The organism is Spirillospora sp. NPDC048823 (genome assembly GCF_043198445.1).
Classification (GTDB): domain Bacteria; phylum Actinomycetota; class Actinomycetes; order Streptosporangiales; family Streptosporangiaceae; genus Spirillospora.
On sequence record NZ_JBICUT010000017.1, the window covers coordinates 55,381 to 110,700 of the forward strand.

56 protein-coding genes (1 of these 56 only partly in view) are annotated in these 55,320 nt (G+C 70.1%); 28 read left to right on the top strand and 28 right to left on the bottom strand.

Annotated features, from left to right (window positions below; genetic code table 11):
• The first annotated feature begins 579 nt into the window (after positions 1–579).
• On the top strand, positions 580–1,029 hold the full coding sequence (locus ACGFK0_RS30830) for a hypothetical protein (RefSeq protein ID WP_392911193.1): 450 nt from the start codon (positions 580–582) through the stop codon (positions 1,027–1,029).
• Between the two features lie 414 nt (positions 1,030–1,443).
• Here the strand turns inward: ACGFK0_RS30830 and ACGFK0_RS30835 are convergent, their stop codons facing one another.
• On the bottom strand, positions 1,444–1,680 hold the full coding sequence (locus tag ACGFK0_RS30835) for a hypothetical protein (protein WP_392911195.1): 237 nt from the start codon (positions 1,678–1,680) through the stop codon (positions 1,444–1,446).
• 115 nt (positions 1,681–1,795) lie between these two features.
• Between ACGFK0_RS30835 and ACGFK0_RS30840 the strand changes: the two genes are divergently transcribed.
• Together ACGFK0_RS30840 and ACGFK0_RS30845 are read left to right on the top strand one after the other, a co-directional pair.
• Positions 1,796–2,203, top strand: coding sequence for a hypothetical protein (locus tag ACGFK0_RS30840; RefSeq protein ID WP_392911197.1), 408 nt, complete (start codon positions 1,796–1,798; stop codon positions 2,201–2,203).
• Positions 2,204–2,487: 284 nt separating this feature from the next.
• Positions 2,488–2,898 (top strand): tyrosine-type recombinase/integrase, encoded by a 411-nt coding sequence (locus ACGFK0_RS30845; RefSeq protein WP_392911199.1) that lies wholly within the window; start codon positions 2,488–2,490, stop codon positions 2,896–2,898.
• Positions 2,899–2,928: 30 nt separating this feature from the next.
• On the opposite strand, the gene ACGFK0_RS30850 is transcribed toward ACGFK0_RS30845, so the two are convergent.
• Positions 2,929–3,888: a coiled-coil domain-containing protein gene (locus ACGFK0_RS30850; protein WP_392911200.1), complete on the bottom strand. Its 960-nt coding sequence runs from the start codon at positions 3,886–3,888 to the stop codon at positions 2,929–2,931.
• Positions 3,889–4,241: 353 nt separating this feature from the next.
• Positions 4,242–6,101, bottom strand: coding sequence for a serine/threonine protein kinase (locus tag ACGFK0_RS30855; protein WP_392911202.1), 1,860 nt, complete (start codon positions 6,099–6,101; stop codon positions 4,242–4,244).
• A gap of 157 nt (positions 6,102–6,258) precedes the next feature.
• Here ACGFK0_RS30855 and ACGFK0_RS30860 point away from each other — a divergent pair, with 157 nt between their 5' ends.
• Both ACGFK0_RS30860 and ACGFK0_RS30865 read left to right on the top strand, forming a co-directional pair.
• Positions 6,259–6,735 (top strand): sterol carrier family protein, encoded by a 477-nt coding sequence (locus ACGFK0_RS30860; protein ID WP_392911447.1) that lies wholly within the window; start codon positions 6,259–6,261, stop codon positions 6,733–6,735.
• Between the two features lie 126 nt (positions 6,736–6,861).
• Positions 6,862–7,500, top strand: a complete 639-nt coding sequence (locus tag ACGFK0_RS30865; RefSeq protein WP_392911204.1) for a LamG domain-containing protein — start codon at positions 6,862–6,864, stop codon at positions 7,498–7,500.
• 54 nt (positions 7,501–7,554) lie between these two features.
• Here the strand turns inward: ACGFK0_RS30865 and ACGFK0_RS30870 are convergent, their stop codons facing one another.
• Entirely contained in the window at positions 7,555–7,947 is a 393-nt protein-coding gene (locus tag ACGFK0_RS30870; protein WP_392911206.1) for a hypothetical protein, read from the bottom strand.
• Between the two features lie 128 nt (positions 7,948–8,075).
• On the opposite strand from ACGFK0_RS30870, the gene purF reads away from it, so the two are divergent.
• Both purF and purM read left to right on the top strand, forming a co-directional pair.
• Positions 8,076–9,524, top strand: a complete 1,449-nt coding sequence (purF, locus tag ACGFK0_RS30875) for an amidophosphoribosyltransferase (protein WP_392911208.1) — start codon at positions 8,076–8,078, stop codon at positions 9,522–9,524.
• Positions 9,524–10,567: a phosphoribosylformylglycinamidine cyclo-ligase gene (purM, locus tag ACGFK0_RS30880; protein ID WP_392911210.1), complete on the top strand. Its 1,044-nt coding sequence runs from the start codon at positions 9,524–9,526 to the stop codon at positions 10,565–10,567. The genes purF and purM overlap by 1 nt, the downstream gene beginning before the upstream one ends.
• A gap of 263 nt (positions 10,568–10,830) precedes the next feature.
• Here the strand turns inward: purM and ACGFK0_RS30885 are convergent, their stop codons facing one another.
• Together ACGFK0_RS30885 and ACGFK0_RS30890 are read right to left on the bottom strand one after the other, a co-directional pair.
• A complete protein-coding gene (locus tag ACGFK0_RS30885) occupies positions 10,831–11,037 on the bottom strand; it encodes a DUF3073 domain-containing protein (protein WP_392911449.1) in 207 nt (68 codons plus the stop codon).
• Between the two features lie 300 nt (positions 11,038–11,337).
• Positions 11,338–12,471, bottom strand: coding sequence for a Leu/Phe/Val dehydrogenase (locus tag ACGFK0_RS30890; protein ID WP_392911212.1), 1,134 nt, complete (start codon positions 12,469–12,471; stop codon positions 11,338–11,340).
• Between the two features lie 125 nt (positions 12,472–12,596).
• On the opposite strand from ACGFK0_RS30890, the gene ACGFK0_RS30895 reads away from it, so the two are divergent.
• Both ACGFK0_RS30895 and bldC read left to right on the top strand, forming a co-directional pair.
• Positions 12,597–13,475 carry a hypothetical protein gene (locus ACGFK0_RS30895; RefSeq protein ID WP_392911214.1) on the top strand — a complete coding sequence of 293 codons (879 nt, stop codon included), beginning with the start codon at positions 12,597–12,599 and terminating at the stop codon, positions 13,473–13,475.
• A 273-nt stretch (positions 13,476–13,748) separates the two neighbouring features.
• On the top strand, positions 13,749–13,952 hold the full coding sequence (bldC, locus tag ACGFK0_RS30900; protein WP_012850682.1) for a developmental transcriptional regulator BldC: 204 nt from the start codon (positions 13,749–13,751) through the stop codon (positions 13,950–13,952).
• Between the two features lie 222 nt (positions 13,953–14,174).
• On the opposite strand, the gene ACGFK0_RS30905 is transcribed toward bldC, so the two are convergent.
• Positions 14,175–14,978, bottom strand: coding sequence for a TetR/AcrR family transcriptional regulator (locus tag ACGFK0_RS30905; protein ID WP_392911216.1), 804 nt, complete (start codon positions 14,976–14,978; stop codon positions 14,175–14,177).
• 183 nt (positions 14,979–15,161) lie between these two features.
• Between ACGFK0_RS30905 and ACGFK0_RS30910 the strand changes: the two genes are divergently transcribed.
• The 4 genes from ACGFK0_RS30910 to ACGFK0_RS30925 all read left to right on the top strand — a co-directional run bounded on the left by ACGFK0_RS30910 (position 15,162) and on the right by ACGFK0_RS30925 (position 19,298).
• Entirely contained in the window at positions 15,162–16,268 is a 1,107-nt protein-coding gene (locus ACGFK0_RS30910; protein WP_392911218.1) for a LacI family DNA-binding transcriptional regulator, read from the top strand.
• Between the two features lie 308 nt (positions 16,269–16,576).
• Positions 16,577–16,813 carry a hypothetical protein gene (locus tag ACGFK0_RS30915; RefSeq protein WP_392911220.1) on the top strand — a complete coding sequence of 79 codons (237 nt, stop codon included), beginning with the start codon at positions 16,577–16,579 and terminating at the stop codon, positions 16,811–16,813.
• Between the two features lie 118 nt (positions 16,814–16,931).
• Positions 16,932–17,765 carry an N-acetylmuramoyl-L-alanine amidase gene (locus tag ACGFK0_RS30920; protein ID WP_392911222.1) on the top strand — a complete coding sequence of 278 codons (834 nt, stop codon included), beginning with the start codon at positions 16,932–16,934 and terminating at the stop codon, positions 17,763–17,765.
• A gap of 63 nt (positions 17,766–17,828) precedes the next feature.
• Positions 17,829–19,298 carry a methyltransferase gene (locus ACGFK0_RS30925; protein WP_392911224.1) on the top strand — a complete coding sequence of 490 codons (1,470 nt, stop codon included), beginning with the start codon at positions 17,829–17,831 and terminating at the stop codon, positions 19,296–19,298.
• On the opposite strand, the gene ACGFK0_RS30930 is transcribed toward ACGFK0_RS30925, so the two are convergent.
• Together ACGFK0_RS30930 and ACGFK0_RS30935 are read right to left on the bottom strand one after the other, a co-directional pair.
• A complete protein-coding gene (locus ACGFK0_RS30930; protein ID WP_392911226.1) occupies positions 19,295–20,365 on the bottom strand; it encodes a quinone-dependent dihydroorotate dehydrogenase in 1,071 nt (356 codons plus the stop codon). The genes ACGFK0_RS30925 and ACGFK0_RS30930 overlap by 4 nt on opposite strands.
• A gap of 82 nt (positions 20,366–20,447) precedes the next feature.
• Positions 20,448–21,557, bottom strand: a complete 1,110-nt coding sequence (locus ACGFK0_RS30935) for a hypothetical protein (RefSeq protein WP_392911228.1) — start codon at positions 21,555–21,557, stop codon at positions 20,448–20,450.
• 216 nt (positions 21,558–21,773) lie between these two features.
• Between ACGFK0_RS30935 and ACGFK0_RS30940 the strand changes: the two genes are divergently transcribed.
• Together ACGFK0_RS30940 and ACGFK0_RS30945 are read left to right on the top strand one after the other, a co-directional pair.
• Positions 21,774–22,790, top strand: a complete 1,017-nt coding sequence (locus tag ACGFK0_RS30940; RefSeq protein ID WP_392911230.1) for an SCO0930 family lipoprotein — start codon at positions 21,774–21,776, stop codon at positions 22,788–22,790.
• A gap of 163 nt (positions 22,791–22,953) precedes the next feature.
• The gene (locus tag ACGFK0_RS30945) at positions 22,954–23,640 is read left to right on the top strand and encodes a class I SAM-dependent methyltransferase (RefSeq protein ID WP_392911232.1); all 687 of its coding nucleotides are present in this window, start codon (positions 22,954–22,956) and stop codon (positions 23,638–23,640) included.
• Between the two features lie 4 nt (positions 23,641–23,644).
• Here the strand turns inward: ACGFK0_RS30945 and ACGFK0_RS30950 are convergent, their stop codons facing one another.
• Complete coding sequence (locus ACGFK0_RS30950) at positions 23,645–24,424, bottom strand: DUF6597 domain-containing transcriptional factor (protein WP_392911234.1); 780 nt, start codon at positions 24,422–24,424, stop codon at positions 23,645–23,647.
• A 65-nt stretch (positions 24,425–24,489) separates the two neighbouring features.
• On the opposite strand from ACGFK0_RS30950, the gene ACGFK0_RS30955 reads away from it, so the two are divergent.
• Positions 24,490–25,065, top strand: coding sequence for a TIGR03086 family metal-binding protein (locus ACGFK0_RS30955; protein ID WP_392911236.1), 576 nt, complete (start codon positions 24,490–24,492; stop codon positions 25,063–25,065).
• Between the two features lie 3 nt (positions 25,066–25,068).
• Here ACGFK0_RS30955 and ACGFK0_RS30960 read toward each other — a convergent pair whose 3' ends face one another.
• The 7 genes from ACGFK0_RS30960 to ACGFK0_RS30990 all read right to left on the bottom strand — a co-directional run bounded on the left by ACGFK0_RS30960 (position 25,069) and on the right by ACGFK0_RS30990 (position 30,100).
• Positions 25,069–25,266, bottom strand: coding sequence for a hypothetical protein (locus ACGFK0_RS30960; protein WP_392911238.1), 198 nt, complete (start codon positions 25,264–25,266; stop codon positions 25,069–25,071).
• A 168-nt stretch (positions 25,267–25,434) separates the two neighbouring features.
• Complete coding sequence (locus tag ACGFK0_RS30965) at positions 25,435–26,298, bottom strand: M23 family metallopeptidase (protein WP_392911240.1); 864 nt, start codon at positions 26,296–26,298, stop codon at positions 25,435–25,437.
• A 16-nt stretch (positions 26,299–26,314) separates the two neighbouring features.
• Positions 26,315–26,809, bottom strand: coding sequence for an ArsR/SmtB family transcription factor (locus ACGFK0_RS30970; protein ID WP_392911242.1), 495 nt, complete (start codon positions 26,807–26,809; stop codon positions 26,315–26,317).
• A gap of 79 nt (positions 26,810–26,888) precedes the next feature.
• Positions 26,889–27,707, bottom strand: a complete 819-nt coding sequence (locus tag ACGFK0_RS30975; RefSeq protein WP_392911244.1) for an SGNH/GDSL hydrolase family protein — start codon at positions 27,705–27,707, stop codon at positions 26,889–26,891.
• Between the two features lie 151 nt (positions 27,708–27,858).
• A complete protein-coding gene (locus ACGFK0_RS30980; RefSeq protein ID WP_392911246.1) occupies positions 27,859–28,962 on the bottom strand; it encodes an ImmA/IrrE family metallo-endopeptidase in 1,104 nt (367 codons plus the stop codon).
• A gap of 30 nt (positions 28,963–28,992) precedes the next feature.
• Positions 28,993–29,322 carry a type II toxin-antitoxin system RelE/ParE family toxin gene (locus tag ACGFK0_RS30985; RefSeq protein WP_392911248.1) on the bottom strand — a complete coding sequence of 110 codons (330 nt, stop codon included), beginning with the start codon at positions 29,320–29,322 and terminating at the stop codon, positions 28,993–28,995.
• Between the two features lie 244 nt (positions 29,323–29,566).
• The gene (locus ACGFK0_RS30990) at positions 29,567–30,100 is read right to left on the bottom strand and encodes a GNAT family N-acetyltransferase (RefSeq protein ID WP_392911250.1); all 534 of its coding nucleotides are present in this window, start codon (positions 30,098–30,100) and stop codon (positions 29,567–29,569) included.
• 201 nt (positions 30,101–30,301) lie between these two features.
• Between ACGFK0_RS30990 and ACGFK0_RS30995 the strand changes: the two genes are divergently transcribed.
• Together ACGFK0_RS30995 and ACGFK0_RS31000 are read left to right on the top strand one after the other, a co-directional pair.
• Positions 30,302–30,895, top strand: coding sequence for a TetR/AcrR family transcriptional regulator (locus tag ACGFK0_RS30995; protein WP_392911252.1), 594 nt, complete (start codon positions 30,302–30,304; stop codon positions 30,893–30,895).
• A 160-nt stretch (positions 30,896–31,055) separates the two neighbouring features.
• Positions 31,056–32,636, top strand: coding sequence for a GMC oxidoreductase (locus ACGFK0_RS31000; RefSeq protein ID WP_392911255.1), 1,581 nt, complete (start codon positions 31,056–31,058; stop codon positions 32,634–32,636).
• A 73-nt stretch (positions 32,637–32,709) separates the two neighbouring features.
• On the opposite strand, the gene ACGFK0_RS31005 is transcribed toward ACGFK0_RS31000, so the two are convergent.
• Positions 32,710–33,588 carry a hypothetical protein gene (locus ACGFK0_RS31005; RefSeq protein WP_392911258.1) on the bottom strand — a complete coding sequence of 293 codons (879 nt, stop codon included), beginning with the start codon at positions 33,586–33,588 and terminating at the stop codon, positions 32,710–32,712.
• Between the two features lie 103 nt (positions 33,589–33,691).
• On the opposite strand from ACGFK0_RS31005, the gene ACGFK0_RS31010 reads away from it, so the two are divergent.
• From ACGFK0_RS31010 to ACGFK0_RS31020, 3 genes are all read left to right on the top strand, one after another.
• Positions 33,692–34,171, top strand: coding sequence for an RrF2 family transcriptional regulator (locus ACGFK0_RS31010; protein WP_392911260.1), 480 nt, complete (start codon positions 33,692–33,694; stop codon positions 34,169–34,171).
• Between the two features lie 75 nt (positions 34,172–34,246).
• Positions 34,247–34,690: a carboxymuconolactone decarboxylase family protein gene (locus tag ACGFK0_RS31015; protein WP_392911262.1), complete on the top strand. Its 444-nt coding sequence runs from the start codon at positions 34,247–34,249 to the stop codon at positions 34,688–34,690.
• A gap of 54 nt (positions 34,691–34,744) precedes the next feature.
• Positions 34,745–35,482 (top strand): VOC family protein, encoded by a 738-nt coding sequence (locus ACGFK0_RS31020; RefSeq protein ID WP_392911264.1) that lies wholly within the window; start codon positions 34,745–34,747, stop codon positions 35,480–35,482.
• A gap of 129 nt (positions 35,483–35,611) precedes the next feature.
• Here the strand turns inward: ACGFK0_RS31020 and ACGFK0_RS31025 are convergent, their stop codons facing one another.
• A complete protein-coding gene (locus ACGFK0_RS31025) occupies positions 35,612–35,779 on the bottom strand; it encodes a hypothetical protein (protein ID WP_392911266.1) in 168 nt (55 codons plus the stop codon).
• 51 nt (positions 35,780–35,830) lie between these two features.
• Positions 35,831–36,364 carry a nuclear transport factor 2 family protein gene (locus ACGFK0_RS31030; RefSeq protein ID WP_392911268.1) on the bottom strand — a complete coding sequence of 178 codons (534 nt, stop codon included), beginning with the start codon at positions 36,362–36,364 and terminating at the stop codon, positions 35,831–35,833.
• A 106-nt stretch (positions 36,365–36,470) separates the two neighbouring features.
• Between ACGFK0_RS31030 and ACGFK0_RS31035 the strand changes: the two genes are divergently transcribed.
• Positions 36,471–37,442, top strand: coding sequence for an alpha/beta fold hydrolase (locus tag ACGFK0_RS31035; RefSeq protein ID WP_392911270.1), 972 nt, complete (start codon positions 36,471–36,473; stop codon positions 37,440–37,442).
• Positions 37,443–37,497: 55 nt separating this feature from the next.
• Here ACGFK0_RS31035 and ACGFK0_RS31040 read toward each other — a convergent pair whose 3' ends face one another.
• The 5 genes from ACGFK0_RS31040 to ACGFK0_RS31060 all read right to left on the bottom strand — a co-directional run bounded on the left by ACGFK0_RS31040 (position 37,498) and on the right by ACGFK0_RS31060 (position 42,382).
• Positions 37,498–37,968: a hypothetical protein gene (locus tag ACGFK0_RS31040; protein WP_392911272.1), complete on the bottom strand. Its 471-nt coding sequence runs from the start codon at positions 37,966–37,968 to the stop codon at positions 37,498–37,500.
• A 578-nt stretch (positions 37,969–38,546) separates the two neighbouring features.
• Entirely contained in the window at positions 38,547–39,707 is a 1,161-nt protein-coding gene (gene fahA, locus ACGFK0_RS31045; RefSeq protein WP_392911274.1) for a fumarylacetoacetase, read from the bottom strand.
• Positions 39,704–40,543: a hypothetical protein gene (locus tag ACGFK0_RS31050; protein WP_392911276.1), complete on the bottom strand. Its 840-nt coding sequence runs from the start codon at positions 40,541–40,543 to the stop codon at positions 39,704–39,706. The genes fahA and ACGFK0_RS31050 overlap by 4 nt, the downstream gene beginning before the upstream one ends.
• Complete coding sequence (locus ACGFK0_RS31055; protein ID WP_392911278.1) at positions 40,540–41,742, bottom strand: homogentisate 1,2-dioxygenase; 1,203 nt, start codon at positions 41,740–41,742, stop codon at positions 40,540–40,542. The genes ACGFK0_RS31050 and ACGFK0_RS31055 overlap by 4 nt, the downstream gene beginning before the upstream one ends.
• A 100-nt stretch (positions 41,743–41,842) precedes the next feature.
• On the bottom strand, positions 41,843–42,382 hold the full coding sequence (locus tag ACGFK0_RS31060) for a MarR family winged helix-turn-helix transcriptional regulator (RefSeq protein WP_392911280.1): 540 nt from the start codon (positions 42,380–42,382) through the stop codon (positions 41,843–41,845).
• Positions 42,383–42,502: 120 nt separating this feature from the next.
• On the opposite strand from ACGFK0_RS31060, the gene ACGFK0_RS31065 reads away from it, so the two are divergent.
• Complete coding sequence (locus ACGFK0_RS31065; protein WP_392911282.1) at positions 42,503–44,236, top strand: pyruvate dehydrogenase; 1,734 nt, start codon at positions 42,503–42,505, stop codon at positions 44,234–44,236.
• Positions 44,237–44,284: 48 nt separating this feature from the next.
• Here the strand turns inward: ACGFK0_RS31065 and ACGFK0_RS31070 are convergent, their stop codons facing one another.
• Entirely contained in the window at positions 44,285–46,591 is a 2,307-nt protein-coding gene (locus tag ACGFK0_RS31070; RefSeq protein WP_392911284.1) for a M20/M25/M40 family metallo-hydrolase, read from the bottom strand.
• Between the two features lie 270 nt (positions 46,592–46,861).
• Between ACGFK0_RS31070 and ACGFK0_RS31075 the strand changes: the two genes are divergently transcribed.
• Positions 46,862–48,484, top strand: a complete 1,623-nt coding sequence (locus ACGFK0_RS31075) for an AMP-binding protein (protein ID WP_392911286.1) — start codon at positions 46,862–46,864, stop codon at positions 48,482–48,484.
• Here the strand turns inward: ACGFK0_RS31075 and ACGFK0_RS31080 are convergent.
• Entirely contained in the window at positions 48,481–48,888 is a 408-nt protein-coding gene (locus ACGFK0_RS31080; protein WP_392911288.1) for an ATP-binding protein, read from the bottom strand. The genes ACGFK0_RS31075 and ACGFK0_RS31080 overlap by 4 nt on opposite strands.
• A 434-nt stretch (positions 48,889–49,322) precedes the next feature.
• On the opposite strand from ACGFK0_RS31080, the gene ACGFK0_RS31085 reads away from it, so the two are divergent.
• On the top strand, positions 49,323–50,306 hold the full coding sequence (locus ACGFK0_RS31085; RefSeq protein WP_392911290.1) for a hypothetical protein: 984 nt from the start codon (positions 49,323–49,325) through the stop codon (positions 50,304–50,306).
• A gap of 64 nt (positions 50,307–50,370) precedes the next feature.
• Here ACGFK0_RS31085 and ACGFK0_RS31090 read toward each other — a convergent pair whose 3' ends face one another.
• Positions 50,371–51,627 carry a helix-turn-helix domain-containing protein gene (locus ACGFK0_RS31090; RefSeq protein ID WP_392911293.1) on the bottom strand — a complete coding sequence of 419 codons (1,257 nt, stop codon included), beginning with the start codon at positions 51,625–51,627 and terminating at the stop codon, positions 50,371–50,373.
• 680 nt (positions 51,628–52,307) lie between these two features.
• Here ACGFK0_RS31090 and ACGFK0_RS31095 point away from each other — a divergent pair.
• The 3 genes from ACGFK0_RS31095 to ACGFK0_RS31105 all read left to right on the top strand — a co-directional run.
• Complete coding sequence (locus ACGFK0_RS31095; RefSeq protein ID WP_392911295.1) at positions 52,308–53,684, top strand: DUF6801 domain-containing protein; 1,377 nt, start codon at positions 52,308–52,310, stop codon at positions 53,682–53,684.
• A gap of 45 nt (positions 53,685–53,729) precedes the next feature.
• On the top strand, positions 53,730–54,737 hold the full coding sequence (locus tag ACGFK0_RS31100; RefSeq protein ID WP_392911297.1) for a cupin-like domain-containing protein: 1,008 nt from the start codon (positions 53,730–53,732) through the stop codon (positions 54,735–54,737).
• Positions 54,738–55,035: 298 nt separating this feature from the next.
• Positions 55,036–55,320: the 5' portion of a DUF6801 domain-containing protein gene (locus ACGFK0_RS31105; protein WP_392911299.1), read on the top strand. Its footprint extends 1,062 nt past the window's final position; only the first 285 of its 1,347 coding nucleotides appear in the window; it begins with the start codon at positions 55,036–55,038; its stop codon lies beyond the right edge, outside the window.

Consider the following 55,320-nt stretch of genomic DNA (forward strand, 5'->3'; position numbering starts at 1 on the left):
GCATCAGACGCGACATACTCGCATCTGACGCGATGTCATGCCCGGCGAACCCGGGAAACAGCAGGTAGAGCCGACCGCGGCCGCATACGACGAACTCGGCGTACGTCGCCGCTACAGGTGAATGACCCAGCTCAAACGTCTTCTTCAAGTGCGCGAATAGCCCATCAGATGCCATTCGTCCCCTTACTAGAAGACCGAGTTCTGAACCCCCCAAGATCACGACCTGCAACGATCCTCCGGACAACCGTCCTGACCTGCTGCCTGTCCCCTCGGTGGCTCTCATCGTCTCGTAGGTGATCGTGCCCTCATGTGCCCCCGATGTGCCCTGCCCGGCTATCGGGGGCGCGGTGCTGCCCTCGGCAGGGTGGAGTGACCAAGAAGACTGACCCCCACCTGACCAGCAAACGGACGGCCCCACACTGCAAAACCGGGGCCGTCCGTTCCGCGGTGGTTCCGCGGGGCGTCGATGTCACGGTGCTGGCGGGTCAGACCGGCCTTGTGCGTCATCGTCACTATCCGCTGGCGACCTACCTCTCGCGCGTGCCAAGATCGAGGTGGCTGTCTCAAGAGGAGGGCGGGATGGATGCTCTCGTAGTGTGGACGGCCGCCCTGCCCATGTTTTGGGGCGTGGCCTTCGGCCAATTGTGGCTCCAGCGAAGGTACTGTTCATGGCTGGTGTGCGTAGCGGGAAAGAGCGTTGCCGGGGCCGTCCTTCTCACGGTGGTTGTGCACCTGGGAGCCATGTCGCTGTTCGCGATCATTGCATTTTTGATCAACGATCTGGTAGTGCCAAATTTCCCGACTTGGTTCGCTGTCTTCCTGTTCGTATTGGCGGCTATGGTTTACTCGCCGCTGGTCGGCCTAGCGATCCCCGCGCGGAGCTGGCCTCCCTATGAGACCGTTCGGCCTGCTCTGGAAGAAGCCGGGGCGACACTCGGGCAGGAACGGGCGGTTGCTTGGATAGGTGGGCTGCTGACGTTTCCTGGAATGAGCGCCGTCGCGGGAGGAGCCGCGATCCTGTTCGGATGAACACACGCTTTGGCTTCCCGTCTGCCGTCGTCCCGCGTTTCACGCTGCTGGCCCTGGTCTGGTAGATCTCCGATCGGGACGGCGGCAGACGGGAAGCTCCTCCCTACCTGACCCCTCGGCGACCGTCACGGACACGCCCCGTGCTTCCCGGAGTCGGAGTGCCCCCGCCGGAGGCAAAGAAGACCTCGGCCACGTGAGACCGGATGACGGGCGGTGGCGCGACCCAGTGACTGCCGGCACCTGGCGGACGGGGCGGCGGTGGCAGGATGCGCGGTCCGGCGCGGCCGTCCGGTGACCGGCGCCCACGCCGCACGCTCCGGGCGGCCTGGCGCGGGGCCGCGCAGCGGCCTGAGCGCCGCCGCCCCTTGATCCAAAACAGCGGAATTCGGCAAGGTATCGCGTGCTTGTCCGTACTTAGCTGCGGGACTGGGCTTCGCTCGTAGTGCTGATCAGGGATCTGATGTCGTCGGCCAGTGCGGGAGTCGTAGCCACGGTGGCGGCCGAGGTAGAGGCGTGGTCGCTGCCGTCCTGGTCGGTGACCTTGGCTCCCGCTTCGCGGGCGATGATGACTCCGGCGGCCATGTCCTCGCCTCCCCGCGCTGACCTGGGCGTCGGCCCCTCGGTGACTCTCGACGTCTCGCGGCCGGTCATGAGGTCATGTGCCCTCGATGTGCCCTGAGCCTGACGCTGCCCAGCGAACGAACGGCGTCGCTGTGTGTAACCCGGGGTCGTCCAGGCTGCGATTGCTCCGCGCTACGCTTCGCCGATGGCAAGGGCGAACGCTGATCCAGGAGTCATCGCACGCTTTCGGGGCGGCCTGGAAGCCGGCTTGCTGCACGTGACCGACTCGGAGTCCCGGGAGTACTTCGATTCCGACGACTGCGCGAATGGCTTCGTTGTCGGCCGTACCTTCGTGATCGTTGGAGCGGCTTGCTTCGTTGACGATCTTGTGGATGTGCGCGTCCGTAGTGATGGCTCGCGTATTCCGTCACCACCGGTGTTCGCCGGACCTCTGGAGGTGGCGAGCGGTGCTCTGGTGGTCGGCGACCTCACGCGCGAAGAAGAACTCGGCGTCGTGGTGCCGGTCGATGCCGGAACCGTGCACGTGACGATCGTCCGCAATCACGACCAATTTGCTACTGAGGTCGATGTGACGCTGAGCCCTCCGAGGTGACGAACTGGCGTCACCCCGCGCCGCCAACCCGGCATCGCTCCGGAGTGCCCATTCGCGCGAACGGTGAGACGTTGTGACAGAGCTTGGCGCGCGAATGGGTGCTCCGGCTCCAGGAGGGGTCTGGGGAACCACGGGGTTCCCCAGTAGCGCACGCGCAACCGATCTTCCGGCTATCTTCCCCGCTGACTCCAACGGCGCTCGACCACAGTCACGCCCTGGTGCTCGTCGCCGAACGGGCTTAGAGCTTCGGTGTCGAATCGTCAGGGCGGCGGCGCGCCCTTGCGGTGAGCGGTCGGGGCGGGGCCGGCGGGCGTGGCACGACGTGCGGCCCCGCGCGGCCGTCCGGTGACCGGCGCCCACGCCGCACGCTCCGGGCGGCCTGGCGCGGGGCCGCGCAGCGGCCCGAGCGCCGCCGCCCCTTGAAGCCTGCGCTCTTGCGTGCCGATGTTTCGGCAACTCGGGACAACGGCTTTCACGCGCTGCGGCATCACTTCGCCAGCGTGCTCCTGGAGCAGGGTGTTGACATTCGGGCGCTGGCCGAGTTCCTCGGGCACGCTGACCCCGGTTTCACGCTCCGTACCTACACGCATCTCATGCCGTCCAGCCGGGATCGGATGCGCAGGGCGATTGATGACACGTGGGGAACGATTCCGGGCACGAGTGCCCTGGATGTGCCCTCTCGGGAGATCTCGTGAGCTGCGGCCCTGGTCGGAGGGCCTGCACGCCTAGAAGACCGAGATGTGGACGTGGTCGTAGTGGTTCGCGGTGTTGCCGCCTCGGTTCGACATTGAGCGCCAGCCGGGGCTGCGCATGTCGTAGATGCGCTGCCGCCAGATCACGTACTTGATGCCTAGGGCGCTCGCGTGGGAGATGGCGTACTGGGCGGCCTGGTCGCCTTGGGCTCTCGCGCTGCCGGAGGCCATCACGCCGCCGGTCGTCACCATGAAGTCGCAGGCGCGGCCGGTGCCGTGGTCCTGGGGGTCGCCGGTGCTGCGGACGCAGCCGATGGTCGGGAACGGGCCGAACTCCACGTCGATGGTGTTCTTGACCTTGAGCATGCGGGGGGTGACGCCGCCCATGCCGACGCTCGGCGACTCGGGCTTGTACTTCTTGACCAGTTGCTTGATCTTGGCCTGGCGGCTCTTCAGGTCCTTGATCTCGGCCTTGAGCTGCGTCATCTTCTCTTCGGCCTGCTTACGGGCCTTGATCTGGTCGTTGACGAGCTTCTGGATCTGCTCGACCTTCGCGGCCTGGTTCTGTGCCATGTGGCTGACGAGGCTGGCGTTGCTGAGGAGTTCGCTCGGGTCCGCGGCGGCCAGGAAGGTGACCGTGGGGTCCTCGCCGTTCGTCATGTACTTGGTCGCGGCGATCCGGGCGACGACGTTGCGGGCCTCGACGAGGTCCTTCTCCAGGACCTTCGACTTGTTGTGCGCCTTCTTCGCGGCGTACTGGGCGTCCTTGAGCTTGGCCAGGTCGCCGCCGTACTCCTTTTCGAGCTGTTCGATCTGCCCGTTCAGCTTGCGGAACTTGGCGCTGTCGCCCGGGTCGTACGGGGCGGACGCGGGTGCCGCGGCGCCGGCGGACGGTGTGGCGGTACCGAGCAGCGGCAGTGCGGTGGCGATCGCCACGAGAGCCAGGGCGGTGCGTCGTCCACTGCGCCTGCGTGTGGAGGCGGGGGTCTCCACCTGTTCTCCTCTCGTCACGGCCGTAGGTCAACGAACATTAAAAGAACCGTCTGTGCCTCGCCAAGGCTAAACCCCTGGTGTGGATGAGACGGCGCGAAGCGCGAGATGCCGGTTCCGTTGCCGGGAGCCGAGCCATCTTACGGGACACGGCTTACGGCTCCGCCTTGCGGGCAAAGCCGGTTCGGCTGCAGCCGTGAGCACTTCAGGGTACGGGGTGGAGTTGTCGTTGGTTCACTGTCCGCGCTTGCGGGCACGTCGCCGACGTTCCGGGGGCGGCCGAGATCGGTATCTCGATCGCGAGAACCTTAGCGGAACTACCCAGATTTAGGGTGCAAATTGGGTGTTCCGCCCGGTCAGCTGCGGCTCAACATGCCTCCGTAGGAGAGGTTCGTCCCGGGCCTGGTCCACGTGTACTGCAGCGTCCCGTCCGGCTGCCGGGTGATCTGGACGACCCCGGACGTGCACGGCTTGCCGATGGCCAGGGACATCTTCAGCGCGCTTTCCGTGCCCCTCGTCAGCCTGAGCGTGCCGTTGCACTTCTCCCGGGGGTAGACCGCCTGTGCGGTCGTGCCGCCCACCTCGAACGTGACCTCCACGGGGAACGACACGTTGCGGTTGGTGTTGACCACCGTCCCCTTCCATGTCCCCCCGAACGATGACGGGATCGTCGTCACCGGACGGTTGTTCGACGCGTTGGCGCTGTCGGGCGGTGGCCCTTCGTCGGCCTTGAGCTGGGGCCACAGCACCAGCGCGATGATGGCGATCCCCACGCCGACGCCTATGAACAGCGAAAGCGCCACCCCGAGCACGTGGTTGCTGGGGCGCCGCATCTTGCTCAGGGCCGCCAGCGGCGAGGAGCCCCTTCCGCCGCTTTCACGAACATCTCCCATGCCCGGGACGAGCGGGGACGGTTCCGTGGTGTTCGCGTACTCCAGGTCGATCGCGTCGAACGTGGCGGTCGGGTCGGGGCCGACCGCGTCGAACCTCGCGGTCTGGTCCGTCCGGTCGGGGCGTCGTGGCTCGAACGCGTTGAAGGTCGTGGTCTCCTCGAAGGCGCCCGGGTCGAGGTCGGCCGGGGGCGGTGCGGGCTCGGGCTGTGACCTGCGCGCGCGCGAGAGCTTGCCCAGCAAGGGCAGGGACGGCGACGGAGCGGTCTCCGCGGCAGGGGGCGAAGGGACGCCCGGGGGAGGCCCGGCAGGTGCGTTCGGGCCAGGCCCTGGCAGCCCCGGGGCGAACGTGGGCGCCACGCCGGGGTCGGGGGCCATGGGACGCGGCTGCGCACCCATGGGCGGCATCGGCGGAGGTGGCACGGCCGGGGGTGCGGGCGGCTGCGCGGCCGCGCCCGAGGCGAGGGCGAGGCCTTCGTCGACCATGGAGGACGGCATGCGGCCGGCCAGCGGGTTCGTCCCGTCCAGGAGCCCCTGGAGGAGATCCTTGGCCGTCGGACGGTCGGCCGGGTCCTTGACGAAGGCGCCGGCCAGCACCTCGCGCAGCGAATCGGGGACGCCGGTCAGGTCCACCTCGTCGTAGACGATCCGCTGCATCACCTCTGACGGCGAGCCGGTCCCGAAGGGCTGCCTGCCCGTCGCGGCGAACAGGATCGTCGACGCCCAGGCGAACACGTCCGCGGCGGGTCCGATGCCCCTGCCGCTGAGCTGCTCCGGGGCCTTGTAGGAGGGGTCCTCGGTGATGTGCCCGGAGAAGGCCACGTTCACCGCCTCCAGGGCGCGGGCGATACCGAAGTCGCTCAACCTCGGGCCGTCCCGTCCCAGGAGGACGTTCCCGGGCTTCAGATTGTGATGAAGGGCACCCGCCCGGTGGACGGCCGCGAGGGCGATCGCCATGCCGACCGCCAGACGCTCGACGACCGCGCCGCCGCGCACGCCCTCCTCGTCCACGAGCTGCTGGAGGGACGGCCCGTCCACCCATTCGCTCACCACGAAGGGACGGTCGCCCTCCACATCGGCGTCCAGGATCGCCGCCGTGCAGAAGCCGGACACCTTCCGGGCGGCGGTGAACGCGCCGTTGAACCGTGTCCTGGCGACGGGCTCGCCGCTCAGCCGCACATGCAGGACCTTCACGGCGACCTGGCCGCCCGCAGGGTCCCTGCCGACGAAGACGGCGCCCTGCTCGCCGACGCCGAGCCGTCCCGTGATCTCGTACGAGCCGAGTCTTCGCGGGTCACCCGGCTGCAGGGGCAGCGCCTCGGGCATCTGACGAACCTCCGTGTCCTCCAGGGACCGCGTCCCTGGTCTCCCCGTTCCCTTCACTCCCCCATGCCTGGCGGGGTCCTTTTTACCGTCTGTGCGGTGTCCCGGGCGCCACCGCAGGCGAATGGCCGTGGGCCATGACCCGGTAACGTCGGTGGCGATGCCGCGAAAACCGCTTTCCCTCGCTGTCCTGAACGAGCAGCGCACCGCGCTCGGCCTGCCGGCGTACACCGGCGTGGACGAACCGGCCGCGCTTCGTCGCGCGGCCCTGGACACCGTTCTCGCCTGCATCGAGGCAGGGAACGCCGAACCGTCCCGGCCGGTCGTCAAAGGAGCGGTGCGCTTCCTGCTCGACCGGCTCGCCGAGCTGGCGCCCGGCCGTTCTGTGGAGGTTCGCGTCCCCCCTTACGCCGCCGTTCAGTGCATCGACGGCCCGCACCATACCCGGGGTACACCACCGAATGTGGTGGAGATGGACGCCACCGCCTGGGTTGCCTTGGCCACAGGCCGGTTGGCCTGGGCCGACGCCGTCGCGGACGGACGGGTCCGCGCCAGCGGCGCGCGCGCGGATCTGTCCGGTCATCTTCCGCTGCCCATCGGCCTGCCCGTCGATCAGGGGACTTCGGAGCCCGGCTGAGAGACAGTGTCCGGGAGGACGGCCGAGCCGGGCTATTGGCCGATCGTCCAGTTCGGGTCTTGCCGAGACCGCCGGGCGCTGCCAGCGTGGTCACCACCGTCCGTTCGGGGCGCTGGAGGTGATCCCGTGCTGATCGCGCACTGGACGTTCGACGTCGGCACCGTGGACGGCCGCCGGGTGGCCGACGCGGCCGGCGCCGCACCCGCCGCCGAGCTGAACGACGACGCCGAGATCGTCCCGGGCAGGGACGGGGAGGCGCTGTCGCTCGGCGGGAGCGGCCGGGCCGTGATTCCCGCCACACCTCAGCTCGTCCTGAGCCAGGTGTTCGGGTTCAGCGTGACGTTCTTCGTCCACGTCGCGGAGGAACCGACCGGAGAGTGGCGCAGTCTCGTCTACAAGCCGGTCGCCGAGAACGACGCGCGGGGCCTCGGCCTGTGGCTGTACCCGGACGCGATGCGGCTGCGGGTCCAGTTGTTCACCGTCAAGGGGCCGGACTACGCCGACAGCCGCGCCAGGCTGGCTCTGGGCGAATGGGTGCACATCGCGTTCGTCGTCGACGCCGCCGGGATGTCCCTCTACATCAACGGCAGACTGGACGTGACCGTCCCTCTGGAACATGCCGTCGTCACACCGGCCGGCCCCATCTACCTGGGCAGCGAACCCACCAAGCCTGGATTCGGCGGCCTCCTGGACGATTTCCGCGTCTACGCCTCGGCGCTCGGCGAGGAGGCCGTCCGCTCGCTCGCCGACTACCGAAGCCCCTAGGAGACCGTAGGAGCCCCGGAGCCCCTTGGAGCCCTGCGAGCCGCCGGAGAGGCCTTAGGGAGTGGTTGTGCGCCCCGGGGGAGTGGCATCGGCCTTGGCGAAGGGGAACTCGCGTTCGACGCAGCCCCGCCGCGACGAGTCGTCCGGGTACCGCGCCTCGTCCCCGCACTCGGCCGCCTTGCTCAGCAGCCAGAAAAGAATTCCCGCACCGATGACGAGGGCGAGGGCCGAGCAGACGACGCCCACGACCGCGGGCCGCCGGTCGGCGTCGCGCCGGACGAGGGACATCGCCCCCAGAACCAGTCCGGCGAGCGCCGGGATCATCCCCGCCAGGCACAGGACAAGGCCCGCCAGGCCGACGATTCCGAGCACCTGGGAGGCCCTCGCCATGGTGCTCCGCTTGGGCGGCGCGGGCGGCGCATACGTCTGGTACCCGGGCAGCGTCATGCGTTCCTCCACGTGTCGGTCACCAGACTCCCCCGAGGTATGTGATGCCCGTGGTTCGGGGGAGTAAAGGTCCGTTAAGTACATGCCACCGATCGGAGCAGCTGAATCGGGCATCTAGACTGGCAAATGTGCCTCTCGGTGACGGACGTCTGAGCCACGACATCGACTCCTCTGACCGCCCCCCGCAGGATGCTTGCGGGGTCTTCGGCGTCTGGGTCCCCGCGGACCAGGCGTCGAGGGCGGAAGTGAGCAAGCTGACCTACTACGGCCTGTACGCGCTCCAGCACCGCGGGCAGGAGTCGGCGGGCATCGCCGTCAGCGACGGTTCACGCATCGTCGTGTTCAAGGACATGGGCCTCGTCGCCCAGGTCTTCGACGAGTCGGTGCTGAACACGCTCCGCGGCCACATCGCCGTCGGTCACTGCCGCTACTCGACGACCGGCTCGCCCACGTGGGAGAACGCGCAGCCCACGTTCCGGTCCAGCGACGCGGGAGGGCTGGCGCTCACCCACAACGGCAACCTGATCAACACCCCGGAGCTGGCCGCGCGGCTGGCGCCCGGCGTGCTGACCGCCACGACCGACACCGAGGTGCTGACGGCCCTGCTGTCGACCCACGGCGACGGCCCGCTGGCGGCGGCGCGGGAGATCCTGCCCGCCACCCGCGGCGCGTACTCCCTGGTCTTCATGGACGAGGGGACGCTGTACGCCGCCCGCGACCCGGAGGGCGTCCGGCCGCTCGTCCTCGGCGCCCTGGAGGACCGCGGCTGGGTCGTGGCGTCCGAGACGGCCGGCCTCGACATCGTCGGCGCCCGCTTCGTCCGCGAGATCGAACCGGGCGAGATGGTCGCGATCGACGCCGCCGGGGTCCGGTCGGAGCGGTTCGCCGAGGCGCGGCCGAAGGGCTGCCTGTTCGAGTACGTCTACCTGGCCCGGCCCGACACGTCGATCGCCGGACGCAGCGTCCAGGCCACCCGCGTCGAGGTCGGGCGCCGGCTGGCCCGCGAACATCCCGTCGAGGCCGACATGGTCATCCCGACCCCCGAGTCGGGCACCCCGGCCGCGATCGGCTACGCCGAGGCGTCCGGCATCCCCTACGGCCAGGGCCTGGTGAAGAACTCCTACGTCGGCCGGACGTTCATCCAGCCGTCCCAGACCATCCGCCAGCTCGGCATCCGGCTCAAGCTCAACCCGCTGCGCGAGGCGATCGAGGGCAAGCGGCTGGTCGTGGTGGACGACTCGATCGTGCGCGGCAACACCCAGCGCGCCATCGTGGGGATGCTGCGGGACTCGGGCGCCGCCGAGGTGCACGTGCGGATCTCCAGCCCGCCCGTGTCCTGGCCGTGCTTCTACGGCATCGACTTCGCGACGCGTGCCGAGCTGATCGCGGGGAACCTGTCGGTCGAGGAGATCCGCGACTCGATCGGCGCCGACTCGCTGGGCTTCATCTCCCTGGACGAACTGATCTCGGCGTCCCAGATCGCCAAGGACAACCTGTGCCGGGCGTGCTTCGACGGCGTCTACCCCATCCCGGTGGACGAGGCGGCCCGCGGCAAGCACCTGCTGGAGGTCACCTGATGGCCGGTCGCCCCACGCCGGTCTCGTACGAGGCCGCCGGGGTCGACATCGCGGCGGGCGAGCGCGCCGTCGAGCTGATGAAGTCCCGGGTGGCCCGGGCGCGGCGTCCGGAAGTGGTCGACGACGTCAGCGGGTTCGCCGGCCTGTTCGACGCCTCGGCGCTCCTGCGCTACAAGCGCCCCCTGCTCGCCACGTCCACCGACGGCGTCGGCACCAAGGTCGACCTGGCGCGTCGTCTCGGCGTCTACGACACGGTCGGGCACGACCTGGTCGGCATGGTCATCGACGACCTGGCCGTGTGCGGCGCCGAGCCGCTGTTCATGACGGACTACATCGCCTGCGGCAAGGTCGTCCCGGAACGGATCGCCGACATCGTCGGCGGCATCGCGGACGCCTGCGCCCTGGCGGGCTGCGCCCTCGTCGGCGGCGAGACCGCCGAGCACCCGGGTCTCCTCGAAGCCGACGAGTTCGACCTCGCCGGCGCGGGGACGGGCGTAGTCGAGGCCGGTGAGATCCTCGGCCCCGACCGTGTCCGCCCTGGGGACGTCGTCATCGCCATGGCGTCGTCCGGTATCCACTCGAACGGGTACTCGCTCGTGCGCCACATCCTGGCCGCGACGGACCTGACCCTCGAATCCGAGCCGGCGGAACTCGGCCGTTCACTCGGTGAGGAACTCCTCACACCCACGCGCATCTACGCCAGGCACTGCCTGGCTCTGATCCAGGCCGGTGGGGTACGTGCTTTCGCTCACATCACGGGTGGCGGGCTGGCCGCGAACCTTGCCCGCTCGCTGCCTGCGACGGTGGACGCCGTGCTGAACCGCTCGTCCTGGGAGACACCGGCCGTGTTCCGCGTCCTGCAGGCCCACGGGGACGTCCCGCAGGCGGAGATGGACAAGACCTTCAACCTCGGCGTCGGGATGGCGGCCATCGTCAGCCCGGACAGTGCCGATGCGGCACTGCGCCTCCTGACCTCCCAGGGCGTGCCGTGCTGGCACCTGGGCGAGATCACCGAAGGCACCGGCACCGCGGCCCTGGCGTGAGGGACGGCGGCCGGATCAGAGACTCCGCGCGCGGAACGCGGCGCGGACATTGCCTGTGAGGGCTGAGAGGGACGCTGAGCGTCTCTCAGCCCTCACGGGCCACACGGGACGCGTGCGCCGCCGAACGTGCCCTGCGGGCAATCTCGGCGGCCTTCGGAGACCATGACGAACCACACCCCCATGACGTACACCTTGGCGAACATTAAGAAGTCACGACAAACGCCACCGCCCTGTGCTGCGGGCAGTGGCGTCCTGTCGGCCGATCAACCGGAGGTGCCGTCCTTGCGCTCCTCGGTGCCGTAATCATCGGCGAAATCGGCGTACTTCTCGGCGAGCTCGTCGTAGGAGTCCTCGCCGGAGTCATCGACTCCCAGTTCGCTCTTCAGGCGGTCGAGGTCCGTGTTGCCGCTGTTGTACTTGAGCTGTCGGGCAACCTTTACCTGCTTGGCCTTGGCTCGGCCGCGACCCATTGGCTCGACCCCCTCGATGGTCAGGGCTTTCGTGGGCCCATCAACGCGCGCGTGTACCACACGAACCGGTGCCTGATGAGCCATGCGTCAGTCACGGGTACAACCGTACCCGTTTTGCGCCCGGCTCGGTACATCGACGGTACGTGGCGGCGCCCCTGTTGGTGCTAACAACAGTGTATCCCGTGGTCACGGGTACGCGCCAAAGCCGTCGTGGGACGGTCGTGCGGTGCCCCACGGCGGCTCTGGCAACGGTCTTGCAACGGTCTAATCAGTACAGCGAATCGTCCCGGCGCGGCCGGCTCAGAGCAGGATTCCGCGCAACCTTCCGATCTCGGACATCCGGCGCTCGGCGAGCCGGTCGGCGGCGACCGCCGGCGGGACGCCCTCGTCGGCGGCCAACGCGAAGATCTTGCGGGTGGTGTCGTAGATGCCGGTGGCGCGGGCCTTGGCGCGGTCGAAGTTGAAACCCTCGATCTCGTCCGCGACCTGGATCAGGCCACCGGAGTTGACGACGTAGTCGGGCGTGTACAGCACGCCGCGGTCGGCGAGGCTCTTCTCGACGCCGGCGTGGGAGAGCTGGTTGTTGGCGGCCCCGCAGACCACCTTCGCCTCCAGCGCGGTCACGGTGTCGTCGTTGAGGGATCCGCCGAGCGCGCACGGCGCGTACACGTCCAGCCGGGCGCTGACCATGGCGTCGGCGTCCGCGAGGACCTCGACCTCCGGGTGGATCGAGCGGACCCGGTCGACGGCGGCCTCGTTCACGTCGCAGATCACGACGTCCGCGCCGTCCTCGCGCAGGTGCTCCACCAGCCGGTGGCCGACCTTCCCGACGCCCTCCACTCCGACTCGCCTGCCCTGGAGCGTGGGAGAGCCCCACATGGTCTCCGCCGCGGCGCGCATGCCTTGGAACACGCCGAACGCGGTGAGGATGGACGAGTCTCCGGCTCCGCCGTGGGCGACCGTCCGGCCGGTGACGTACCGGCACTCGCGCGCCACGACGTCCATGTCCTCGCTGAACGTGCCGACATCGCACGCCGTGTAGTAGCGGCCGTTGAGCGATTGGACGAACCGTCCGTAGGCCCTCAGCATCGCCTCGGACTTGTCGATGGACGGGTCGCCGATGATGACGGCCTTGCCGCCGCCCAGGTCCAGCCCGGCCATGGCGCTCTTGTACGCCATGCCCCGGGACAGGTTGAGCACGTCGGCGAGCGCCTCGTCCTCGGACCCGTAGGGGTAGAAGCGTGTACCTCCCAGTGCCGGGCCGAGCGCGGTCGAGTAGATCGCGATGATGGCGCGCAGGCCGCTCGCCTCGTCCTGGCAGAAGACGACCTGCTCGTGACTTCCGAAGCGCGAAGCGCCGGAGGGTACAGGGGGGTTGGCCCCCTGTGTGACGGGGTCGGTGCCCTTGTGGGGCGCCCCGAAGACATTAGGCACGGTAGTGCCCTCCTCTCTGTCTCTAAGATCAGCGTAGGACGCCGGATGCCGCCACGCAGGGCCGCATCTCGTGTAACGATGCGATCGTGCTTCCGTACGCCGCGTACCTACGGGTTTATGAACCGGTGACCGCCTTCCCGGAGCCCGCACGGACCTTGTGGACGGTCTACGCCGACTCCAGGCGGCGCCCCCGGCGGATCCATGCGCTCGGGGTGGAGCACCGCGACGCCGCGCTGAGGGTGACGGGTTCGCCGCCGGAGGTCGCGCCGGAGCGGGAGAGCAGGGACGCCTACGTCAGGCGCGTGGAGGACATGATCTACGTGTGCCCGTGGGAGACGAGGCTGCGCTCCTGGCTGGCCCTTGAGCGCTTCAGGAACGAGCACGCCGCCGGTGTGGCGGCGGCGTTCGTCCCGCCGCCGCTGTCGGAGCGGGTCATGGGCGACTTCGAGCAGTGGAAGCGCAAGGGACGGCCGCTGCGTCCCCACATCCTGACGAGCACCTGGCATGTGCCGCTGGACTGGTTCGTGCCGTTCGCGCGGGGTGAGCGGTGCCTGATGCTGGGCACCCCCGGGACGGGGTACTGCAAGCCGGACGACGCGTCCGAGGACCAGGGAGGCAATGGCCCGGCGACGGCGGCGCCCGTCCGTACGCTGATCTACGTCACCTCCATGGGTGAGGCGCGCCGGCGGGTGTCGGCCGCGCTCCCCGTGGTGCGTGAGAACCTCGGTGACGGGACGGGCGACGTCTATCTCCTGTCGGCGGGACGCCTGGAGACGCTCGGCCGGTGGCTGGACGGCTTCCACCCGCGCGCGCTTGTGGAGCTCGACTACGGAGGGCTCGTCCATCTGCTGGACGACCGGGCGCTCCGGGCGGACGAGTCGGTGGCCGAGATGGCCGTGGCGCTCACCGGGATGGAGCGGGGCGAGGCCGAGCTGACCGTGGCGATGTACAAGCGGCTCCTCGCCCGCTGGCGGCCCGTCCGGGCACTTGAGACGGCGAACTAAAACAAATTTCCCGAATCCGCGCGCGATACGACTATACGTGTCGCTAGAATCACGCAGCGTGACTCAGTCGCCACCGTACAGCCACGGCACCCCGCATCCGCGGGGATGTTTGCACGCAACTACCGCCAGGAACTTGCTTGTTGCGCTGAGTGGTGGCAAGGTTACACGTTGTGATGTCATAGTGGCTCTTTCGGGCCATAGGGGACATCAGTGACCGCGCGAGGATCAATCGCAGGATCGCTGTCATCGGTCCACGGAGGAGAGGCCGCAAACATGTCAGCACGTACGCCAGAGGCCGAGCCCCTGCTGACGCCGGCGGAGGTGGCGACGATGTTCCGCGTCGACCCCAAGACCGTCACACGGTGGGCGAAAGCGGGAAAGCTCACGTCCATCCGGACACTGGGGGGGCACCGCCGCTATCGCGAGGCGGAGGTGCGGGCGCTGCTCGCGGGTATCCCGCAGCAGCGGTCGGAGTAACCGTGTTCGCTGCGCTGCCCTCGGCGCCGGGCGCCGAGCCGCCCGGGGCCGGGGGCAGCGCACGGCACCGTTCTGACGTGCGCGGAATTTGGGACACATGAGACCTTGTGTCCACATGAGGACACCGCCCGCTCAAGGGGACATTTAGTTCACGTTTGGACAAAGTGTCCAGCGATCGTCTTCCCTGGATGACGACCCGGTCCAAGAAGGCACGGCCCGGGGCTAGGAGTTCATCTCCTCCTGGGAGAGGCGGTCGAAGAGGTTCGCGGTGCCGGGGTCGTGGCGTCCGGCCGCGTGGAGCATGACGACCAGGTGGTCGACCAGCAGGCTTTCCAGCCCGGCACGGGTCACGTCGCGGTTCTCCAGCCAGTCCAGGCCGGCGGTCTCCACGGCCGCCATCCAGGAGCGCAGCGTGATGCGCAGGATGGGCTGCGGGGTCTCGACGTCCAGCGAATGCAGGATCCGGTCCAGCAGCAGCCGCCGGATGCCGTCGACGATCTCGCCGACCTCGCCCGAGCGGTCGGCGGGCCCGCCGCGCAGCAGGGCCGTGTAGCCCGCCGCGTGGCGTTCCACGAAGTCGAAGTAGCGCCGCAGCGAGATTCGCAGGCGGTCCAGCGGCTTGCCCTCGGTGGGCGGTTCGAGCAGCACCGACAGCTGCTTGGCGGCGCTGCCGAGTGCGGCGATGTACAGCTCGTACTTGCCGCCGAAGTAGTGGTAGACGAGTGCGCGTGAGGCGCCTGCCGCGGCCGCGACATCGTCGATGGAGATGTCCTCGGGCGAGCGTGTGCTGAACAGCTGCAGCGCCGCAGCGATCAGTTCCTCCCGCCGTTCGTCGACGCTGAGCCTGCGGCGGCCTCGCCCGCCGCGCTGCCCGCCACCCTGCTGGCCGGCTTGCCGGCTCCGCGCCTTCCCACCGGCCACCGCACGATCTACCACCTGAGCAGCGTATCCGAGCGCGGGCGGCGGCAGGCCATGCCGGCGGCGGACGAGCCGGGCTTTCACCGGGTCGTGATCATCCTCCGGCACGGCTGTGATCCGGAACACCACAGGCCCGAACCACCATTGTCGGATGCCCGTTACTCCCTGTTGCGACGGTTCGGGGCGAAGGCGCGGCATCATGGCATCTCCTCCCGAGCGGAGGCCGGCGCGCCGATCCCCCAGCGGCGCGCCGCCGCGGCAGGTCCTGCAGGTCCCCCTGGACGGAGTGCCATGTCAGCTGAGCAAGCAAATCCCCCGCACAACGGGCGGGAGGAGGGTGCGGTCCCCCGGCCGCGCAACGAGCCCTCTCCCGCCGCCCGCGGTGAAGGGAGGGCCGTCCCCTCGCCGAAACCGACGATCCGCAACGTCGCCGAGCGCGCCGGCGTCTCCAAATCGCTCGTCTCCCTGGTGATGCGGGGGTCACCGCATGTGAGCGAACGCCGCAGGCAGGCCGTCCTGCAGGCCGCCCGCGAACTCGGCTACCGGCCGAACGCCGTGGCCAGGAGCCTGGTCGAGGGACGCACCAGGCTGATCGGCGCCATCGTCGCCGACCTGCACAATCCCTTCTTCGCCGAGTTCCTCGACGGGCTGCAGGAGAGCCTGCACGGCGCGGGCCTGCGGATGCTCGTCGGCAGCGGCCGCTGGGACCCGCTGTTCGAGGCCGAGGCCGTCGAGGCGTTCCTGGAGATGCGGGTGGACGGGCTCGTGCTGCTCAGCGTCGTTCCCGAGTCCCTCAAGGAGGCCGCGGCGAGCGTCCCCGTGGTCGTGGTCGGTGAACGCGACGTCGTCGGCGTCGACATCGTGGTCGACGACGACGAACTGGGCGCCAGCCTCGCCGTCGACCACCTCGTCGAACTGGGCCACCGCCGGATCGCCCACATCGAGGGGGCGCGCTCCACGACCGCGCGCTACCGCCGCGCCGGCTACGAGCGGGCGATGCGCCGGCACGGGCTGGCCGGTGAGACCGTCGTCGAGCCCGGCGACTTCACCGAGGACGGCGGCTACCGGGCCGCCCGCGCGCTGCTGCGCCGCGACCCCCGTCCCACCGCGATCTTCGCGCCGAACGACCTGGTCGCGACCGGTGCGCTGTCGGCGGCCGACGAGCAGGGGATCCGGGTACCGGAGGAACTGTCGATCATCGGCTACGACAACACCCATCTCGCCGCCATCCGGCACATCTCCCTCACCAGCGTGGACCAGCCGCGCCGGGACATGGGGCGGGTGGCCGCCGAACTGCTGACCGCGCGCATCGGCGACCCGTCCCGTGCGGCCCGGCAGAACCTGGTCGTCCCGCATCTGGTGGTCCGATCGACGACGGGTCCCGCCCCCGCCGCCTGAACCCGCCCGCGTGCCGTTCCCCCGCGTGGACGTCCCCCCGCCTCTCAACGCTCCCGCCAAGTCGTTCACCCGCCGGGCCCGGTCATGTCCGGGGTACGGAGACGGTCGATCGTTCCTTGAACCGGTGTGCGCCGGGTAAGGGGCTGGCCAAGTCTGCCGCATTCGCCAGCCCGTAACCCCTCCCCGGCGGGTTAATGGGACTCACCGTTCGGCGGCAGGGTCCGGGCGGCCTCGGGGGAGGCCGCCCGGACGGGGACACCGCCGCGCGGCACGGCGAAAGGGTCATGTCCATCAGGGGGGTTGATCTCGTGCGTGATCCGGAACTGGTGTCGTGCGCGCAGCGCGCGGCAAGCGAATTGGAACGCGCCTGGACGGAGTGGCGGCACGCGCGCGGCCTGGCCGAGGAGGTCTCGGAGTCCGTGGCCAGCTACGTCGCCCATTCGATCGACCACCCGTGGGGCCGTCCCCGCGTGGTCCTGGGGCTGGACGCGGAGGAGGCGCGCGCCCTCGCCGCGCTGCTGGGCAAGGAGGATCCGCTCGGCTGATCCGCACCCTCCGGGCGGCCAGCGGCACGGGACCTGTTTCCCGGACTTCGTTTGACGTACCCCCATCGGTGTGCAGACTGTGTGGGTCGTAACGAACTCATCACGGAGGAATCGGTCAGTGCGCATCCATCGAGGCGGCCCGCTGGCCGTCGGTATCGCGCTGTGTCTCGGCGCACTCACCGCGTGCGGGGGCTCCTCCGGGACGTCCCCCGGCGGGGGTGAGACCGCGATTCCGCCGAAAGCGGGCGCCCCGACGCCCGCGGGCAAGACGCCCGCGGCGGCGAAGGGCGACGCGTCCGCGCTGGACGGCAAGGTGATCGTCATCGATCCCGGGCACAACGGCGGAAACGCCGACCACCCGGACGCGATCAACAAGCAGGTCAAGATCGGCAACGGCAGCAAGGCGTGCGACACGACCGGGACCGAGTCCAACGCCGGCTACCCCGAGCACGCCTTCACCTGGGACGTCTCCAAGCGGCTCGCGAAGCTGCTGCGCGCCGAAGGCGCCGAGGTCGCGCTGACGCGCAAGAACGACAAGGGCGTCGGCCCGTGCATCACCGAACGCGCCGGGATCGGCAACAAGCTGAAGGCGGACGCCGCCGTGTCGATCCACGCCGACGGCGCCCGCGCGTCCGCATATGGCTTCCACATCATCGAGCCCGTCTCGGTCGGCAGGAACGCCGAGATGGTGCCCGGTTCCCACAAGCTCGGCAAGGCCCTCCGCGACGCCTACCACGAGGGCACCGGCATGGCCTACTCCAACTATCTCGGTGAAGAGGGCCGCGACCGGCGCGATGACCTCGGCGGCCTGAACATGTCGAACGTCCCCAAGGTCTTCATCGAGTGCGGCAACATGCGCAACAAGGACGACGCGGCCAAGCTCTCCAGCGCGTCCTTCCGTCAGCGCATAGCCGAGTCCCTCTCCCAGGGCTTCAAGACGTACCTGCAGTGACGCGCACCGTCCGCATCCTGGCGGAGGACCCCGTGACCCTCGGGCAGGGGGCAGGATGGGGGAGTGTCTGATCTTCGGGAGCCTCTTCTTCGCGTCCGCGACGTCCTGCTGGGGGCGGGTTACACCGTCGCCGGGGTGCGGGAGCTGCTCGGGCCGGTCGCGGGCGGGGCGCTGGCGCGGGACGAGATCACGCCGGCGCTGCGGGCGACCGGCGGCGGCTCGCCGGTGGAGGTCCTGACGCGGCTGTTCTGGCTGCAGGTGCCCGTGGACGCGGCGGCGATCGCGGCGGACGATCTGGTGGCCGCCGGCCTCGCCGAGGTGTCGGGCGGAGAACTGCGGGCCCGGCTGCGCGTCGAGCCGCTGGAGGCGGTGAGCGGGGACGGGCTTGCCCGGGATCCCGGCCATGCCGGATATGTCGTGTCGGATCTCACGGTGCGGCCGGGGTCTGGAGCCGTCCCGGGGGCCGATCACGTGGTGGGTGCGGGCGGCGCGTCCGGCGGCCTGGCCCGGCTAGTTGTCCACAAGCCTGTGGAAAACGTGCTCGATCTCGGGACGGGCTGCGGTGTTCAGGCGGTGCATCTGGCGGGGCGTTCCCCCGCCGCGCGGATCACCGCGACGGACGTCAATCCGCGGGCTCTGGCACTGGCCGAAATGAGCTTCGCGCTGTCGGGCCTGAACGGTGCCGAACTGCTCCAGGGGTCGCTGCTGGAGCCCGTCCGCGGCCGCCGGTTCGACCTGATCGTGTCCAACCCCCCGTTCGTCGTCGCGCCGTCCGGCGGGCGGCACTTCACCTACCGGGAGTCCGGGATGCCGGGCGACGACTTCTGCCGGCGTCTCGTCGGGGACGCTCCACGGCACCTGACCGACGGCGGATACTGCCAGCTCCTGGCGAATTGGCTGCATATCGACGGTGTCCCGTGGGAGGAACGCGTCGGCTCGTGGGTGGACGGGTGCGACACGTGGATCGTCCAGCGGGACGTCCAGGACCCGGCGGAGTACGCCGAGCTGTGGCTGCGGGATTCCTGCGAGGCCGGGACCCCGGAGTACCGGGCGCGGTACGGGGCGTGGCTCGATCACTTCGAGCGCCTCGGTGTCACCGGCATCGGATTCGGGTGGATCACATTGCGTCGCAGCGAGCGCCCGGCCGTCCGGATCGAGGAACTGCGGCATGCCGTCGAGCAGCCCGTCGGCGCCTACGTGGACGACGTGCTGGACGGCCTCGCCAAGGCCGCAGAGTTTTCCACAGCCTGTGGACAGACTCTGGGGGTCGCGTCCGGCATCGTCCAGGAACAGATCGGCGCGCCCGGCGCCGAGGACCCCGAGCGGATCGTGCTGCGCCAGACCGGCAGGCTCCGCCGCGCCGCCGCCGTCGGGACGGTCGAGGCCGCCCTCGCGGGCGTCTGCGACGGCACCCTGCCCCTCGACCCGCTGCTGGGCGCGATCGCCCAGCTGACCGGCACGGACCCGGCCGAGGTACGCGCGCAAGCGGACGACGTCCTCCCGGACCTGATCGCCGACGGCTTCTTCGGTTAGCGGCGGGCGTCGTCCAGGGTGCGGAAGGTGCTTTCGCGGAGGCGGCGGGACAGGGCGCGGTTGACGCGGTGGGCCCACAGCGGCCCGCCGTAGATCATGCCGGTGTAGCCCTGGACGAGGGTGGCGCCCGCCCGGATGCGTTCCCACACGTCGTCCGCCGTCTCCACACCGCCGACGGAGATCAGCGCGATCCGGCCGCCGGTGCGGGACCGCAGCCGGTGCAGCACGTCCAGCGAACGCTCCTTCAGCGGCGCGCCGGACAGCCCCCCGGTCTCCTTCACCACGGCGGGCGGGCTGAGCAGGGCGTCCCGGCCGATGGTGGTGTTGGTCGCGATGATGCCGTCCAGGGCGAGGTCGAGGGCGAGATCGGCGACCGCGTCGATGTCGTCGTCCGCGAGATCGGGGGCGATCTTGACCAGCAGCGGGACGCGGCGGGCGGACGCGCGGTCCGCGGCCTCGCGCACCGCCGCCAGGAGCGGGCGCAGGTGCTCCACGGCCTGCAGGTTCCGCAGGCCGGGGGTGTTGGGGGAGCTGACGTTGACGACGAGGTAGTCCGCGTGCGGGGCGAGCCGCCCGGCGCTCGCCACATAGTCGGCGGCCGCCGACGCCTCCGGGACGGCCTTCGTCTTGCCGATGTTGACCCCGACGATCGTCCCGCCGCCCCGGCCGCGCAGCCGGCGCGCGGCGGCCTCCGAACCCTCGTTGTTGAAGCCCATCCGGTTGATGACCGCCCGGTCGGGGACGAGCCGGAACAGCCGCGGGCGCGGGTTGCCGGGCTGCGGACGCCCCGTCACCGTGCCGATCTCGACGTGGCCGAACCCGAACGCGCCGAGCGCCTCGTAGGCGACGGCGTCCTTGTCGAACCCGGCGGCGAGGCCCAGCGGGCTGGGAAAGTCCAGCCCGAGGGCGCGTACGGCCAGCGCCGGGTCTCGGGGCGCGAGCAGCCGCCGCAGGAGCGGCACGGCCCCCGGCGCCGACTGGATCGCGCGGAGCGCACGAAGCGTCAGGTGGTGGACGGTCTCCGCCGGGACGCGGACGATGACCAGTGAGAACAGGAGTCGATACATCGTCCGCAAGTATCTCAGCCGGGCCTGTCCGAGAACCCGTCGAGGGGGGCCGAACGTCCGGGCGGGACGAGCAGCGCGCGGTTCAGCGTCCGCGGAAGGTGCGGCGGAGCTGGAGCCGGACGTCCCGGCCCGCCTCCCGCATCGTCCGGCGGGCCGAGCGGACGGGATCACGCACGCAGACCCGCCACGTCTCCCGGACGCCCCGCCCGGCCGGACGCAGCACGCTGCTACCGACCCACCGCGCCGGAGCGACGATCAGGACCCGTCCCGGAGCGACGACGAGCGTGCGCCACAGCCACCGCAGGACGCGGGCCGCGAGCCGCCATGTCCCCGCGACCCCCGCCGCGATGGGCGCCAGGACGTACCGCCACACCGCCCGGGCGGGCAGCACGACCAGGACACGCGCGAGCCACGCCAGGCACCGGCCGATCAGCCGCCAGGACCAGGCCACGCCACCCGCGAACGCGCGCCAGCCGGCGGCGAGGACGCTCCCGACCGCACCGAGCAGGAGAAGGGCGCCGCGTGCCAGCCAGGCGAGGCCGAGCAGCGGCGGACGCAGCAGGTAGCGCCACACGAACACGGCCGGGATGACCACCAGCACGGCGATCAGCAGGCCGATGCCCTTGAACAGCAGGGTGAGCGCCTGGCCGGTGATCCCGGCGAGCCAGGCCAGCCCGCGTACCAGTGCCCGAAGCGGGCTGAGCAGAAGCAGCCCCAGAAGCCATCCCAGTCCGCGTCCGACCATGGCGAGGAACCGGCCCACCGGGACGATCAGCACACGGTAGACCCAGCGGGCCAGGTGCCCGATCCCGCCCCCCAGCCAGCGCAGCGGCCGGACGATGAGGAGGTGGAGCAGCGCGCCGATCCCTCGCGCGACGGCCGCGACCAGCCGCCCCACCGGGGCGAGCAGCCACCGGTACAGCCCGAGCCAGACCCACCGCAGCATCCGGCCGATGAGCCGGCCCAGCCGTCCCGGCGCCCGCATCAGCCCGTTCCACACCGCCCGCACACCCCGCGCGACCAGCACCACCAGGTCGTGGACGAGGCGGATCGGTACGACGACGATCAGTGCGACGACGCGCGCCGGGATCACGATCCACGCCGGGCCCGGCCGTTCCCGGACCGGCTCGTCCGGCCGCCGCTTGCTCAGATTGATCGGAGGGTCCGCGGGTGCGTCGTCGCCGGTGGTCACTGCTGTCTGCCTCGCGAAACGTCGATGTGAACAACTGTGCATAGGGACCCGGCCCGCGGCCGGTCGGTTCCGGTGGGTTCAGGTGGGTTGAACCCGTCCGGGTGCCACACCGTACTGCTCCTCGGTTCGGGAGAGCGGTGCGGCGGCTCGGACCCGGCCGACGTGCGGGAACCGGAACCGGAGCCGGGACCCTGGACGACCTGGAGGACACACGGCATGAAAATCCCACGTTGGGCGTTCCCCGCCGCGGCCGCCCTCACCGCCTCCGGGCTGGTGATCACGGCGTGCGGACAGGAGAGCGCCGGGAGCAAGCAGAACGCCGCGGGCACCCAGAAGCAGGCGCAGGCCGCCCCCTCGGCCCCGCCGGCCCCGACGCCGGCGGCCGCGCCCACCACGCTGGAGGTCGCCCGCATCGCCAGGCTCGGCACGATCGTCACCGATGGCGACGGCCGGACCCTCTACCGGTTCGACAACGACACCGCGCGTCCGTCCGCGTCCACCTGCGCGGAGGCGTGCGCGAAGGCGTGGCCGCCGGTGTGGGCGGGCCAGGCGCGGACGGAGGTCGAGGGCGTCCGGCAGTCCCTGGTCGGCAAGGTCAAGCGTCCCGACGGCCGGTGGCAGGTCACCCTCGCGGGATGGCCGCTGTACCGGTACGTCAAGGACAAGAGCCCGGGTGACGTGAACGGCCAGGGCGTCGGCGGCACCTGGTACGCCGCGTCCCCGACCGGCAGGAAGGCCGCCGCCCAGAACGCGGACGCACCCCCGAAGCGGGGCATGGTCATCAGGGCCAGGAACGACCCGAAGCTCGGCCGCATCCTGACCGACGGCCAGGGCCGCACGCTCTACCGCTTCGACAAGGACGACGACAGGCCGCCGACCACCACCTGCTTCGGCGACTGCAAGAAGGCGTGGCCACCGGTCGTCTTCAGGGGCTGGAAGGACGTCAGGCTCGAAGGCGTCAGCAAGAAGGTGGTCGACTTCATCGAGCGCAAGGACGACGGCGAGTGCCAGATCACCATTGACGGCTGGCCCGTGTACTACTACGCGAAGGACGGGCAGCCCGGCGACACGAACGGCCAGGGCGTCGGCGGCGTCTGGTGGGCCACCACCCCCACGGGCGACAGGGCCACCGCCATCGGCTCGTCCCCCGGCAACGGCAAGGGCCGAGGCAACGGCTATGGCCGGGGCAACGGCAACGGCTACGGCGGCTACGGGTCAGGCGGTGGTTACTGAAACCACGCCGCGCCACCCGCCCCACAGGCGAAGGCGCGGAGGGCTCGCGGGTCGGTCGGGGTCCGCGATCCCTCCGCGCCTTCTTCATGCCGTCCCGGGGATCTGACCGGGATCGGTCGTGGGCGTTGACACGGACTGTTGATCTTTCTGCGACGATTGGGGCATGTATGAGCGCTTTGCCGACGAGTACGCCTCCCACGCCGAGGACAGCGCCTACAACGCCCTCTACGACCGGCCGGCCGTGCTCGGTCTCGCCGGGGACGTCGACGGGCTGTCGGTCTTCGACGCGGCCTGCGGCCCCGGCCTCTACGCCCGCGAACTGCTGAGCCGCGGCGCCCATGTCACCGGCTGCGATGTGAGCCCCACCTTCGTCGAACTCGCCCGCGCCCGCTGCGAGGAACGCGCCGACCTGCGCGTCCATGATCTGTCCAGGCCGCTGACCTGGGTACCGGACGACTCCGCCGACCTGGTCGTCCTCGCGTTGGCGTTGCACTACATCGATGACCGGGTCGCCCTCCTGGAGGAGTTCCGCCGCATCCTGACGCCGCGGGGCGCTCTCGTCCTGTCGACAGAGCACCCGGTCATGGGATGGATTCGTTTCGGCGGCTCGTATTTCACCGAGGAGGCGGTGGAAGAGTCGTTGAGCCCGAAACGGAACTGGCCCATCCGGGCCTGGCGCCGCCCATTGACCGCGATCTGCGCCGAGTTCCGCGAAGCCGGGTTCCTCATCGAGGAGTTTCTCGAACCTCGTCCCGTCCCTGAAATGGCCGAACGCTACCCGCAGGACCACGCGACCCTTGAGCAACTCCCGGCCTTCGTCGCCTTCCGGTTGGTCCCGGCGCCCGGCTGAGGGCTCAGACCCCGGCGTATCTGGCCGGGGAGACGCCGACGGTGGCGGTGAAGTCCCTGGTCAGGTGTGACTGGTCGAAGTAGCCGAGGTCGCCGGCCAATGCGGCCCAGTCGATGTGGACGCCCTGGTCGGCGCGCGACGCGGCCTCGTGGAGACGTGCCCGCCGCAGCACCCATTTGGGGCTCGCGCCCACGTACTCGGCGAACAGCCGTTGCAGGGTCCGGACGGAGACGTGCAGTGCATCGGCCGCCTGGTCGACGCGGAAGAGGGCGGGGTCGGCGATGATGGCCTCGACCATTCCAGCCACTTCCTCGGCGACGGGATCCGGGGCGGGAAGGCCGTTCAGGAGGAACTCCTCGGCCGATTCCACCATCGCGCCGATATCGGTGTGCCGGAGGACGGCGCGGCCGGCGTCCTCCACTTCCGGGCGCAGGACGTCCGCGGCGCGCACCCTGCGGTCGGCGAGGTCGATGACCGGCCCCGCCGCGAACGGCCGGAACGCGCCGGGCCGGAACTTCACGCCGAGGACCTGCCCCCGTCCTTCAAGGCGCCGGACGAACAGCGTCCGATCCACGCCATAGATCAGCGGGAAGGGTTCCTCGAAGACGAGGTGGACGTTCGGGTGGGACAGCACCTTCGTCTCGTACGGCTTCTCCGTCCGCCACTGCACGTGCCAGTAGAACTCCACGAAACGCGCCAGGGCGGGGCTGGGAGACGCCCGCTCGACGGTGGCGACGGTCGCCTGCTCGCGTGGGTACAGCACCCCTCGTCCAAGTTCGCCCACCTGACCAGGGTACTTGGCGCATTTGTCCAAGAGGTGTCCCCGCGGGCGCTCGTAGCGTGCTGCGTATGCATGAGAACCACGCCTACTTGAAGGAATGCGCCGCCGAGGCCGCACGTGTCGCCCACACCGTTCGGCAGGACCGGCTGACGGATCCGACCCCGTGCGGCGGGTTCGACCTCCGGACGCTGGTGAACCACCTGGTGCTCTACACGTCCCACGGCCTCGAACACCGTGCGCTGCGCAAGGAGCTTCCGGACGAGCTCATCGGGCACGACTTCACCGCCGATGCCGCCTGGCCGCAGGAGTACGCCGGGCAGCTCGACCGCGCGGTCGCGGCCTGGGCGGACCCGGCCGTGTGGGACGGCGACATCGCCGGCACCCCCGCCGCCGACATCGCCGCGATGATGATCCTGGAAATGGCCCTGCACGGCTGGGACGTCGCGAAGGCCACCGGCGACGAGTACAACGTCTCACCCGATACCGGCCGGTTCATCCTCCGGATCGTGGAGCAGAACGCCGAAATGTATCGCCAGTACGACGGTTTCGCCGCTCCCGCACCCGTGGACGAGGACGCGCCGCCCTTCGAGCGGGCACTGGCCGCGTCCGGTCGTGACCCCGGCTGGCGACCCGGCTCCCGCTGACCGTCACGTCTCGGCGGGCTCCTCGATCCGCCACTGCCCGACGTCGCTGTAGCCCGAGTCGTAGACGGCCGAGCCGTCACCGGGCTTCAGCGCGTAGTGGTGGAGGTTGCCGCCCCAGTACCGCAGGATGCGGCCCAGCTCGCGGGCGGCGTCCTCGCCCACCACGCCTTCGCTCATGTCGACCTCAAGGATGAACTTCACGTCCCTCAACCTTCCGATGAAGTGCCGTCCACCCTCAATTGTTTCATTGACGTTCCCTATGAAGGTTTGCCGACCTCACCCTCGGTAACGCGCGCTTCGCGTTGCGAAAGTCTCAAACCGCGGGCAAGGTCACGCGCTGCGTTTCGAGGAGCCGGCGTCCCCGCCGGATCAGGCCGGGGGGTTGCCGCCGGCGGTCGCCGGCTCTTGGTCCACGGAGGCGACGAAGGGCCGGCGTCCGCCGGGAACCCCCGTCCTGGTTTCGCCGCCGCTCTCGTACCGGAACGTGAACGGGAGCCCGGCGGCGGCCACGGGACGCGGACGGTCCATGAGGTGGAAGTGCAGGTGGGGCTCAGACGAGTTGCCGGAGTTGCCGACCTCGCCGAGCACGTCCCCGGTCCGAACCCGGTCGCCCTTCTTGACGCGGACGGACCCGCGCCGCACATGGGCGAACACCGCGTACACCCCATCGCCGAGGTCCAGCACCACGGAGTTGCCGACGACGAACCGTCCCGCCGACAGTGTCAGGAAGGACAGCAACGCGCGGAAGACCATCCCTTCGACCATCAGGTAGAGGAACCCGGGCCACGAATTGCGGCTCCAGTGGTCACGCTGCCACCCGCTGGCCTGGACGACGACGCCGTCGGCCGGGGCGAGGATCTCCTGCCCGAACGCGGGAAACGTCTCCGGCCGCGCCGCGAGCGGCCACCCGCGCATCGGCTGCCACCCCTCCGCCGGATCCGGCGCGTGCACGAGGTCGATCGCATACGTCTGCCCCAGCTCGTGGGTGCCGTGGCTGGGGACCTTGTCGGCGGGGCTGTTCACCGGGACCCAGCGTCCGCGCACCGGGCTGCGCACCACGACCGGCTCCCTTCCGGGTACGCCGCCCGGGATGAAGAACAGGACGAGGCCGCCGACGATCAGTGCGAGCCCGGCGTACGAGAGCGCGTCCGAGCCGTGCAGGGCTTCGCTGAACGTCAGCGCCATTCCCAGCAGGACGAACAGCGTCCGGAAGCGTGCGAGTGTCCTGTGCATCGTCCCTCCAAAGGGTTCAGCGGCGGGTCGCCGCGAGCACGGTGAGAATCGGCACCACCCGTTCACCGGGGACGCTGTACCGTCCCCGCGCCGTGGTGCGCAGCCAGCCGGCGGCCACCAGCTGGCGCAGATGGTGGTAGAGCTGCCCGGTCGTACCGACGTGGGCGCCCAGCTCGGCCGTCGTGCCGGCACCGTGCAGGATCTCCCGGAGCAGCAGCAGCCGCACCGGATGCGCCAGTGCCGACAGCGTCTCCGCCGCGCGCGACCAGTCGTCGGCCAGCAGGTCGTCCACCGGATGCCCCTGCTGCCACTCGTAGTGTTCGCCGGACGGCACCGTCACGGACCCGGTGAACAGCACGGCGCCGGGATCTTCGACGCGCCCCTTCAGGGCGTTCAGCGCCCAGAGCGCGTCCTCCGCCTTCGGCCCCTCGGCCGTCGCGTCCGCGCTCTCCAGCCGGGCCACGCGCTCCTCCAAGCGCCCGACCCGCTCCACCAGCTCGTCGTCTTCCACAACTCCAATACTACGTAACTACGTAATTTCCATCAAACGGCGCGGACGCCGCGAAGGCGATCGACCCGCTGGAACGTCTCTAGGAGATGGCGCGCAGGAAGGTGTCGGCGATCCGCTGGTACCCGGCTGGTGTGGCGTGGCCGTCGTTGTGGCTGCACTGGTAGGTCCAGGCGCAGATGCGTGCCACGTTCAGCGGGATCGTCCCGTACGGGTCCATGGTGACCTGGGTGGCGAAGTCGTGGGTGGCGAACGTCGCCGCGACGTCCGCGATCCTGAACCCGCCGGCCAGGTAGACGCCTCGCTCCCAGGTGTTGAACACGTCCAGCAGCGGCACCGAGGCGATCGCCGTGGCCTGCCCGGCGGTACCGGACAGCCAGCCGGCCAGGCCGGGGTCGTAGTACGTCATCCCCGCGTAGACGGGGGAGTCGCCGCCGGCCAGCCGCAGCCTCGCGGTGATCTGCGGCAGGTTCGCGATGATCGCGCCCACGCCCTGCAAACCGCAGACGACATCGCCCTCCAGCAGGCAGCTCGTGTCGTTGGCGCCGATGTTCACGGTGACGTACCGCACCTGACCAGGATGCTTTTCGAGGAATGCGACCGCGGCGGCTATCTGGGAGCCCGTGGAGTAGGAACAGATCCCGCCGTTGAGCATCGTCGTGGTGGTCTCGCCCGGGCAGCCCATTTTCACCAGTTGAAGGTCGGGATGCTCCGCCTTCAGCGCGGCGTGAAGCCGGTCGGCATAGCCCTCGCCGGTAGGGCCCTGGCCTGGCTGGAAACCCACGGACAGCGAGTCGCCCAAGGCCAGGTAGTACTGCGGTCCAGCCGCATGGACGGGGGAACCGAGGCAGAGGACGACCATCACGGTGACGGCGAATGACGCGAATCGGGCCAGGCGCACGGGCGCTCCAGTGACTGGGGGACGAACACCAGGAAGCGTCTCGAATTATCACGACCGGACGCCGCCCTGTACATGCCGCCGCGTGAGCCTTCCCCCGCTCCACTCCTAACCCAACCCACACCAAGCGGTGAGCAAGCCTGGCACGACCTCGTCAGTCGCCCGACTCGGCCAGGTTGATGTCTTCTTTGAGCCCGTTGCCGACCTTGTATGTGAAGTGCCCCTCGTGCTGCATTCGGCCCACGACGATGCCCGGTGCGATACCGATTTCATCGGCGAATCGCTTCACATCGTCCAAGGTCTTGAGGCCAGGAAGAAGGGCTGCCTTCGCCGGTGGAATCAGGAGGTCCCGCGCGAACTCGTCCGCCTCCCGCTCGACGGGATCCTCGCGATCCGTGTCGCCCTCGATCCTGACCTCTTGCTTGCCGTGCCTGATGACGTGGCACAACTCGTGGAAGAACGTGAACCACAGTTGGTCGTTCTTCTTGTACCTGCCGCTGAGCATGACCATCGCCTTGGTGGGGGACAGCCACTTGGTGGCTCCGCAGGAGCGGGCACCGGTGATCTCGGGCACCACGACGACCGCGATTCCGTTGGCCGCACAGATGTCGCGGGTGAGCCGGAAGAACACCTCGGGCGGCTGGACGGTCAGTTGTAGCAGTCTCGGTAGAGCGGTCTCGATACCGGCCTTCGTGTACGGCTTGCATCGCACTTCCTGCGCCTTCAGTTCGCCGAGGCGAATCCACGCGGCGACGGCACCGGGGCCGGACTTGAACGCTTTGCTCTGCCGAAAGTTGACGGCGGTCGACTCGTACAGTTCCCGGTAGGTGTCCAGGTGCGCGACACCGAAGAATGTCAGAACCTGCTGGACGCGACTGCGTTCGTCCTTGGGGCCGTCCGGCAGGGCCCCCCGCTTGACCAGTTCTCGAACGGGGATCTCGTCCCTGACCCAGGAGGCGAGTTCGGCGAAGTCCTCGCGCTGACGCAGACGGCTCACGGTGGTCTGGTAGTCGGCCTCCAGCCGGTTCCACATCCGCGCGGGCATTCCGGTCACCAGTTCCAGGCGGGCCGCCACGTCCGGCGAAAGCGGAACCAGGCCCTGGATCAACTGATTGACATGCTTGGGGGTGAGGGCGAGGCGAACGGCCAGCTGCCGCTGCGTCATGTCCAGGTCGCCCAGAAACTCGCGGATCGTTTCGCCCGGCGGCGTGGCGTAGTCCGGCTCGGCGGCGGGATGCAACTCAGGGGGCGTCGCCATGGTCCTCACTCCCTTCCGAATTTCACCTGATCAACCCTGGTGGTAGTCGATGATCTCAACGACCAGCGCGGCCGTGTCATCCGGGATCTCTTGATCCTTTCTCTCCTCGTCCGTCATCAACCGGAAGACCAGCCGCAACCCGCCGTGCAAGCGGAAGGCGAAGCAGTCCCTGTAGTACTCGCCGTTGAGCGGATGGCAGTGGCCTGGTGCCCGCATGAGGTCGTCGATGGAGTCGGCAGCGTCCAGCGTTCGAAGCCGTGCCGCGATCCGTTTGGCGCACACGGCACCGTAGGTCTTGCGAAGAGCCCGGTCGGACGCGCAGAGGTCGCGCAGGTCCGGGTCCGCATACCGCACCTCCAATCGCGTCCGCCCTCCTTCAGTATTAACCAATCAGGTAAACGCTGAATCCTCGCGCGGGAAGAACTTTGCCACAGTCGGAGACGTGATCGCTTGCCGGAGGGATGTGGAGGCGCGAGTGCGCTGGGACATTGCGGTCAAGGTTCACAAACCGATGGCTGGATGTCCGGATCCGGACAGGCGACCTTCAGGAGACAGCGGGTCCGTACCGGCGGGCTCGACTGTTGCGGTGCGGGACGGTGGCAGGTCAGGTGAGTTTCTTCACCAGGAGTTCGAATTCCAGGTCGTCGCGCTTCGGGAGGCCGAATCGCTCGTCGCCGTACGGGAACGGGCTCGTCTCACCCGTCCGGGTGTAGCCGCGCCGGACGTACCAGGCGATGAGCTCCTCGCGAGCGGTGATCACCGTCATGTGCATCTCGTCCGCGCCCCATTCTTCGCGCGCCAGCCGCTCGGCCTCGGCGAGGACCCGCCTGCCGAGGCCGCCGCCCTGGAGGGTGGGGGAGACGGCGAACATGCCGAAATAGGCGTGGCCGTCGCGGTTCTCCAGCTGGCAGCAGGCGACCAGGGCGCCGTCCACCTCGGCGAGGAGCATCCGGCCGGCGGTGTCGTTCACCACGGCGGCGACGCCCTCGGGGTCGGTGCGCTGGCCGCCGAGGATGTCGGCCTCGGTCGTCCACCCGGCCCGGCTCGCGTCGCCGCGGTAGGCGCTCTCGATGAGCGTCACGAGGGCGGGGACGTCGGCCGCGGCGGCCGTCCGGAAAGTCGGCTCAATGGGATCCATCGAGACGAAACTAGCGCAGGCCGCGTGGTGCGCCGCCCGCCGGCCCGGAAGCGCGTCGAACAGGGCCGACGCGAGAGAGGGTGGATCATCGCGGTGGCCGTTACCATCGCGAGGGGCGGGGTCGCGAGGCTGCGGGGGCCCGGCTCCCGAGGGTGCGGCCGGCCGTGACCGGCCGGTGCCGGTGCGAGAGCTGGGAGTCGGATGGCGGGCAAGGAGCAGCGGGGCGGCGCGGCGCCGGAGCGGGTGCTGTCCGCCGCCCTGAACCTGTTCTCCCGGCATGGTGTGAGCGGGACGTCCCTGCAGATGATCGCGGACGAGCTGGGAGTGACCAAGGCCGCCGTCTACCACCGGTTCCAGAGTAAAGAGGAGATCGTCTGGGCGGTGGTCGCGCCGGCGCTGGAGCGGCTCGCGGAGGTGGCGCGTGAAGCGGAAGCGCAGCCACGGCGTTCCCGGCAGGTCGGGACCGCCCTGGCGGGCGTGGTGGACCTGGTGGTGGAGCACCGGCGAGTGAGCGCCATCATCCTGACCGATCCCGCTGTCAGCAGGCTCGTTCGCGGGCATCCCGTCCTGTACGCGCTGGAGGAGCGCATCAACCGCGTTCTCGCCGGCCCGGAGCCGGACGCCGAAACGCTCGTCGGCGCCGCCATGCTCAGCGGGGGGCTGATGGCGGCCGGTCTGGATCCCCGGCTGGCCGACCTGGACGATGACACCCTGCGCCGCCATCTGCTGGACACCGCTCGCCGGCTGATGCGTCTGCGACCCCTTCCCCGCGCACGCACCGCGACGGAGTTCTGATAGCCGATCGGCTATCGATTTACTAGCCGATCGGCTAGACGTTGGGGAGTCGGCTCGGTTACGCTCCTCCGCGTTGTGACCCGCCGGTAACCCACTGATCGGTGCCCATGTGAAGGCCTCGGGCACTGACCTTCCGCTCCCTGCCCGAACTGGAGGGCCCATGTCCGCGTTGAGCCGCCGTTCCCTGCTCGCCGGCGCCGCCGCCACCGCAGGGCTGGCCGCCGTCGGGCCGCCGCCCGTCCACGCCGCCGCGCGGCGCCGGGTGCCGGTGACGCGCGAGGAGCATCGCGTCGTGATCATCGGCTCCGGCTTCGGAGGGGGTGTGACGGCCCTCCGGTTCGCGCAGGCCGGGGTGCCGTGCCTGGTCCTGGAACGCGGCGTGTGGTGGCGCACCGGGCCGAACGCCGAGACGTTTCCGCACGCCATGTCCCCCGACCAGCGCATGTTCTGGCTGGGATCGACCCCGACGATCCTCGGTGTCCCGGTACGGCCCTTCCCGCCGTACACCGGGCTTCTCGAGCAGGTCCCCGGCAACGGAATGGACATGATCGTCGCAGCGGGCGTCGGCGGAGGATCACTGGTCTACCAGGGCATGACCCTCCAGCCCTCCGAGAGCGTGTTCAACGCCACGCTGCCCGAACAGCTCGACTACACCCGGATGGACCGCGTCCACTACCGGCGCGTCGCGCGCATGCTGCGCATCGAAACGGCGCCGGACGCCCTGGTGAACAGCGGCACCTACAAGGCGTCGCGGATCTTCGCCCGGAACGTCGAACGAGCGGGCCACCCCCTGTCGAAGATCCCGATGCCGATCGACTGGGACTTCGCACTGCGCGAGCTGAAGGGGGAGATGAAGCCGTCCTACACCAACGGCGACTGCGCCCTCGGCGTCAACAACGGCGGCAAGCACTCGGTCGACGTCACCTACATCGCCGCGGCGCTGGCCACCGGCCGGGTGACCGTCGCGACGCGGCACAACGTGACCGACGTCGCCATGACGGGGGACGGCCGCTGGCAGGTCTTCGTCGACCGCATCGGCACCGACGGGACCGTGCTCGAGAAGAAGATCATCACCACGAAGGGCCTGGTCATGGCGGCCGGTACCGCCAACACCACCAGGTTGCTGATGCGTGCGTCGGCCAAGGACCAGATCCCGGACATGCCCGACGGCCTGGGCACCGGCTGGGGCTCGAACGGCGACCGCATCTACGTCTGGACGAACTTCGCGGACGAGTTCGGCATGCCCCAGGGCGGGCCCGTCGTCTACGGCAGCAAGGAGTGGAGCGACCCCGCGTACGCCAACACGGTCATCCAGGCGTCCCTCCCGCCGCTGCCCGACATCAGGTCCACCATGATCGTCGGTTATGGCGTGAGCTCCGGCCGGGGCCGGTTCGTCTACGACTCCGCCAAGGACGACGCCGTGCTCCACTGGCCCCGCGACGCCGACGCCGCGCTGGCCGAACGCATCCACCAGCGGGTCGCGGACATCGCCGGCCCGGCGTCCCTGCTCATCGACACGACCGCGGCCTACCCCTCCACCTGGCACCCGCTGGGTGGAGCCTCGATGGGGACGGTGTGCGACCTCGCCGGCCGGGTCCGGGGACACCGCGGCCTCTACGTGCTGGACGGCGCGCTGATACCCGGCACCACCGCGGGCTGCAACCCCTCGATGACGATTGCCGCGGTGGCCGAACGCGCGACCGACGAGCTCATCGCCCGCGACGCGGGCGTGGTCTTCTGACCTGACGCCGCGGCGCGTACGACCGCGGGCAGCGGAGAAGCCGCACCGCGGAAGTCGCCGGCGGCGCTGCCGGTCATTGGCAGTGGAACGTCACCGGGTGCCGGTGGTCGGCGGAGCAGCCGAAGAAGCCGCCATGGCTGTAGCGGCCGATCTCCAGGCCGGTCGGTTCCTTGGCGGCCCAGTAGGCGTCGTCGGCGCCGCTGTCGAGGTCGGCGTCCTCGATGGGCCTCCAGCGGGGCGGGCCGCCGTCGTGGTCGGACTCGCCGCCCCATTCGGAGCTGTCGAGTTGCAGGATCAGGTGGGCGGGAGCGCCGCACTGCCCGCACGTCGGCGGGTCGCCCATGTCGGTGACTTCCCAGGACATGCCGCCGCCCAGTTTGCAGCCGGACGCGATCGACAGGCCGTACTGGTACGCGGGATAGTCCGTCCTCCAGTCTTCGAGTGCGTCCCGGAGCTCCCGGGGGAGCTCTTCGTGGTACGGGTACTCGGTGATCGGCTCAGGGTCGAGGACGCAAGGGGTCGGGACCAGCCACTCCGCTTCGACCATGTGAGGCGCCGGTGGGTCGGCGAGGACCGCGGTGACGTCGGCCGCGCGGCGCCATCGCACACTGATCGTTTCGTCCGGCCAATAGGCGTCGTGGTTGGGGCACCACAGGATCTGCAGAAGATCGCTTCCCTGCGGGAACGGGTAGGCGGTGACGTCGGCCGCGTACACCTGCGCGATCGGCACCATCGCGACCGGCGCCTGGGGGGACCCCCCACGGCCGTGCTGCTGGTCGCAAAAGGGCCAGGGCTCGTCGGCGGGCCACCGCAGCGGCCCCCCGATGCTGCTGTCGTCCGGGGTCGGGTTGCCTCGCCGAGGATGCAGGCGGACGGCGGTACGTGCGTAAGCGGCCAGCCCGGGAATGTCTTCGGTGATGTCCATGATCGGCGGACGAGTCGTGTGCGGCATGCGGACATCTTCGTACCCGGCCCCGACAGAACGGTCTGGTCCCTGAGCCTGGGTGCCGGAGTTGCGGGATACATCCTGGATGTTTAATATCCAGATTGTGCGGATGAGTGAAGGCGTCGAGTGGGCGCTCCACAGCTGCCTCAACCTGACCTGGCTGGAGCCGGGTGAGGCGGTGACGGCGGCGCGGCTGGCGAAGTTCTACGAGCTGCCCGCGGCCTACCTGAACAAGCAGCTGCAGGCGCTCGCCCGCGCCGGGATCCTCGCCTCCACGCCGGGGCCGCGGGGCGGCTTCCGGCTCGCACGAAGGGCGGAGGACATCACGATGATGGACGTGGTGACCGCGATCGAGGGATCGGACGGCGCGTTCCGCTGCGAGGAACTCGTCCGGCGGGGGCCGGGGGACCATGAGGGCGTCGACTACCGCCAGACCTGCGCCGTCTCCCAGAGCATGCGGCGGGCGGAACTCGCCTGGCGGAGGGAACTCGCCGGAGTGACCATCGCCGACCTCAAGAAGACCGTGGAGCGGCGGAACCCGGCCGTGCCCGGCAACACCCGCAACGGGTTCGCGAACCTGCGCACCTGATCTCCTGTTCTGCCCCACCCGGACCGTCGTCCATCCCAATTCTAGATATCCAACGTCCAGATCAAGGAGAGCATCATGCAAGCACGTATGAACATCGCGAAGACCGCCGCCGCCGGATACAAGGCGATGTTCGCCCTGGAGTCGTACGTCGCGGGCAGCGGCCTCCCGCAGACCACCCTGTACCTGGTCAAGCTGCGGGTCAGCCAGATCAACGGCTGCGCGTTCTGCGTGAACATGCACGCCCGTGACGCGAAGAAGGCCGGTGAGACCGACGAACGGCTCTGGTCGGTGGCGGCCTGGCGCGAGGCGCCCTTCTACACCGACGAGGAGCGGGCGGCGCTCGCGCTGGCCGAGGCGTCCACGCGGATCGCCGACAACCCGGCCGGGGTTCCGGACGACGTCTGGAACGAGGCCGCCGACCACTACGACGAGGAGTCCCTCGCCGGCCTGGTCATGGCGATCACCGCCATCAACGCCTGGAACCGCATCAGCGTCACCGTCCGCAACCCCGCCGCCTGATCCGGAACCGCCATGCCGCACTCCATCACCGGCCCCCGCCTATGATCGGGCGGCATGGTGCTACGGCTTGTTCAGGTGAACGTCAAGGCTCGCGATGACGCGGCGCTCGGCCGGTTCTGGGCGGAGGCGTTCGGCTGGGACGTCTCCAGCGAGGGACCCGGTGTGACCAACCTCGAACCAGAGGGCGTCGACTGGCCGGACCCCGCCGCCTTCTACATGGATCTCGTCTCCGTCCCGGATCCCGAAACGGTGAAGTACCGGGTGCACCTCGATCTGGCCACCACCTCGGCGGCCCATCAGGCGGAGTTGGTCGCGCGCCTGAAGGACCTCGGTGCGACGCCCGCGGATGTGGGCCAGGGCGACGTCCCGTGGACGGTTCTGGCCGACCCGGAGGGCAACGTGTTCTGCGTCCTGGAGCCGCGGGAGATGTACCGGGACACCGGGCCGATAGCCGCGGTGGTGGTCGACTGCGCCGATCCGCGTGCCATGGCCCGGTTCTGGGACCAGACGTTGAACTGGACCCTCCACGAAGTGACCGACGATCATGCGGTGCTGCGTTCCGCCGACGGTTCCGGGCCGTATCTGGAGTTCCTCCGCAAATCCGGCGCGAGGGCATGGTGGAACCGCGTCCATCTCGACCTGCTGCCGGATCCCATCGATGACAAGGAGGCGGAGGTGACCCGGCTGCGGGCTCTCGGCGCCGCCGACATGGACCTTGGCCAGGGCGACGTTCCGTGGACGGTTCTGGCCGACCCGGAGGGCAACGAGTTCTGCGTCCTCGGCCGCCACTGACCCTCTCGACCAAGGCTCCTTCGGTGGGCTATTCGTTTTGCGCCACTTGATGATCATGAGAACGAGTCCAGTGTCTTGGCGATGAAGGCCCGGGATGCCTCGACGGTCAGTGAGGACATACCGATTTGGTCATACCGTATCGCCTGTTCCTGGATATTCGATCGGGCTTCCCGTCAACCCGGTCAGGCGCGTGACCATCTCGCTCTGCCGGGCGCTCTTCGCGGGGTTCAGCATCAGGTCGGTGCCGAACGCAATGTTCACACCGTGGTCGAGAGCCCACCGGAAGGTGCGCTCCACTCCCTTGCACACCTGGCGGTTCTTCTCGGCCGAGGCCGTTTAGAAAAACGTTTACAGGCCGCGGGAATCCTGCTGCTCGATGCGGCAGCCGTCGCCGATCGGACGGGTGATCGCCCAGAAACGGCGGAAATGGCATTTCGACATTTTCCAGCGGCCGTCCTCGACCACGTACTCGTCGTCGTACTCGCCGGTGCTGACCGTCTCGGTGCTGTCGAGCATGTTCACCTGGCGGAACTTCAGCGTCCAGCGGCCCGAGGCCCGGTCTTCGCCGTGGACGGTGATGTCCGGGTGCATTCCGTGATGCATGTCGAGGATCACGTGCTTCCCGTCGACCTGCCGCAGGGCGATCCGCTCGAACACCTCGGCGATGCCGTCCGCGTCGTCGAAGGTTCCGAGGCGGTCGAAGTCGATCGAGGCGCCGGACGCGATGAAGCAGGCCCGGAACTCCTTCGGGTCCTTGGTGTCGCAGGCCCGCAGGTAGCGATGCTTGAGGGCCTTGATCTCCTCGATGGCCTCCAACCGGGCGATGCGCGCGGCGAGGTCGGGGCTCGGTGGCTGCGGCATGGTGGCTCGACCCTCCGCCATGGGGGACGTCCCGTCCAGCGATGTCCCGGTGAACGGGAAGGCCGGCCACCGCACCGGGACCGGACGCCGATGATCGTTGCATCTGACTCCGGCGGAAGAGGTCGGCATGAGCCCTGGAGAAGGCCGCCACCACCTGGTGGACGCCGGTGACATCGCCCTTCACGTGGTCGAGCAGGGGCAGGGGCTCCCGGTGGTGATGTGCCATGGCTTCCCGGGCCTCTGGTACAGCTGGCGGCATCAGCTTCCGGCGCTGGCGGCGGCCGGGTACCGGGCCATCGCGGTCGACATGCGCGGGTACGGGCGGAGCGGCCGTCCCGCCTCGCCGGCGAGCTATGACCGGCGGCATACGGTGGCCGACATGGTCGGACTCCTGGACGGGCTGGGCATCGGCGATGCCGTCTTCGCCGGACACGACTTCGGGGCCGCCCTCGTCTGGGACCTGCCCCAGTGGGCTCCGGGACGGGTCAAAGCGCTGATGCAGCTCAGCGTCCCGCGCATGCCCGTTTCGGGGCGTCCGCCTACCGAGCTGTATGCGCGGATGGCCGAAGAGCACTTCGTCCACGTCCACTACTTCCAGGAGGAGGGGCCCGCCGATGAGGAACTGGGCTCCGACCCAGAGCGCTTCCTGGCGAACGTGTTCTGGGCGCTCAGCGGCGGATACCGGTACCTCGACATCTGGCGGCACTCAAGCGAAGGCAACGGATACCTCGACGTCTTGCCGGAAGCCCCACCCCTGCCATGGCCGTGGTTGTCGCGGGACGAGTTCGCCTACTACGTGGACGAGTTCCGCCGGACGGGCTTCACCGGCGGCCTCAACTGGTACCGCGCCTACGACCACGTCTGGAACGAGAAGCAGACGCGTCCGGACGAGCCCGTCACCGTCCCGACGATGTTCCTCGTGGGGGAGCGTGACCCCGTCCTGCAGATGATGGGTTCCGGTGCGTTGAACCAGATGGAGGAGCTGGTGCCGGGGCTCCGGCGAACCCACGTCATCGACGGAGCCGGACATTTCGTGCAGATGGAGGCCGCCGGCGAGGTCAGCGCCGCCATGATCGCTTTCCTTGCGGGCCTGGGGTAGGCCGGCGCCGAAAGGGTGGCGCGGCCCATGGCCGGCCGCGACCGGAGCCGCCGGGTCAGCAGGGGCCGTCGTTGAGTGACGTGATGATCGGATTGTTGAAGGGCTGGTCACCGCGGTGGTGCGGCTGGTTGTCGAACGTGAGGGTGAGGCAGACGGGGTTCTCGCCCTTGCGGTTCGTCAATTCGTACTGGTCGTCGCCGACGGCACGAATCTTCACTTTGCCGTCGCCTTCGGCTTGCACGACCTCGTTGAGGTCGGATGTCGAGCCGAACGACGAGCGGAGATCGGCGATCGTGCCCTGGTCCAGGCGGGTCTCCAGGGTTTGTGCGACCACCCTCACTCGCGCGGTGGAGTAGTCGTTCGCGTTGTCGGCGGCCTTCACGATGCCCGCGATGCCCAGGAACATGATGGCGATCACGAAGAACGCGACGCGCTGCATACCGAGTGCGGTGTCGGACGGCTCGTTGGCCTCCGGATTCCGGTATCGCCAAGCGGTGGTCTTCCACCAGACCTTCTGCTGGTCCATGCATCCGAGGACGACCAAGCCGGCCGCGATGACCAGAGCGAGGATGAACAGAGCGGTCACGGCCGGCCCTCCCGTTGGTGGTTACACCGCAGGGACGCCGCGGAGCGCGATCCGGTTCCGTCAACGCGGCCTGTCCACCGGTAGCAGCCGGGGAGGAGGGCAGCCCTCGAAGGGAAGTCCGGATCTCGGCCTCGACCTCGTCGGCGGCTCCGATCGGCCGCAGGACGATGCCAGAACTGCTTCGATCGAGGAAGAGAAGCAGGGGGATCATGCCGCCGAGGTTTCCCGGCTCGCTGCAGGCTTTCCCGGATTGTCCCAGCATCGTCGCCCATGCCGAGCCTCTCGGGTACGGCGTCGAGTTCGCAACCGTCCCGGCTGCGCCGGGACGGTCCTGACCGAGTCCAGATTCCTCCCCGGCCTGAACTGAAGGCCGGAGCATCCTCCGGAGGATTAGGTGACGTGGGCTTACCTTCCCTCTCGCACGCCCAGGGCACCTGTTGAATTCAAGAAGCGGTCGACTTTGCGTCCTTATGTCGGTCCGGCTCCGGGGTCGGTCGCACAGAGGTGCGGTCTTTCCGTCAGCGGGCGGGGAGGATGTGGCCCTGGACGTCGCCGAAGCCGATGCGGGTGCCGGGCGGGCCCGGGGCGGTGGCGGAGATGGCCACCTCGTCGCCGTCCTCCAGGAATGTGCGGGGTTCGCCGTTGACCTCGACCGGTTCCTTGCCGCCCCAGGTGAGTTCGATGAAGGCGCCGCGCTGGTCTTTGGCCGGGCCGGAGACCGTCCCGGACGCGTACAGGTCACCGGTGCGGGACGAGGCGCCGTTCACCGTCATGTGCGCGAGCATCTGGGCCGGTGACCAGTACATCTCCCGGTAGGGCGGACGGGAGACGACCTGCCCGTTCCACGTGACCTCCAGGGAGAGGTCGAGGCCCCACGGGTTCTTCTCGCGCAGGTACGGGAGGGGTTCGGGGTCCTGCGGCGGGGTGGGGACCCGGGCGGCCTCCAAGGCGAGGAGGGGGACGACCCAGTGCGAGACGGATGTCGCGAAGCTCTTGCCCAGGAACGGGCCGAGCGGCACGTACTCCCATGCCTGGATGTCGCGTGCCGACCAGTCGTTGACGAGGACGACGCCGAAGACGTGTTCGGAGAAGTCGTCCGTGGTGACCGGGGTACCGAGCGGGGAGCCGGTGCCGACGACGAAGCCGACCTCGGCCTCGATGTCCAGGCGGCGCGATTCGCCGAAGTCGGGGGCGGTCTCGCCCTTGCGCTGGCCGGTGGGCCGGACGATGCCGGTCCCGGACGGCACGACCGTCCCCGCGCGGCCGTGGTAGCCGACGGGGAGGTGTTTCCAGTTCGGCATGAGCGGTTCGGCGCCGGGGCGGAAGAGGCGCCCGAGGTTGGACGCGTGGTGCTCGGACGCGTAGAAGTCGACGTAGTCGGCCACCTCGAACGGCATGTGCATGGTGACCGCGTCGACGGGGTGGGTGGCCGCGTCCGGCACGTCTTCGGAGACGAGGTCGAGGATCTGTTCGCGGACCTCGACCCAGCGCTCGTGCCCCTGCGCCATGAAGGGGTTGAGGGACGGCGCGGCGAAGACGTCGTCCAGGACGGTGAGGTCCACGACCGTGTCGGCCACGCGGACGCCTGCGCGGGGGGCCGTCCCAGGCGTGGAGAACACGCCGTAGGGGAGGTTGGCGAGCCCGAAGAGGGAGTCCTCGGGGATCGCGATGCGGGTCATCGGGAGGTCTCCTGGAGCGCGGACGCGAGCAGCCCGAGGTCCGCGAGTTCGGTGAGGGGGTCGGTGATGCTGCACGTCCCGAAGGACTGGAAGTACGCGCGGGCGGCGACCGTCCTGCGGTCGCCGAGCCGCGCCACGCGGGACGCGACGGACCGGGCGTCGCGGTCGGCGAGGATGGCGGCGAGGTCGCCCACCGGGCGGCCGTCGAGGGCGGCGTCGGTCGCGAGCAGCAGGTTGAGGAAGCCGTGCTGGTGGAAGCCGGTCTCCCGGTCGGTGTTGCGGACGGGGTGGTGGAGCCCCGCGGTCGCCTTGAACGGGACGCCGGCGTCCACCACGGCGAGGATCGCGGCGGCGAGTTCGTCGGGGCCCGGGTACAGGTTGGCCTTCACGCCTCCGGTGCGGAACTTCGCGCGGTGCCCGCGGGCGGCGATCGCGGAGATCATCGCGGGGCGGCGGGCGTCCCTCGGCACCTCGACGTAGAGGGGGACGTCGACGCGGCCGAGCACGCGGAAGAACTCGTCCGGCCCCATCCCGGTGGGGACGGCGACCTCCAGCCCGCGCAGGTCGAGGGGCAGGTCGGCGGCCGTCGCGAGCGCCTTGGCCGCCTCGCACGGCCCGCCCGGCGCCGTGATCGACAGGTCGAACGGATCATTGTCGGTGAGCAGCCGGTCGAGTTCCCTCAGCGCGGTGGCCGGGAGGACGAGGGGGCCGACGAGCGCCGCGTACGGGGCCGACCGGTGGTGGCGGTGGGCCGGGACGGCTTCGGCGAGCGGCGCGAGGCCCGGCGGGAACACGGCCGCGTCGTCGCAGAGGCCGAGGGCGAACGCGGGGATCATGGCCGCCTCGCCCACGTCCAGGCGTAGGCCTCGTCTTCGCAGGCCAGGGCACCTTCGCCGAGTTCGAGTGGGTGGAACGTGTCGACCATGACGGCCAGCTCGTCGAAGAACTCGACGCCGATGCTGCGCTCGTACGCGCCGGGCTGCGGGCCGTGCGCGAGGCCGCCGGGGTGGACGGAGACGGAGCCCTGCGCGATGCCGGAGCCCTTGCGGGCCTCGTAGTCGCCGCCGCAGTAGAACATGATCTCGTCGGAGTCCACGTTGGAGTGGTAGTAGGGCACCGGGATCGACAGCGGGTGGTAGTCGACCTTGCGGGGGACGAAGTTGCACACGACGAAGTTGTGCCCCTCGAACACCTGGTGTGCGGGCGGCGGCTGGTGGACGCGGCCGGTGATGGGCTCGTAGTCGTGGACGCTGAACGTGAACGGGTACAGGCAGCCGTCCCAGCCGGCGACGTCGAACGGGTGCCGGGCGTAGGTCATGCGGGTCCCGGTGATGCCGCGTGAACCGCGGTGCTTGACCAGGACGTCGACGTCCGTGCCGTCGGACTGGAGGGGTTCGCCCGGGCCGTGCAGGTCGCGTTCGCAGTACGGGGAGTGCTCAAGGAACTGGCCGTAGCGCGACAGGTAGCGCTTCGGCGGCGCGATGTGCCCCACGGCCTCGATCGCGTAGGCGCGGAGGGGCTGGTCTCCGGTGGGCAGCCAGCGGTGGGTCGTGGACGTCGGGATGATGACGTAGTCGCCCTGCTTGGCCGACAGCGTCCCGAAGACGGTCTCGACCGTGGCGGTCCCGGACTCGATGTAGACGATCTCGTCGCCGGTCGCGTTGCGGTACAGCGGCGAGTCGGCGGCGGACACGACGTACGACAGGCGGACGTCGTTGTTGCCGAGGATGAGACGCCGCCCGGTGACCGCGTCGGTCTCGGCCCACGTCTCCTTGGGGAAGAGCTCGTGCAGCTTGAGGTGGCGGGGCTTGAGCGGATGATTCGGTGTCGTGGAGGCGTCCGGTATCTCCCATGCCTGCGAGTCGACGATCGCTGACGGGATCTCCCGGTGGTACAGGAGGGACGAATCGGACGAGAAGCCCTCCTCGCCCATCAGTTCCTCGAAGTAGAGCCGCTCGCCGCCGTCCCCATCGCTGTGGCGATGCTGGGTGTGGCGTTTCGGCGGGACGTGGCCGACCCGGCGGTAGTGGGCCATGCTCCTTCGCCTCCGATGATTAACGCATTAACTACTTTGTGCCGACACTACGACTCTTCTTCCGTCCAGGGAAGGGCCCAACCACTCGCCGGGCCCGGAGTCAGCTCCGTTCGCGGACGTCGAACCGGTCCCGGCCGGCGATGAGCTTGTCCAGCAGCATGATCAGCATCTGCCGCTCGGTCTCGGTGAGCACCCCGGCCCACTGCCGCTCCCGCTCGTTCTGCGCGGCGAAGATCTCCAGCATCGCCTCCCGGCCCCGCTCGGTCAGCGACAGGATCACCGAACGGCCGTCGCGCTCCCCCGGCGTGCGGACCATCATCCCGTCCGCGATCAGCGTCTTCGCCAGGTTGGACACCGCGGCCCGGCTCATCCCCGCCAGCGTGGCGGCCCGTCCCGGCTCCAGCGGTCCCGCGAGCCAGGTGACGAACAGCAGCCGGAACCCCGCCCACGAATGCCCGCGCGGCCGGTGCACCGTGGACTCCAGGTCGTAGGTGACGATCGCCGACGCCCGGTTGAGGGTCAGCAGCAGCCGGGTCGCGAGCGGATGCGGGAACCCGAACTCCTCCGAAAGCCGGCGACCCGCGAGATCGACGAACGACCAGAAGTCCAACCCCTCGCTCTCACCCTCCGTGGCCGTCACCGCGGACCTCCCGAATCTGGTTCATGGATTGACCATTTAACCCCGGCGGGGATTCGCGTGTCAGGGGGAGATCACCGGGCATCTCCCGGGGCGGGAAGCGGAACGTGCTCGGGAGGGACGATGGCGACCGTCGCCGACCAGTTCATCGAGGTGCTGCGGCAGGCCGGCGTGCGGCGCATCTACGGGGTCGTGGGCGACAGCCTCAACCCGGTCGTGGACGCCGTTCGCCGGACGGGCGGCATCGACTGGGTGCACGTCCGCAACGAGGAGGCCGGGGCGTTCGCCGCCGCCGCGGAGGCGCAGGCCACGGGGAGGCTCGCGGTGTGCGCGGGAAGCTGCGGCCCCGGCAACACGCACCTCGTCCAGGGCCTGTACGACGCGCACCGGTCGGGGGCGCCGGTGCTGGCGCTGGCGTCGCAGATCCCCAGCGTGCAGATCGGCAGCGGCTACTTCCAGGAGACGCATCCGGAGCGCCTCTTCACCGAATGCAGCCACTACTGCGAGGCGATCAGCACCCCGGAGCAGATGCCGCGCGTCCTGCGGACCGCGATCCAGCACGCGGTGGGGCTCGGCGGCGTCGCGGTGCTGACGCTCCCCGGCGACACGGCGAGCAAGGACGCGGCGGTCCCCACCGGCGAGCACGACTTCCTCGTCCGCAAGGGGATCGTCCACCCGCCGGCCGACCAGGTGGCGCAGCTCGCGGGGGCGCTGAACCGGGCGCGCAAGGTGATGCTGTTCTGCGGCGCCGGCGTCCAGGGCGCCCACGCTGAAGTGATGCAGCTCGCGCACAGACTGCTCTCGCCGATCGGTCACGCGCTGCGCGGCAAGGAGTGGATCCAGTACGACAACCCGTTCGACGTGGGCATGAGCGGTCTCCTCGGCTACGGCGCATGCTACGAGGCGACACAGGAGGCCGACCTCGTCCTCCTCCTGGGCACCGACTTCCCGTACGACCAGTTCCTGCCGGGCAAGAACACCATCCAGGTGGACGACGACCCATCGAAGCTGGGCCGCCGCACACCGCTCGACCTCGCCGTCCACGGTGACGTGGGGGAGACGCTCCGGCTCGTCCTCGACAAGGTCGAGCAGAAGCGCGACCAGTCGTACCTGGACGAGATGCTGAACCGCCACACACGCGCGCTGGAGAACGTCGTCTCCGCCTACACGCGCGACATCGAGAAGCACACCCCGATCCACCCCGAGTACGTCGCGAGCGTCCTGGACGACCTCGCCGCCGACGACGCGATCTTCACCGTGGACACCGGCATGTGCAACGTCTGGGTCGCCCGCTACATCACCCCCAACGGACGCCGCCGCGTGATGGGCTCGTTCTCCCACGGCTCCATGGCGAACGCGCTCCCGCACGCGATCGGCGCCCAGTACGGCGCACCCGGACGGCAGGTCGTCTCCGTCTCCGGCGACGGCGGCCTCGCGATGCTGCTCGGCGAACTCCTCACGGTCAGGCTCCACCGGCTCCCGGTGAAGATCGTCGTGTTCAACAACGCGTCCCTCGGCATGGTGCGCCTCGAAATGATGGTGGACGGCTTCCCCGCCTACGAGACCGACCACGAGGCCGTCGACTACGCCGCGATCGCCGAAGCCATGGGGATCGACTCGGCCCGCGTGGAACGCCCGTCCGACGTCCGCACCGTGATGGAACGCGCCCTCGCCGCCCCCGGCCCCTACCTCCTGGACGTCGTCACCGACCCGAACGCCCTGTCCCTCCCGCCGCGCATCACCGCGCAGCAGGTGAAGGGCTTCGCGTTGTCCGCCGGCAAGACCGTCCTGACCGGCGGCGTCGGCAAGATGCTCGACCTGGCCCGCAGCAACCTCCGCAACATCCCCCGGCCGTGACCGCCGTCACGCGGGGCCGCGCCGTACCCCGCGGTCCGGCGTTGCAGGTCATGTTCCGCGTCTCAGGGAGGTGTCCAGCCGGTACGTGCGGGTGATGGCGGTGAGGTCGCCGTCCTCGCGGGTGGAGGGGATGATGCCGTCCGGCCGGGGCGTCCCGTGCAGGCCGGGGAGGCCAGGGGTCTCGGCGATCGCGGTGACGCGGCCGCCGCCGGGCACCCGCACGGTGATGACCGCCCCGGTGCGGGGCAGGCCGCGGAAGCGGACCTCGCCGGGCCAGGTCCGCCGGCGGGTTCCGCGCACGGTGGCCTTCGCGCTCCCCGCGCGCGGGACGGCCGCCGTCGCCTCGGTGATCGGGCGCTCGAACCGCAGCGTCACCGAACGTGCCCCCTTTCCCGCGGCGACGTGGAGCTTGTAGGTGTCGCCCGCGTGTCCGAGGACGGTCACGTCCGGGGCGGCGGCGGTCACCAGTGGCGCCGGGCCGGTCCAGAGTGGGCCACGGGCGTAGCCCGGCGGGAGTTCCCCGGTGTCGCGGACGGGCACGAGCTTCCGCGTCCAGGACGGCGGGGCGCTGTCGCCGCTGACCCAGTGCGCGGCCTGGGTATCGGCATCACGCACGTAAGCCAGGTGGGTACGGCGCGGGTGGGTTCGGTCGAAGGTGTCGAAGGCGAGGCCGGCGACGATGAGCGCCGCGGACGTGGCGAGCGCCGCCGCCGGGACGACCAGGGTGGTGCGGAGCCTCGGAGCAGGGAGGACGAGCTCGACGATCGGGAGCAGCGTAAGGCCGAGCAGGGCGATCGCCAGCGCGGGCACCCCGGCCAGGGCCAGACCCATCCCGTCGAAGACCGCTTGGGCCCAGACGGGGAGCAGCAGCGCCGGGACGGCGACGCCCGCACCCAGCGCGATGCCCCGGCCGCGCGGGAGGAGGACGGCGCCGAGCCCGCCGAGTGCGGCTCCGAGCGCGGGCAGCGTGCACAGGAACGCCGCACCGGGCGCGACGACGGCGAGCAGAACGCCGAGGCCGGTCGGCCAGGCGAGCGCGCCGACCGCGAGCGCGGCCGGGCCGAGGCGGCGCCGCAGTGGCAGGTACCACAGCAGCAGCGCGAACCCGGTGATTGCGGCGACGGCGCAGCGGTACGGGACGGGACGGTGCACGAGCCCGCCCATCTGGTCGTAGGCGGGACGCACACCCGCCAGGACCAGCCACACCACCTCCGCCAGCACGATCGCCACGATCAGCGGCACGATCGCGGAGAACGCGGCGAGCGCCGTGCGCGGGAGGCTGAGCAGCCGCCGCGAGCGGGCGGCGGCGACCAGCCCGGCGAGCGCCAGGACCGACGCGCCGGCCAGGACGCCGGCCAGCGCGCCCGGGTACACGACCATGAGGCCGGGCAGCCTGAAGTAGGTCACGTCGTTGCCGGTGTCCAGCTTCGGGATGTCGGCCTTCCCGAATGTCCGGGCGAGGCCGAGCATGGTGGCGCCGTGGTGCTGGAGGCTCCCGCGATCGAGGTTGGCGATCGAGTCGGTGGCCGTGTGGTAGTGCGAGCCGTGCTGGATGTAGGCGAAGTTCATTCCCCGGTACCCCGCCTTGGACAGCGGGGTGAAGTCGGTGTTGTTCGGCAGTGCCCGGTAGATCTCGACCATCGAGGAGTCGCCGTGGGGACGTGGCGCCGCGTCCGCGAACGCCCGCACCAGGCCCGCGTTGTCGCGGGAGGTCTCGAACATCAGCGAAGGACCGCCGGTGCCGCGCGCCTCGAAGTTCAGCAGCACGCTGTGCCGGGGCGTCGGATGCCGCCGCACGTACGCCTCGGCGCCGAGGACGCCGTCCTCCTCGCCGTCGGTCAGCAGCACGACCACGTCGTTGCGCAGAGGGCCGGAGGCCCGCAAAGCCCGCGCGGTCTCCAAGGCCGCCGCGACGGCCGCGCCGTCATCGGACGCGCCCGGCCCCATCGCCGCGGAGTCGTAGTGCGCGGCCAGCAGCACCGTGCCGGTGGAGGCGGTGCCCGGCAGGGTCGCCACCACGTTGTCCACCCTCCCGAACGTCGCGAGGCCGGGCGCCGATCTGGCGCCCACCGCGCGCTGCACGCGCACGTCGAAACCCTCGGCGCGCAGCCGCTCGACTGCGTAGTCGCGGGTACGGGCGGCGGCCGGGCTGCCCAGCGGCCTCGGCTCGGTGGCGAACCGGACCAGGTGCTGCATCGCGCGGTCGGCGCTGAACTGCTCCGCCGGGGTGGACGCGGGCCGGGGAGGCGGCGGCCCGCCGGCCGTCATCGCCACCGTGATGACCGCACCGACGGCCAGCGCCAGGAGCGCACCGGCCAGAGCCCGGCGCGGAAGATCGATCAACTTATCCGTCACGGCGACGACGCTAGGAGCGTGCCGACCGCGTCCGGAATGCGGCGGACCGCCTTTCCGGCCTGTGGTGATCCACACCTCGCCTGGACCGGCAGCGAAACCCCCTCCCACGCCGAGGCACCCGATCCGATCCGTTCTCCGGGCGGAGGCGGATTGTTGTCAGGCGCGTGACAACCGCGTGACCGAATAGGTGAGTCAGCGTAGAAGAGGGGGGAATGCGGTTATCCGTACGGTTGAGATCCATCCCCTCGCACCTACGGCCGGAGGCGGCAGATGAGCGGACGATCGTCGGGTATCGGGCGCCGCACGGCGTTGGTCGCGCGGGCGGGCGGCATGTTCGTCCGGAGCGGGATGTCGCGTCCCGGACCGCCGCTGAAGGTCGCCCGCCAGCTCGGCGCGCTGCGCCGCTGGGGGACGCTCCTCGGCGGGACGGTCGTGTCCGCGGCGGCCCGCGACCCCGACGTCGTCGCGATCGTCGACGAGGAGGGGGAGCTGACCTACGGCGAGGTCGACGCCCGCACCGACCGGCTGGCCGCCGCCCTCGGGCGGCCCGGGACCGCACCCCGCGTCGCCGTGCTCTGCCGCAACCACCGGGGCATGATCGAGACTCTCGTCGCGGCCAGCAAACGCGGCTCCGACACCCTTCTGCTGAACACGGGCATGAGCACGGAGCAGCTCGTGACCGTCGTGCGCGAGCAGGACGTCGAGATCGTCATCGCCGACACCGAGTTCGCCGACTTCCTCGCGGCCGTGCCGAAGACCGTCCGCGTCATCAAGGCGGGCGGGACGGGCTCGGAGCTGGAGAACCTCATCGTCACCTCGCCCGCGGTGACGGTCGAGCCGCCGTCGAAGGCGGGCCGGACGATCGTCCTCAGCTCCGGCACGACCGGCCGGCCCAAGGGCGCCAACCGGCATTCACGGCCGGGCCTGTCGCCGATGGTGTCGGTCCTGTCCCGCATCCCGTACCGGGTGCACGAGCGGATGTTCATCGAGGCGCCGCTGTTCCACACCTGGGGATACGCGATGCTCCAGGCGGCGATCCCGCTGCGCGGCACGATCGTGCTGCGGTCCCGCTTCGACCCCGAGCAGACGCTCCGGACGATCGAGTCGACCAAGGCGACCGCGCTGGTCGCCGTGCCCGTGATGCTCCAGCGCATGCTGGACGTCCCGGAGTCCGTGCGGAGCAAGCACGACACGTCCTCGATGCGGATCGCGGCCGTCAGCGGCTCGGCGCTGCCCGCGACGCTCGCCACGGCGTTCATGGACGAGTTCGGCGACGTCCTCTACAACATGTACGGGTCGACGGAGGCGTCGTGGGTCACCATCGCCACGCCCGCCGACCTGCGCGCCCGTCCCGACACGGCGGGCACGCCGCCGCCGGGGACGAAGGTCGCGATCCTGGACGACGCCGGCGAACGCGTCCCGACCGGCACCACCGGACGGATCTTCGCCGCGAACGAGCTGCCGTTCGACGGCTACACCGGCGGCGGCACCAAGGAGATGCGGGACGGCCTGATGAGCCTCGGTGACGTCGGGCACCTCGACGAGGAGGGCCGGCTCTTCGTGGAGGGCCGCGACGACGACATGATCGTCTCGGGTGGCGAGAACGTGTTCCCGAGCGCGATCGAGGAGGTCCTGACCGCTCTTCCGCAGATACGGGAGGTCTCGGTGATCGGGGTACCGGACGAGAAGTTCGGGCAGCGGGCCGCCGCGTTCATCGCCCTGCGCGACGGCGAGTCGCTCGACGCCGACGCCGTCCGCGCCCATGTCCGCGACCATCTCGCGCGCTTCGCCGTCCCACGCGAGGTGCACTTCGTCGACGCGCTGCCGCGCAACGCCACCGGCAAGGTCGCCCGCCGCGAACTGCAGTCCCGCGTGGGCGACGAGTCGCGCTAGGCGCCGGCCGGCGGGCGGGCGGAGTCCACGACGAACCAGAGGCGGGTGCGGCGCGGGGACTGGTCGAGGCCCCACTCGTCGGCGAGCGCGTCGACGACGGTGAGGCCGCGCCCGTGGTCGAGGCGCCGTTCGTCGTGGCGGGGCTGCCGGGCGGGCCCGTCGTCGGCGATGTCGACGCGGATCCGCCGGCCGTCGGTGAAGACCGTCACGCTGACGAGCCCGGTGCCGTGCAGGACGGCGTTGGCGACGGCCTCGGCGGCCATCAGTTCTACGTCGTCCAGGAGCGTCTCGTCCGCGACGACCTTCGCGGCGCGCTCGCGGACGGTGCGGCGGGCCCGGCGGCCGCCGTCGCCGTCGCCGGTGAACTCGAACGGTTCACCGAGCCGTTCCATCCCCACGGTCACTCATTCACCACACAGTCGAGTCGGAAGCGCACCGCAATCATTCACCTCCGGTGAGTGATCGGGCAATGTCATGGACGTATTGATCTCGGCCTTCCGGGGGCGTCGTCAGCGCTAGACGCGGAGCCTACGGTACGAGTTACCGCAGCATCCGCGCATTGCGAAAATATGAAACAACGTCCACGTTCTTACTCACTCCAGCAATAACCGGGCGGTCGCGACGGGCCTGGACGCACGCCTCCGGGCACACTTCCGGGTTATTGCTCACCTAGACGTACAAAACGGGCACTTTCTCCGTCTCTCGACCTGGATCGCCGGACGCCTTCCCCGTGTCACGATCCGAATCATCAGCGTTTTCGCCGGGCGGCGGAGATGGGGTGCCGCCGGCCGGTGACACCCCGGGCTCCGGCCGGAGCCCCACCCCCGGAGGTGCGCCCATGCAAGCGGTCGTCCTCGCCTGCGCCGCGCAGGCCGTCTACATCGCCGCGTACGTCCTGTTCAAGACCGCCACCGGGCGGATGCGCCCGATCGGCGGCCGGCATCCGCTGCACGCCGCCGGACGGCTGGTGCGCGGCCCCCTCTGGTGGACCGGCGTCGTGGTGATGCTGGCGGGCTTCGCGCTCTCGGCCACCGCGCTCGTCACGCTCCCGGTCATCGCCACCCTCCCCGCCTTCGGGCTCAGCCTCGTCCTCCTGCTGGTCGTGGGGATGAGCGGGTTCGGCGAGCGGCCCACCTCGCGCGAGTGGCTCGCCGCGCTCATCACCGTGGCCGCGATGGTCGCCGCCGCGCTGTCGGTCATGCCGGGCCCCGGGGAGTCGCTCCCCGAAGCGCTGCACCGGACGGGCGGCGCCGAGGCGGCCGCCGCGCTCCCGCTGTGGAAGGCCGCCCTCGTCTGCGTGCCCTCGCTGGCCCTGCCGCTCTGGATGCTCTGCGTGCGCGACCGCCAGACCAGCGGCCGGCACGCGAGGCCCCTGACCGGCATCGCCTACGGGCTCGGCGCCGGTGTCCTGCTCGGCGCCACCGAGGTCTTCGGCATGGGCATGGCGACGATGCTCGCCGGGGACCACCGGGCGGACGTGCCGACCTCGCCGCACCCGTACCTGTTCCTGCTCGCCGGCGTCCTCGGGCTCGGGCTGCTGTCGATCGGGCTGCAGCGCTGCCGCCTCACCATCATCGTCACGGTCGTCACGGTGACCGCGAAGACGCATCTGCTGCTGTCGGCGACGCTGCTGTACGGGGAGCCGTGGCCGCGCGATTCGGGGCTGTTCCTGCTGAGGGGCGCGGGGGTCGGGCTGGCCGTCCTCGCGCTGATGGCGTTCCCCCGCCACGAGCGCCGCCCCCGGGCCGTCCGGGACGCCGCGGCGCCGCGGCACCCGGCCGCGCCGCGCGCCCTGCCCCCGGCGCCGTCACGGCTGGTCTGATCCTGGTCAAGGTCCTGGAGAGCGGCCTCCTGCCCGCACAGAACACCTTGGGCATAGGCCGCGTCTAGCGTTGGCGGGCCGAGGTGAGGGCCGGTGCGGCCGGGGGAGGCTGCGGGGGGCGGCGGAGGTGCGCGGCGCGGAGGGCCACCTCGATCCCGAACCGCAGCTCCGGGTCGTCCAGATCGTCGCCGAAGGTCTGCTCGATCTTGCGCATCCGGTACCGGACGGTCTGCGGGTGGATGTGCAGCAGCTCGGCGATCTCGGCGGCGGTGCCGCGGGTCACGAGCCAGGTCCGGAGCGTCTCGGTCAGCCGGTCCTGCTGGCCTGGCGTCATACCGTCCAGGACGCCGAGGCGCCGCCGGGTCAGCTGCTCGACCAGCGCCGGGTCCGACAGCAGCCACAGCGGGACGAGGTGGTCCTCGCACAACGTCACCGGGCCGTCGCCCAGGGCGCCGTCGAGCGCCAGGCCGAGCGCCCGGCGGGCCCAGCGCAGCGAGTCCGCCGCCTGGCCGGGCGGCATGGGGAGGCCGACCGCGACGCGGCGGCCGGGGATCGCCTCGTCCAGCATCGTGCGGCGGCCGTCCGTGAACGGGCCGGGCAGCAGAAGGAGCGGTTCGGCGCATTCCAGGTCGGCGAGGACGTCCTCGTCCAGGGCGGTCCACACGCAGCGGGCCTCCGGCTCGACGGCGACCAGCGTGACCTCGTCCGGGACGGGCCACCCGGACGCCCCGGCCAGTTCGGCGACCACGGCGTCCCCGGGCTCCGGGCCGTCCAGGAGGAGGTGGAGCAACCGCCGGCGCCGCTCGTCCAGCGCCGGGATCGGACGCTCCCTGGCCCGCCGGTAGCCGTCGAGGGAGTGCGCCGCGAGATCGTCCAGGTAGACGAACAGGGCCTCGGCCAGCCGCGACATGACGGACGAGGAGATGTCGTAGCGCGGTGCGACCTTCATGACACGCCGCCACGCGACCTGGCCGCCGATCCGGTAGGCGGCCTGCAGGCAGTCCATGCTGCGGCCCTCGTGCGCCTCGTACTGGCCGAGCATCCGGGCCGTCCCGGCGGAGTCCTCGCTGACCGCGGACATGCCGGGGAGCGCGGCGACGCGGTCGACGAACGCGGCCAGGTTGTGCTCCACGCTCAGCCGCAGCACATGGCCGTAGGGCCCGTCGAGCGGCCGGGCGTACTCGGGAATGGCGCGGCGGATCTCGGCGACGATCTCCTCGGCGAGGGTCGGCAGCTCCGGCCGCATCAGCCGGGCGAGCCGCGGCGGGAGCCGGCCGTCGCGATCGAAGGGATCACCGGATTCGAGGGCTGCTCTGGTCATCGACACTGACACACCTCCGTATGGCCCGGTGTGATGCGGGGCACGCCGACGGTACGCAGGACCAGTGCGCCACTTCTCTAGAGCTGAAGAACAAATCCTTGAGGCCAGTGCTCAACCACTTATAGGAACCGCGGCCGACCCGGACGACGCCGCTATCTCGAATACGCGGAACATGAATAATCTTCTTATCCAGCCCATCTCGCAACCACGGCGCCGGGCCGGGGGTGGTCACGCGGCAGGGTGGCGGCTGCCGGTTCCCGACAAAATTAAATGTGCGGCCTAATGAAAGTTATCATTTGATGATAATGATTGATTCGGGTCGGTGGCCGGCCGTGGCAATGCCTTAGTCAACTGAGTGAATCGCGCCCTCTTCTTCGTCGCGGACTCGATTTATTCGGAGCCGGACGTTCATTACGTTCCATGACTCTGGACCGCGACGACCGAGGGGGTGGAGTGCGTTGGCCGCCTCCTCCTCGGTAGCGGTGGACAGGCCCGAGCCCGAGACGGACGCCCCGGCACGCTGCCGATGCTGCCGTTCGCGATCCTCGCCATCGTCCTGCTCTACGAGGGGATCGCCGTTGGCTTCCCGGCTGGACGTGACCTGTGAACCCGATGACCCGTCCCCGTGACCCGTGACCGGTGAGTCCGCATCAGCTCAGCTTCAGGAGAGGTGACCGACCATGAGAATCCGGGCCCGCTGGGCGCTGGGGGCGGTGACGGCGATCGGGCTCGGCACGGTCGTGTCCGGGTCGCTGCCCGGCGGCACCGCGACGGCGCAGGAGGCCGACGCCGCGCTGAGCTACACGTGCCGGTTCCCGTCCGGGGCGTCCCACGAGGTCGGTGTCCGGGTGCGGGGGACGTTCCCCGAGTCGGGGACGGCCGGCGAAGCGGTCCGGCCCGGGCGGATCACGGCGACGATGACGATCCCGAAGGCGGCGCTCCCCGAGGTGACGGCGCTCGGCGGCGTCTCCGTCGCGGGCACCGCGCGGCTGGCGACGACCGCGACCCAGAACGGCACGTCGGCGCCGGTGGCGTGGGATGGGCTGACCACGCCGTCCACGCCGCTGCCGGAGGACGCCGACCTGGAACTGGCCGCGTCCGGCGACGTCCCGCCGGTGACGCCCGCCGGAACCGGTGACGTGACGTTCGCGGCCGGGGATCTGGCGCTGACGCTCGACCCGCGCGACGAGAAGGGCGGCACCCCCGAGGACGCGAAGCCGCTGGCGGCCACCTGCTCGCCGTCCGGGGAACAGGACGCCACGCTCGCCACCGTCCCGGTGCTGGCGGGGGAGGCCCCGGCGCCGAGGACGGCCACCGCGCCCAAGGCCGGGCCGCCGCCCGCCGCCGAGGCCCCCGGCGGGACGCCCACGGAGTGCGGAACGTACGCCGGGCCCACCGACGACTGGATGCCGGGCTGCGTCTACCTGTCCGGGTTCGCGAACGTCGCGAGGCTCAAGGGCGCGACGATGCTGAACGACCCGGAGCTCGCCGAACCGGCGCTCACCAACATGATCTACATGATCACGAAGCCGGGCGCCTCGGTACGGCAGCGGTTCGTCGCGCCGCTGCGGTCGACGTCCACCTTCCTGACGTTCGGCCTCATGCCCACGACCGCGACGATGGAGATGACGCAGCGGCCGCTGAAACCCGGTGACCCCGACGACCCCCAGGACTACGGGACGTTCGAGGCGGTCAGCGACCTGCAGACCGGGATCCAGTCGGTCAGCGCGCACATGCGGATGTCGATCCGGATCCGCGACGTGAAGGTCAACGGCACCCCGCTGGACGTGGGCGCGAACTGCCGGACCGCCACCGACGCCGACATCACGCTCAAGGGGCAGATGCCCAACATCCTGCAGGGCGGGGTGGTCGAAGGGGCCTTCACCATCCCGGCGTTCCGCGGATGCGGTACCGGCGAGGACCTCGACCCGCTGCTCAACGGCTCGGTCGCCGGCCCCGGGAACCTGCTGCGCGTGACGCTCGGGTCGACCTGCATCCCGTTCGCCGACATCAGCTGCCCGCCCGTACTTCCGCAGCCGTCCCGCAATCCGGGCTGAGCGCTCCGCCGAGCCGAGCCGCCCGCCGAAGAGAGGAGCAATGCCGTGACCACACGCCCGAAGGACGACTGGCGCCGCTGGATCGCCGAGAACCTGCTGCTCGGCAATCCGCCGGAGGCGATCCGCCCGGTACTGGCCGAGAACGGGTTCACCGAGGAGGAGGCGGCCCGCGAGGTGTCCGGGGCGCTCGCCAGCCCTTACGTGCAGGGCGCTTCCCGGATCGCGAACCGGCTCCGCAAGCGCGAGTGGACCCTCACCGTCTACGGCCGGCTCGCCCGGATGCGCGCCGGCGGCGGCGAGATCGAACGCCGGGAACGGCTCTCGCGGGACGAGTTCTTCGAGGAGTACTACTTCCAGAACCGCCCGGTCATCATCACCGGGATGCTCAAGTCGTGGCCGGCCTGCACGAAATGGGACCTCGGCTACCTCCGCGACACCTGCGGCGACCAGGAGGTCGAGGTGCAGTTCGGGCGCGAGTCCGACGAGAACTACGAGATCAACGGGCCGCAGCACAAGAAGCTCATGCCGTTCCGCGAGTACGTCGACATGGTGGAGACCGCCGGGACGACGAACGACTTCTACATGACGGCCAACAACACGTCCCGCAACCAGGAGGCCCTGGACGTCCTGTGGGACGACATCGACCCGCTCGGCGAGTATCTCGACGGTGACGCGCGGGGCAGGAGCTTCTTCTGGCTCGGCCCTGCCGGGACGAAGACGCCGTTCCACCACGACCTCACCAACAACTTCATGGCGCAGGTCATGGGCCGCAAGAAGATCAAAATGGTGCCGCTGCACGACACCGCGTTCATCTACAACACCGTCCACTGCTATTCGGAGGTGGACGCGAGCGCGGTCGACTACGAGCGGTTCCCCTCGATGCGGAAGGCGCAGGTGCTGGAGTGCACGCTCGCGCCCGGCGAGCTGCTGTTCATCCCGATCGGCTGGTGGCACTACGTCGAGGGCCTGGACGCCACGATCACGATGAGCTTCACCAACTTCCGGCGCTACAACGACTTCGCCTCGGACTACACGACGTACAAGCACCTCTGAGCGTCCGGACGTCGACCGCGAACGATCGCTGGATGACAAATTCTGAGCCGGTGAACCGGCGCTCGATCCACCGCTGAGCAATTGTTGTCATCCGGCGAGCGCCGGTCGCCCGAGCGCCTTGAAAAGATGTCATTTTCTGCGTGTTTCCGGATTTTGAAAATGACCATGGATTCGTGTTGAGCCGGTGAGTGTAACTGCTTCCGATTTTGTCAGTGGACCGTAAAGACACCCACCGTACCGGTCGGTAGTTTTCGGTTCGCAGTTTCGCCACTCGGTCCCTCCCGACGAAAGGCAGAAAATGGAAGAGAAGCACAGCAGGCGCGGCCGGCGCTCGGCCAGGGGCCTCGCGGTCGCGGCCATCGGCGGACTCGGCCTGTCGACGCTCGGCGTCATCGCCGCCACCCCCGCCGCGGCGGTGCCGGTCCACCAGACGATCAACTACCACTGCGTCTTCCCGCTGATCGGCAACCAGCCGCTCACGGTCGACGTCCGGTCGGACATCCCGGCGGAGATCCCCGTCGGGGAGATGACCCCGGCGTTCCAGATCGAGGCGACCGCGCACATCACCGGGACCATCACCAAC

What these genes read in the sequence shown, in the direction of transcription:
- ACGFK0_RS31065 (WP_392911282.1), top strand. Translation starts at nt 42,503, where the DNA reads ATGGCGACCGTCGCCGACCAGTTCATCGAGGTGCTGCGGCAGGCCGGC.
- purM (WP_392911210.1), top strand. Translation starts at nt 9,524, where the DNA reads ATGGCCGGTCGCCCCACGCCGGTCTCGTACGAGGCCGCCGGGGTCGAC.
- ACGFK0_RS31090 (WP_392911293.1), bottom strand. Translation starts at nt 51,627, where the DNA reads ATGACCAGAGCAGCCCTCGAATCCGGTGATCCCTTCGATCGCGACGGC.
- ACGFK0_RS30835 (WP_392911195.1), bottom strand. Translation starts at nt 1,680, where the DNA reads ATGACCGGCCGCGAGACGTCGAGAGTCACCGAGGGGCCGACGCCCAGG.
- ACGFK0_RS30910 (WP_392911218.1), top strand. Translation starts at nt 15,162, where the DNA reads ATGTCAGCTGAGCAAGCAAATCCCCCGCACAACGGGCGGGAGGAGGGT.
- ACGFK0_RS31075 (WP_392911286.1), top strand. Translation starts at nt 46,862, where the DNA reads ATGAGCGGACGATCGTCGGGTATCGGGCGCCGCACGGCGTTGGTCGCG.
- ACGFK0_RS30930 (WP_392911226.1), bottom strand. Translation starts at nt 20,365, where the DNA reads ATGTATCGACTCCTGTTCTCACTGGTCATCGTCCGCGTCCCGGCGGAG.
- ACGFK0_RS31055 (WP_392911278.1), bottom strand. Translation starts at nt 41,742, where the DNA reads ATGGCCCACTACCGCCGGGTCGGCCACGTCCCGCCGAAACGCCACACC.
- ACGFK0_RS31030 (WP_392911268.1), bottom strand. Translation starts at nt 36,364, where the DNA reads ATGGCGGAGGGTCGAGCCACCATGCCGCAGCCACCGAGCCCCGACCTC.
- ACGFK0_RS31050 (WP_392911276.1), bottom strand. Translation starts at nt 40,543, where the DNA reads ATGATCCCCGCGTTCGCCCTCGGCCTCTGCGACGACGCGGCCGTGTTC.
- ACGFK0_RS31005 (WP_392911258.1), bottom strand. Translation starts at nt 33,588, where the DNA reads ATGCCGCACACGACTCGTCCGCCGATCATGGACATCACCGAAGACATT.
- ACGFK0_RS30990 (WP_392911250.1), bottom strand. Translation starts at nt 30,100, where the DNA reads ATGGATCCCATTGAGCCGACTTTCCGGACGGCCGCCGCGGCCGACGTC.
- fahA (WP_392911274.1), bottom strand. Translation starts at nt 39,707, where the DNA reads ATGACCCGCATCGCGATCCCCGAGGACTCCCTCTTCGGGCTCGCCAAC.
- ACGFK0_RS30945 (WP_392911232.1), top strand. Translation starts at nt 22,954, where the DNA reads ATGTATGAGCGCTTTGCCGACGAGTACGCCTCCCACGCCGAGGACAGC.
- ACGFK0_RS30830 (WP_392911193.1), top strand. Translation starts at nt 580, where the DNA reads ATGGATGCTCTCGTAGTGTGGACGGCCGCCCTGCCCATGTTTTGGGGC.
- ACGFK0_RS31035 (WP_392911270.1), top strand. Translation starts at nt 36,471, where the DNA reads ATGAGCCCTGGAGAAGGCCGCCACCACCTGGTGGACGCCGGTGACATC.
- ACGFK0_RS30870 (WP_392911206.1), bottom strand. Translation starts at nt 7,947, where the DNA reads ATGACGCTGCCCGGGTACCAGACGTATGCGCCGCCCGCGCCGCCCAAG.
- ACGFK0_RS30885 (WP_392911449.1), bottom strand. Translation starts at nt 11,037, where the DNA reads ATGGGTCGCGGCCGAGCCAAGGCCAAGCAGGTAAAGGTTGCCCGACAG.
- ACGFK0_RS30955 (WP_392911236.1), top strand. Translation starts at nt 24,490, where the DNA reads ATGCATGAGAACCACGCCTACTTGAAGGAATGCGCCGCCGAGGCCGCA.
- ACGFK0_RS31095 (WP_392911295.1), top strand. Translation starts at nt 52,308, where the DNA reads ATGAGAATCCGGGCCCGCTGGGCGCTGGGGGCGGTGACGGCGATCGGG.
- bldC (WP_012850682.1), top strand. Translation starts at nt 13,749, where the DNA reads ATGTCAGCACGTACGCCAGAGGCCGAGCCCCTGCTGACGCCGGCGGAG.
- ACGFK0_RS31010 (WP_392911260.1), top strand. Translation starts at nt 33,692, where the DNA reads ATGAGTGAAGGCGTCGAGTGGGCGCTCCACAGCTGCCTCAACCTGACC.
- ACGFK0_RS31020 (WP_392911264.1), top strand. Translation starts at nt 34,745, where the DNA reads ATGGTGCTACGGCTTGTTCAGGTGAACGTCAAGGCTCGCGATGACGCG.
- ACGFK0_RS30840 (WP_392911197.1), top strand. Translation starts at nt 1,796, where the DNA reads ATGGCAAGGGCGAACGCTGATCCAGGAGTCATCGCACGCTTTCGGGGC.
- ACGFK0_RS30965 (WP_392911240.1), bottom strand. Translation starts at nt 26,298, where the DNA reads ATGCACAGGACACTCGCACGCTTCCGGACGCTGTTCGTCCTGCTGGGA.
- ACGFK0_RS30995 (WP_392911252.1), top strand. Translation starts at nt 30,302, where the DNA reads ATGGCGGGCAAGGAGCAGCGGGGCGGCGCGGCGCCGGAGCGGGTGCTG.
- ACGFK0_RS31015 (WP_392911262.1), top strand. Translation starts at nt 34,247, where the DNA reads ATGCAAGCACGTATGAACATCGCGAAGACCGCCGCCGCCGGATACAAG.
- ACGFK0_RS30855 (WP_392911202.1), bottom strand. Translation starts at nt 6,101, where the DNA reads ATGCCCGAGGCGCTGCCCCTGCAGCCGGGTGACCCGCGAAGACTCGGC.
- ACGFK0_RS30860 (WP_392911447.1), top strand. Translation starts at nt 6,259, where the DNA reads ATGCCGCGAAAACCGCTTTCCCTCGCTGTCCTGAACGAGCAGCGCACC.
- ACGFK0_RS30980 (WP_392911246.1), bottom strand. Translation starts at nt 28,962, where the DNA reads ATGGCGACGCCCCCTGAGTTGCATCCCGCCGCCGAGCCGGACTACGCC.
- ACGFK0_RS31000 (WP_392911255.1), top strand. Translation starts at nt 31,056, where the DNA reads ATGTCCGCGTTGAGCCGCCGTTCCCTGCTCGCCGGCGCCGCCGCCACC.
- ACGFK0_RS31040 (WP_392911272.1), bottom strand. Translation starts at nt 37,968, where the DNA reads ATGGACCAGCAGAAGGTCTGGTGGAAGACCACCGCTTGGCGATACCGG.
- ACGFK0_RS31085 (WP_392911290.1), top strand. Translation starts at nt 49,323, where the DNA reads ATGCAAGCGGTCGTCCTCGCCTGCGCCGCGCAGGCCGTCTACATCGCC.
- ACGFK0_RS30940 (WP_392911230.1), top strand. Translation starts at nt 21,774, where the DNA reads ATGAAAATCCCACGTTGGGCGTTCCCCGCCGCGGCCGCCCTCACCGCC.